Raw genomic sequence first — 55,763 nt, 5'->3', positions numbered from 1 at the left:
ACCGGCGGGTGCATCTGGCGGAGTAGCGACGGTCTGAATAACGGGAATTGCGCAGGGTTCCCGGTTGCGCTGGCTGGATCGCTTGCGCACGATCCCGGCCATGATTCGGGACAAGTCCGCCAAGAAGCCGGCCAAAGACGCGCCCAAGGCCAGCGCTGCTGCGAAGAAGGCGGCGCCTGCCAAGGCGAAGGCAGCTGCCGTCAAGGCCGCGCCGGTCCTGCCGGGCAAGAAGGGCATCATCGCGATCGCGCCGCCGAGCTTCCGCCGCGAGCGCGCGCTGATCAAGCGCGGCGTCTGGCCGGTCGCCGGCTGCGACGAGGCCGGCCGCGGGCCGCTGGCCGGCCCCGTGGTGGCTGCCGCCGTGATTCTCGACCCCGATCGCATCCCGCGCGGCATCGACGATTCCAAGCGCCTGACCGCTGAGGAGCGCGAAAAGCTGTTCGACAAGATCTGCGCCACCGCGCAGGTCTCGGTCGCCGTCGCCTCGCCGTCGCGAATCGACCGCGACAACATTTTGCGCGCCTCGCTGTGGGCCTTGAAGCGTGCCGTGGTGGCGCTGCCGGAGCAGCCGCGCCACGTCTTCGTCGACGGCCGCGACCGGCTCGACACGGCTTGCGACTGCGAGGCCGTGATCGGCGGTGACGGCATCGTGCTGTCGATCGCCGCCGCCTCGATCATCGCCAAGGTAACGCGTGACCGCCTGATGTGCGCGCTGGCGCAGGACTGCCCCGGCTACGGCTTCGAGCAGCACAAGGGCTATGCGGTCCCCGAGCATCTCGATGCCCTCGATCGCCTCGGCCCCAGCGTCCACCACCGCAGCTTCTTCGCCCCCGTCGCGGCGGCGCGTGCCAAGCACATGCCCTGGACCGTCGAGCCGGTGCAGGATTTGTTCTCGGTGAGCGAGGTCGAGGTGCAGATGGAAGCGGGCGTCGAGGTCGACGCGTCGGCAAATCTGTAGCGCGTCTCTCCGCAGCGTCTTTCGCCTCTCCCCGCGTGCGGGTGAGGGGGAGTCTCCGCGAGTTCAGCTCTCACCGTCATTGTGGAGGGAGGCCCCTCACCCCAACCCTCTCCCCGTAAGAACCGGGAGAGGGAGCAGACGGTCGTTGCCACAGCGCGCAGCGCCCATTATCAAAACAGGTGTGAGCGAATAGGGCCGGCTGGACGGGTTGGCTGCATCTTTCGGACGTTGCATGCGGTTTACCTCCCTGGTCATCGAGCTCATTCGCGCCCGGCCGCGGCTGATCGTGTGGATCGCCGTGCTGCTCCAGGCTTCGATGTGGCTGTTCGTGGCGCTGGCGTTCTATCGCAGCCCGCCCGGCAGTCTCGCGACGCTGCTGGCATTCGGCCGCGAATATCAGGTCGGTACGGATCTGGGTCCGCCGCTGCCGATCTGGCTCGCCGACATCGCCTATCGCGCCGCCGGCGGCCACGTGTTCGGCGTCTATGTGCTGGCCCAGCTCTGCGAGATCGCGACCTTCGTCGCGCTCTATCATCTCTCCCGCGTCGTGGTCGGCTCGCAGCAGGCGGTGCTCGCCGTGCTGCTGACCATGACGGTGCTGGCCTTCTCCTCGCCCGCGCTCGATTTCGGCCCGCTGGTGCTGGCGCGGCCGCTCTGGGCGCTGCTGCTGCTGCATTCCTGGCAGATCATCGGCCAGCGCCGCGGCAATGCCTGGTTCGCCTGGTCGATCGAGGCCGGCCTGTTGCTGCTCACCACGCCCGCCGCGATCTTCCTCCTGCTGCTGATCGTCGTCTTCGCGGTCTCGACCGCCGGCGGCCGCCGCACGCTGCGCTCGCTCGATCCCTTGTTCGCGCTGATCGTCGTCGCGGTGCTGGCGCTGCCCTATGCGGTCTGGCTGATGCGCGCCGAGACGTTTGCGGTGCCGGCCTTGCCGCAAGTCACGGAGCTCAACGCCCGCGCCATCCATGCGGCCTGGCTGCTCGGCGGGCTCGTGCTGGGCGCTGCCGCGATCCCGGCGCTGACCTTCCTCAACACCGGTCTTTTCGTCGCCAAGGGCGAGGAGGCGCCGATCATTTTCCGCCCGCCGGTCGAGCCGCTCGGGCGCAACTTCGTTTACTTCTTTGCGCTGGCGCCGGCACTCGGCGCGGTGCTGATCTCGGGCCTGCTCGGGCTCGACTCCGTCGTCGGCGGCGCCGGCGTCGTGCTGGTGATGTCCGGGCTTGCCGTGGTGGTCGCGGCCGGCGACCTCATCGCGATGCGCCGCGCGCGGATGCTGCGGACGGTGTGGGCTGCCGCCGTCGCCGCGCCGGCCGCCGGCGTCGTGCTCGCCGTGCTGTTCCTGCCCTGGACCGGCACCAACGAGATCGCGACCTCGATGCCGGCGCGAGCGATCTCTGATTTCTTCGACGAGAGTTTCGCCCGCCGCACCAACCATCGCCTGCGCGCGGTTGCCGGCGAGACCCAGCTTGCCAGCCTGATCACGCTGCATTCCGGCCGGCCGCACCTGTTCATCGACGCCCAGCCCGGGCGGACGCCGTGGATGAGCCTGGCCAAGTTCAGCGAGACCGGCGGCGTCGTGGTCTGGCGCGCCTCCGATACCGCCGGCACCCCGCCGCCGGACATCCTCGCGCGCTTTCCCGGCATCGTGCCGGAAGTGCCGCGCGCGTTCGAATGGCTGGTCAATGGTCGACAGGGATTGCTGCGGGTCGGCTGGGCGATCGTGCGGCCGAAGGGGAGCTGACGCGCGTGCTCCGGACGCTGACATCGTAGGGTGGCCAAAGGCGCAAAGCGCCGTGCCCACGTCAAGCCGATCCGTCGCAACGATAAGGATGGTGGGCACGCTTCGCTTTGCCCACCCTACACGAGCTACGGGAGCCCGCTATCCCGCCAGCACCTTCGCAATCGCGCGCAGATCCTGCCAGGCTAGGCGCTTGTACGCCGGCGAGCGCAAGAGATAGGCCGGGTGGAACGTCGGCAGCGCGCGGATGGTGCGCTGGCCGATCTCGTACTCGAACCATCGTCCGCGCGTGCGCATGATGCCTTCGCGGGTCGACAGCAGCGTCTGCGTCGAGGGATTGCCGAGCGTCACCAGCACATCGGGATTCACCAGCTCGATCTGGCGCTGGATGAAGGGCAGGCAGATCTGCGTCTCCTGCGGTGTCGGCGTGCGGTTGCCGGGCGGCCGCCAGGGAATGACGTTGGCGATGTAGGCGGTGGTGCGGTTGAGGCCGATAGCGCCGATCATCAGATCGAGCAGCTTGCCGCTGCGCCCGACGAACGGCAGCCCCTCGATGTCCTCGTCGCGGCCCGGAGCCTCGCCGACGAACATGATGCGCGCCTGCGGATTGCCGTCGGCGAACACCAGCCGCGTCGCCGTGTGCTTCAACGCGCAGCCCTCGAAGTTTTGCATCAGCTCACGCAGCGCCTCGAGCGTCGGCGCGGTGCGCGCGGCCTCGCGTGCGGACGCGATGGCGATGTCCGGCGCTGGTGCGGCCTCGCCGCGCATCACTGCAGGCGCGGCGACCGACCGCGGCGCCTCGACCGGCGGTGCCGCGCGCGGGGCCGGAGGCGGTGCGTCCAATTCCGCCAGGCGGTCGATCGGCTCCTCCGCGAGCGCGCAGTCGACCCCTGCCTCCAGATAGAAGGCGAGAAGCTCTCGGACGGTGGGTGCGGGCTCGGGGATCATTTGGAAAGTCAGACTATTAGTTCATCTTAAGGCGCCTTGCATCCCAGCGGAACGCATTTCCGTGGTTGTCCTACCCGGAAAAATCGGAAACAAGGGAGCGCAAATGACAAGGAACCGTCTCAAGGGCTGAGATCAGATGAGCACCGAAGAACTTCCCCCGCGCGAATCCATGGAATTCGACGTCGTCATCGTCGGCGCCGGCCCCTCGGGCCTGGCCGCGGCGATCCGGCTGAAGCAGCTCAACGCCGATCTCAACATCGTCGTCGTGGAGAAGGGCTCCGAGGTCGGCGCGCATATCCTCTCCGGCGCCGTGATCGATCCAATCTCGCTCGACAAGCTGATCCCCGATTGGCGCGAGGATCCCGACTGTCCGCTGAAGACGCAGGTCAAGGACGACCACTTCTACTGGATGTTCGGCGACAACCGCATCAAGCTCCCGGGCTTCGCGATGCCCTCGCTGATGGACAACCATCACTGCTACATCGGCTCGCTCGGCAATGTCTGCCGTTGGCTCGCGCCGAAGGCGGAAGCGCTCGGTGTCGAGATCTATCCGGGCTTTGCCGCGACCGAGGTGCTCTATGACGACAAGGGCGCGGTGCGTGGCATCGCGACCGGCGACATGGGCATCGCCAGGGACGGCACCCACAAGGATTCCTACACGCGCGGCATGGAGCTGCTCGGCAAGTACACGCTGTTTGCCGAAGGCGCGCGCGGCTCGCTGTCGAAGCAGCTGATCGCGAAGTTCGCACTGGACGCCAAGAGCGAACCGCCGAAGTTCGGCATCGGCCTGAAGGAAGTCTGGCAGATCGATCCGGCCAAGCACAAGAAGGGCCTGATCCAGCACTCGTTCGGCTGGCCGCTCAACAATTCCACCGGCGGCGGCTCGTTCCTCTACCACTACGACGACAACCGCGTCGCGGTCGGCTTCGTCGTGCATCTCAACTACGACGATCCGTATCTGTCGCCGTTCGATGAATTCCAGCGCTTCAAGACCCATCCCTCGATCCGCGACGTGTTCGAAGGCGGCAAGCGCCTCGCCTATGGTGCGCGCGCCATCACCGAAGGCGGCTACCAGTCGGTGCCGCGCCTGACCTTCCCGGGCGGTGCGCTGGTCGGCTGCGCCGCGGGCTTCGTCAACGTTCCCCGCATCAAGGGCGTCCACAACGCGATGGGCACCGGCATGCTCGCAGCCGAGCATGTCGCCGCCGCGCTCGCCGAGGGCCGCGCCAATGACGAGGTCGTCGCCTACGAGAACGCCTGGCGCGAGTCCGCTGTCGGCAAGGACCTGTTCCGGATCCGCAACGTCAAGCCGCTGTGGTCGAAGTTCGGCACCCTTCTCGGTGTTCCGCTCGGCGCCCTCGACATGTGGACCAACCAGCTATTCGGCATCTCGCTGTTCGGCACGCTGTCGCACGCCAAGCCCGATCGCGCCACGCTCGATCCGGCCAAGAGCCACGCACCAAAGAACTATCCGAAGCCGGACGGCAAGATCTCCTTCGACAAGCTGTCGTCGGTGTTCCTGTCCAACACCAATCACGAGGAGGACCAGCCGGTCCATCTGAAGGTCACGGACATGAACCTCCAGAAGACCTCGGAGCACGACGTGTTCGCCGGTCCCTCGAACCGCTATTGCCCGGCCGGCGTCTATGAATGGATCGAGGAGGGTTCAGGCCCGCGCTTCCAGATCAACGCCCAGAACTGCGTCCACTGCAAAACCTGCGACGTGAAGGACCCCAACGGCAACATCACCTGGGTTCCCCCCGAGGGCGGCGGCGGCCCGAACTACGAGGCGATGTAGGCCGGGCCGGCAAGCCAGGCCAATGTGACTGGGGCAACGTGGCCTGAGTTACGGGCCCCCCCCCCCCGGCATTGTGACGCACGTTCGCGTGAGAACCGGGCTGCCACGACGGCCCGCGGCCACGATAAGGCCATACTGGCAGCGTCTTGGGGCGTCGTCGGCCGATTTGGGGCGTGCGGAGGGGATCGCGTGCCCGAATCCTTGCGGTGAAGCGCCAAAAGCGGCATTGTCGGCCCTACGGTTCCGGGTCCCAATGCCACCGGCCGCGTTCGCATGCGAGACGGCCTTCTGCTGCAAACCCAGGCACTACCAACCCAAGGCGAGCCCTGATGTTTTCATATCGTTTCAACCGCTGGACTGTTGCCGCCATCGCCCTCATGGGCACAGCGATCGCGACGGTCCCCGGCGCGGTCCTGGCGCAGACGCCGGACCATCCGTCCGACACGGCGGCGCAGTTTCCGACCCGAAACGATCTGAAGTCGCTCACCACCGCAGGCAGCTATCTCGCCGCCCGCCACGCCAGCGTCGAGCGCGATGCGGCTTCGGCGGCTGCGTTCTACCGCTCGGCCCTGCGCACCGATCCGAAGAACAACGAGCTGCTCGACCGCGCCTTCATCTCCTCGGTCGCCGACGGCGACATCGACGAAGCGGTCAAGCTCGCCGAGCGCATCCTCACCATCGACAAGACCAACCGTGTCGCGCGTCTCGTCGTCGGCGTGCATGATCTCAAGCTGAAGAAGTACGCGACCGCGCAGAGCAACATCAACCAGTCGATCCGCGGTCCGATCACGGATCTCGTCGCCACGCTGCTGTCGGGCTGGGCCGCCTATGGCGCCGGCGATGCCAAGGGCGGTGTCGCCACCATCGACAAGCTGGCCGGTCCCGAATGGTATCCGCTGTTCAAGGACCTCCATGCCGGCATGATCCTCGAGCTCTCCGGCAAGGAGAAGGACGCCGGCACCCGCTTCGAGCGCGCCTACAAGCTCGACGATTCCATGCTGCGCGTGACCGAGGCATATGCCCGCTGGCTGTCGCGCAACAAGGATTCGGCTGCGGCGACCAACGTCTACCAGGCGTTCGACAAGAAGCTCGCCCGCCATCCGCTGATCGTGGAAGGCCTGCGCGACACCAAGGCCGGCAAGAAGATGCCGCCGCTGGTCGATTCCGCGCAGGCTGGCGCGGCCGAAGCGCTCTACGGCATCGGCGCCACGCTGACCCGCCGCGGCGGCGAGGATCTTGCGCTGGTCTATCTCCAGCTCTCGCTCTACCTGCAGCCCAGCCATCCGCTGGCGCTGCTCTCGCTCGCCGATCTCTATGAGTCGGTGAAGCGGCCGCAGATGGCGATCAAGGTCTATGAGCGCGTGCCGGCGTCCTCGCCGCTCAAGCGCAACGCGCAGATCCAGCTCGCGATCGACCTCGATTCCGCCGACCGTACCGATGAGGCGATCAAGATCCTCAAGGGCGTCACCACTGAGGATTCCAAGGATCTCGAAGCCATCATGGCGCTCGGCAATATCGAGCGCGGCCGCAAGAAGTTCGGCGATTGCGGCGCGACCTATTCGCAAGGCATCGACGTGCTGCCGGCCGGCAACGACAAGGCCAACAGCGTCTGGTACTATTATCGCGGCATCTGCGAGGAGCGCTCCAAGCAGTGGGGCAAGGCCGAAGCCGACATGAAGAAGGCGCTCGAGCTGCAGCCCGACCAGCCGCATGTCCTCAACTATCTCGGCTATTCCTGGATCGACCAGGGCGTGAACCTCGACGAGGGCATGAAGATGATCAAGCGCGCCGTCGAGCAGCGTCCGGACGACGGTTACATCGTCGACTCCCTCGGCTGGGCCTATTACCGCATCGGCAATTACGAGGAAGCGGTGAAGAACCTCGAGCGCGCGATCGACCTCAAGCCCGAAGATCCCACCATCAACGACCACCTTGGCGATGCCTATTCGCGCGTCGGCCGCACGCTGGAGGCCAAATTCCAGTGGTCGCACGCCCGCGATCTCAAGCCCGAGCCGGATGACCTTCCGAAGATCGAGGCCAAGATCGCGAATGGGATGGTGGACGACAATTCCAACTCTTCGGCCGCGCAGGCGGAGAAGAAGAAGGACGACGGCAAGGGCGGCTGATCCAATTAACTGGGGGCGTATCGCCGATGCCGGCGTTGGTTGAAGAAGGGCGCGCGAAGGTCAATCTGAGCCTTCGCGTGGTCGGCCGTCGTGCCGACGGCTATCATGATCTCGAAAGCGTGGTCGCGTTCGCTGACTGCGCCGACCGGCTCACGCTGGAGCCGGGCGGCGAGCTGAAGCTCACCACCACCGGGCCGCTGGCCGCGGCGTGCGGCGAGACATCGGACAATCTCGTGTTCAAGGCGGCCAAGCTCCTGGCCGAGGCCGTGCCGGACCTGAAGCTCGGCGCCTTCGCGCTCGACAAGGTGCTGCCGGTTGCCGCCGGCATCGGCGGCGGCTCGGCGGATGCCGCGGCGGCGCTGCGACTGTTGGCGCGCCTCAACAATCTCTCGCTCGACGATCCGCGCATCCATAAGGTCGCGCTCGCGACCGGCGCCGACGTGCCGGTGTGCCTGTTCTCGCGCGCCTGCGACATGACCGGCGTCGGCGAGCAGCTGCTGCCGCTCGCCTTGCCGAGCATGCCCTGCGTGATGGTCAATCCGCGCGTGCCGGTCGCCACCAAGGACGTGTTCCAGGCGCTGGGCTTGCGCAACGGTGAGCTTCTGGTCGGCGCAACGTCGGTCCTCGAAGCGCCGGCCTGGCCGGAGGAGGGCGCCTCGATCGCCGATTGGGTCGACGTTCTCGAAACCGTCGCCAACGATCTCGAAGCGCCGGCAATGCGCATCGAGCCCGTGATCGGCGATGTGCTGGAAGCGTTGCGCTCTTCCGCCGGCGTCAAGCTCGCCCGCATGTCCGGCTCCGGTGCGACATGCTTTGCGGTCTATGGCGCGGCGACCGAGGCCCATGCCGCCGCCGAAAAAATCCGGCGCGACCATCCCGGCTGGTGGGTGCATGCGGGGACGTTGAGTTAAGCGTTTCTCCGAAGTCGGTGCCGTAGGGTGGGCAAAGCGAAGCGTGCCCACCAACTTGTTCGTGTAATCTGGTTGTGGTGGGCACGGCGCGGTCGCGCCTTTGCCCACCCTACGGCAGCGGAGCTAACCCGCGCCGTCCTCAGCCAAACCCAAAAAACGGCGGATCTCGCCGAGCACTTCCTGCGGCTTGTCGTGCTGCAGCCAGTGCCCGGCGCCGGCTATCGTTTCAATGCGCGCGTTGGGGAAATAGCGCTCGAGGCCTGCCGCTCTCGCGCCCGCCAGAAAGCTTTCGCCGGCATTGAGCAGCAGCGTCGGGCAGGCGATGCGCGACCACAGCGCGACGTGATCGTCCGGCCAGAGCCGGTGCGGCGCGCTGGCGCGCTGGTAGGGATCGAACTTCCAGCTATAGGTGCCGTCCTCGTTCTGCCGCGCGCCGTGGCTGGCAAGATGCAGCGCGAGCTCGCGCGACAGCCGCTTGTTGTGCAGCACCATCTGCGCGGCCGCGTCTTCGAGGGTGGCATAGCGGCGCGGCGTGCGGTCGTGCAGTCTGTCGAGCTGGCTGACCCATTTGCCGATGCGCTCATGCACGGGTGGCTTCGGTGAGTCCGGCAGCATGGTGACGCCGTCGAGCACGACGAGCCTGGTGGCCAGCTCGGGGAACGATCCTGAAAAGATCAGGCTCACCATGCCGCCCATGGAATGGCCGATGAGAGTGACTTGAGAGGCTGCGATCGCTCGAACGAGCTGAGCGAGGTCGTAGACATACTCCGTCAGCGCGTAGCTGCCGCCACGGGTCCAGTTGGAATCGCCATGGCCACGCAGATCGGGCGCGATCACGTGAAAATGCGGCTGAAGCGATCGCGCGATGACATCCCAGCTGCGGCAATGATCGCGGCCGCCATGGACCAGGATGAGAGGCGGCGCGCCCGCGTTGCCCCAATCGGCATAATGCAGCCGCAGGCCGTGCGATTCATAGAAACGGTCTTGCGGCGCGCTAGCCATTTGCCGGCCGCCGCGCCAGCGCGAGCGAGAGGCCGAGGCCCGCGATGAAGACGCCGGAGCCCTGGGTGAGACGCCGCATCAGATGCGGCCGTCCGATCAGCTGCGTGCGCGTCGCCGAGGCCATCAGCACCACGACGACATCGGCGAGCGTGTTCAGCGTCACCGAGATCGCACCCAGCATGATGAATTGCAGCGTGGGGCTCGATCCCGCGGGATCGAGGAATTGCGGAATGAAGGCGAGGAAGAACGCCGCGGTCTTCGGGTTCAGCGCCTCGACCAGCACGCCGTCACGGAAGGCGCGCTTGTCGCCGACAGCTTCGCGCTCCAGCGACAGCGCGCGGCCGGCACTACGGAACGTCTTGATGCCGAGCCAGACCAGATAGAGTGCGCCGACGAATTTCACCGCGGTGAACAGTTCCGCACTCGTTAGGATGATCGCGGAGATGCCGAGACTGCCGGCCACGACATGGACCATCCCGCCCAGCGCCGTGCCCGCGGTCGAGGCAAAGCCGCTCGCACGTCCTTCCGATAGGGTTCGTGCCGCGACGTAGAAAATGCCGGGGCCGGGAATTGCCGCAATGAGAAATGCTGCGGCCAGGAACAGCCAGAAATTTGTTTCGGTCATCCTGTTTTCGTAGCGCAGGCCGCCACGATTGCAAGGCCCGTCGTTCAGCCCATGCGGCGGAAGATCGCGCTGGCGTTCACCCCGCCGAAGCCGAATCCGTTGGAGATGGCGTTCTGCATCGGCATGGGCCGCGCGCTGCCCGAGACGATGTCGATGCCGTCGGCGCTCGCGTCGGGGTTTTCGAGATTGAGCGTGGGCGGCGCAATCTGGTCGCGCAAGGCGAGGATGGTGAAGATCGCTTCCAGGCCGCCGGCAGCGCCGAGCAGATGGCCGGTAGCGGATTTGGTCGCGCTCACGACGATGTTTCGATTGCGGCCGAACAGCGCGCCGATGGCGCCGAGCTCGCTTTCGTCGCCGGCCGGTGTCGAGGTCGCATGCGCGTTGAGGTGCTGCAAATCGCCGGGCTCGAGCCGCGCCTGCCGCAGCGCGAGCTCCATGGCGCGGCGGGCGCCGTCGCCGTCGGGCGGACCCGACGTCATGTGGTAGGCATCCGCGGTCGTGCCGTAGCCGGTGATCTCGGCGATCGGCGTCGCGCCACGCGCCAGCGCATGCTCGAGATCCTCGATCACCAAAATGCCGGCGCCTTCGCCCATGACAAAACCGTCGCGGTCGCGATCGAACGGGCGCGAGGCGCGTGCGGGCTCGTCGTTGAATGCGCTCGACAGCGCGCGGGCCGCGGCAAAGCCGCCGAGGCTGACGATGTCGATGCAGGCCTCCGCGCCGCCGCAGATCGCGACATCGGCTTCGCCCGCGCGGATCATGCGCGCGGCATCGCCGATCGCCTGCACGCCGGCGGCGCACGCCGTAACAGGCGTGCCGAGCGCGCCCTTGTAGCCGTATTTGATCGAGACGTGGCCGGCGGCGAGATTGGCGAGGAACGAGGGAATCGTGAACGGCGAGAGGCGGCGCGCACCGCGCTGCTCGGTGATGCGCACGGCTTCCGCCATCGCCGGGAAGCCGCCGACGCCGGAGGCGATGATCGTCGCAGTGCGCTCCAGCGCAGATGCGTCCTGCGGCGTCCATTTGGCTTGCGCGACCGCTTCTGCGGTGGCGAGCAGCGCGAACAGGATGAAGCGGTCCATCTTGCGCTGGTCTTTTGGCGCGGCGGCCTCTCCCGGGTCGAATCCGCCCTCGGGATCGTCGGCCTTGTCGGGCACGAGGCCGGCGATCCGTGCGGGCAATGATTGCGCCCATTCGGGCAGCGGGCGCAGCCCGCTCTGGCCGGCAAGCAGCCGGCGCCACGACAATTCGACACCGCAGCCGAGCGGCGACACCGCGCCCATGCCTGTCACGACGATACGACGCATGTCAGTCTCCAGCCGGCGCGACGGCCGGGTTCATGGCTTTGAGCGAAGCGAGCCGCGCGCGCATGCCGCGGCTGGCGCGGGGGCCGGGAATGGCGACCGTATTGGCGAGCGTGATCGGACGCATGTCGCTCGCATCGACCACGACCGGCTCGAGTGGACGGATGCCGTCGCGGCTCGCCAGCAGGATGGATTCGCCTTTTGGGGCGAGATGCTTGTTGCCCCAGGCGAGCAGCGCGGCGACCACCGGGAAGAAATCCCGCGCCTTGTCGGTCAGCACATATTCATAGCGCGGCGGCCGCTCCTGATAGCGGCGGCGGACGAACATGCCGCTCGCGGTGAGATGCGCAAGCCGGCGCGACAGGATGTTCGGCGCGATCCCGAGGCTTTGCTGGAATTCGTCGAACTTGGTCGCGCCCTGAAACGCATCCCGCAGGATCAGGATGCTCCACCACTCGCCAACCGTCTCCACGGCGCGGCCGACCGGGCATTCCAGGATGGAAGGGGATTTGGGCTGCATGGGACGGAAGGTAGGGGAGTGACTTGCAAAATGCAAGCGACTGGGAAGGCAATCGTCCTGCGGGTGGAGGGAGCGGTGAGAATTTGGAGGTAGTTCGCCGGTGAGGTGGGATGGGAGAGCGATGAGTGTGGCCGCGGGCCTATTGGTGAGATGTGAGTGGTTGCTGGATAACCGCTCTCGTGCCCCGGACGCAGCGCAGCGCTTCTTCAGCGGTGTGCTGCAGAGCCGGGGCCTATGTTGCTGATCGCTCGGTACGTGGGTCCCGGCTCAGCGCAGCGGCGTTTCACGCCGCAGCGCGTCCGGGACACGAGAGTGGGTGTGCTGTTGCCTCGAACTCCGTCATTGCAATGACGGCGTTGATGCATCACGCACAAATCTATCGCCGTCACCCTGAGGTGCGAGCGCAGCGAGCCTCGAAGGGCAACGGCCCGGATGTAGCTCGGCCGTGCATCCTTCGAGGCTCCTGGCGCGATGCTATGCATCGCGCCACTCGCGGCTCAGGATGACGGAGCAAATTGCGAGAGGAAAGAAAGGCAGTCGCTCAGTGCGACCGCGCCAGGCAGAACGCCACCACCTGCTCCAGCGCGCTCTTCATCGGCGAGGGCGGGAACAGCGCCAGCGCATCCACCGCCATGGCGCCGTAGTGTTGGGCGCGGCTCAGCGTGTCCTCGAGCGCGCGGTGCTTGTTCATCAGGCCGATGGCGTGGTCGAGATCGCTATCGCCGATTTCGCCGCGTTCGAGCGCGCGGATCCAGAAGGCGCGCTCGTTGTCATTGCCGCGGCGGAACGCGAGCACGACGGGCAGGGTGATCTTGCCCTCGCGGAAATCGTCGCCGGTATTCTTGCCGAGCTTTGCGCTCTTGCCGCCATAGTCGAGCACGTCGTCGACGAGCTGGAAGGCGATGCCGAGATTCATACCGACCGAGCGGCAGGCGGTCTGCTCGGCCTTGGGGCGGTTGGCGATCACAGGGCCGACCTCGCAGGCCGCAGCAAACAGCTCGGCGGTCTTGCCGCGGATCACGGCGAGATATTCGTCCTCGGTGGTCGCGGTGTTCTTGGCGGCGGCAAGCTGCATCACCTCGCCCTCGGCGATGGTGGCGGCGGCCGCGGACAGGATGTCGAGCGCGCGCAGCGAGCCGACCTCGACCATCATGCGGAACGCCTGTCCGAGCAGGAAGTCGCCGACCAGCACGCTGGCCTCGTTGCCCCAGAGCATGCGCGCCGACAGCTTGCCGCGGCGCATCTCGCTCTCGTCGACGACGTCGTCGTGCAGCAGCGTGGCGGTGTGCATGAACTCGACGGACGCGGCGAGCTTGATGTGGCCGTCGCCGGTGTAGCCGGCGAGGTTGGCCATGGCGAGCGTCAGCATCGGCCGCAGCCGCTTGCCGCCGGAGGAGATCAGGTGGTTGGCGACCTCCGGGATCATGGTTACGTCTGAGCCGGTCCGCGACAGGATCGTGGCGTTGACGCGTTCCATGTCACCAGCGACAAGGGCCACCAGCTCTTCGATCGACGCGCCGGGAGTTTCGAAAGGTACGATGACGGCCACGCCGGTCTCCAATATTTGCCCCGGAGGGGCTATTCTGATGGAAAGACAATAGAAACTGGCAGCGGATGCGGCAAGGCCCGCGGAACCATTGACATTTGCCCCTTTTAGCCCCTTTCAGGCAGGAGACCTGCGTTTTGCGTGAACTGGTTCGGACCAACGACATGGTGCTGGTGTCGGCGATCGGCGCGCTGCTCGACGGCGCCAATATCCATCATCTGGTGCTGGACCAGAACATGAGCATCATCGAGGGCTCGCTCGGCATTCTGCCGCGGCGGATCCTGGTCCATGAGGACGACGCCCAGGAGGCCCGCCAGCTCCTGACCGAGGCGGGCCTCAGCCACGAACTGCGCGGCGATGATTGACGTCGTCACAGATATCACCGAGGACGCCTTTCTCGGCGGGCAGTTGCAGCTGAAGCAAAAGCGGAGCGGCCATCGCGCCGGGCACGACGCCATATTGCTGGCGGCGGCGACCGAGGCCCACGCAGGCGACCGCGTGGTCGATCTCGGCGCCGGCATCGGCACGGCCGGGCTGGCGCTGGCGCGTCGCGTCGCTGGGATCAGGCTCTGCCTGGTCGAGATCAATCCGGAACTGGCGGAGTTGGCGCGCGCCAATGCGGCGGCGAACGCGATCGCCGCCGAGGCGATCGTGCTCGACGTCACCGCGGATGCGCAGGCGTTTGCGGCAAATGACCTGCCGCCCGACAGTGTCGATGCCGTGCTGATGAACCCGCCTTTCAACGATCCTGCGCGCCACCGTGGCTCGCCCGATCAGGCGCGCCAGACCGCGCATGTCGCGACCGACGAGACGCTGCATGCCTGGGTGCATGCAGCACGGCGCATCCTCCGATCGAATGGCGCGCTCACCTTGATCTGGCGTGCAGATGGAATCGGCGATGTCCTGGCAGCGCTGTCACGCGGCTTCGGGAGCCTCGCGATCCTGCCGGTTCATGGCGAGGCGGGACGGCCCGCGATCCGCGTGCTGGTCCGCGCGGTCAAGGGCGGTCGGGCCCCGACACGCCTGCTATCGGGCCTCGTGCTCAACGATGAGTCACGCGTGCCTAAAAAAGAGGTGAGCGATATTCTGGAAGGGAGGGCCGCATTGCCGCTGGCGGAGCCGTGACGGCTTACTGGGGAAGCGATTCCGATTGCTGTTCCTGCGGGGACGTCAGGCGGATCGCCATGAACAGCGCACCGATCAGCAGCATCAGCAGATAGATTTTCATGGTGTTCTCCGCTGCCCCATTGCAGCCTCCCAACGGAAAATCTGCAAAACACGTTCCAGGCACTTCCAATGACACTCGCGTGATAAGAAATGGTTAATCAGAGGTAACGGCATGGCCGAACAATTGAACGATCGAGACAGTTCCGGCCTAGCCGACAAGCTCATGCAATATCTGCCGGCGCGCTTCCGTCCCGGCACGGCGGTGGTGCCGGTGGTGCGGCTCTCGGGCGTGATCGGGGCGGTGACACCGCTGCGGCCGGGCATGACGCTCGCCGGGGTCGCGCGAATCCTGGAGCGGGCGTTTTCCTATCGGAATGCCAAGGCGGTAGCGCTGGTGATCAATTCGCCCGGCGGCTCGCCGGTGCAGTCGCGCCAGATCTATCTGCGCATCAAGCAGCTTGCGGCGGAGAAGAAGCTGCCCGTGCTGGTGTTCGTCGAGGACGTCGCGGCCTCCGGCGGCTACATGATCGCCTGCGCCGGCGACGAGATCATCTGCGATCCGTCCTCCATCCTCGGCTCGATCGGCGTGGTCGGCGGCAGCTTCGGTTTCCAGGACGCGATCAGGCGGCTCGGCATCGAGCGGCGGCTCTACACCGCCGGTGCGCACAAGGCGATGCTCGATCCGTTCCTCCCGGAAAACCCGGATGACGTGGCGAAGCTGAAGGCGATCCAGCGCGAGATCCACCAGATCTTCATTTCGCTGGTGAAGGACAGCCGCGGAGCACGGCTGAACGGCAATGACGACACGCTCTTCACCGGAGAGTACTGGGCCGGCGAGAGCGCGATCGCGCTCGGGCTCGCCGACGGCATCGGCGATCTCCGCTCAACTCTTCGTGCCCGCTATGGCGAGAAGGTTCTCACCCCTGTGATTGCCCAGCCGACAGGACTTTTGTCCGGCCTTTTTGGGCGGAAAGCGCCCGGCGCGGGGCAGCTTTTGGCCATGGAATCAATGGCCGGGCTGCCGGACGAGCTGATCTCGGCGGTCGAGACGCGGGCGATTTGGGCGAAATTCGGGTTCTAGGCCGAGCTGTCCCGCGCCATTTGGTCCGCCCCGAGCCAATTGCAGCGCGGCTCGGTCTGCGCGAGAATGCTTGTGGGGGCTGAGCAGTGAACAAGGATCGACAGATGCCGCCGTTCGTCGCTTTCGCGGGCGTCCTGGGCGGGCTTGCCGTGGTCCGCTGGGCCTACAAGACCGCCGTCCGGATCAACCAGGAGCTGGAGGAGATGCGCCTGTCGCGTGTCGCCGAAGCCGCCCACATGGGGGACATCCAGACGCTGAAACGTGACCCCGTGACCGGAGCTTATAGGCCGGGTTAACCGCTCCACACACCGCTGCCGTAGGGTGGGCAAAGCGAAGCGTGCCCACGAGCAGTATCGATTTCAGCGAAGATGGTGGGCACGGCGCAAGCGCGCCTTTGCCCACCCTACGGCACCTCCCGGGACGATGGGCTGTTTGGCCCGAATCCGCCCCCTTTGCCTTGATTCCCACTCCCGCCGTCGATACGGTCCCGCGCGATTCAAAACCCCCCGCGAGAGCCTGATCTGACGATGGACGCCTCATTGCCCGCCCATATGCGCCCGGAACGTTCGTTCCAGGGCTTCATCCTCGCGCTCCAGCGGTTCTGGGCCGAGCAGGGCTGCGTGATCCTGCAGCCCTACGACATGGAGATGGGCGCAGGCACCTTCCATCCGGCGACGACGCTCCGCGCGCTCGGGCCAAAGCCCTGGAATGCGGCCTATGTGCAGCCTTCGCGCCGGCCCAAGGACGGCCGCTACGGCGAGAATCCGAACCGGATGCAGCACTACTACCAGTTCCAGGTGATCATGAAGCCGTCGCCGCCGAACCTTCAGGAGCTGTACCTGAAGTCGCTTGCCGCGATCGGCATCGATTCCGCCGTGCACGACATCCGCTTCGTCGAGGACGACTGGGAGAGCCCGACGCTGGGCGCCTGGGGTCTCGGCTGGGAGTGCTGGTGCGACGGCATGGAAGTCAGCCAGTTCACTTACTTCCAGCAGGTTGCCGGCTTCGAATGCGCCCCCGTCGCGGGCGAGCTCACCTATGGGCTCGAGCGTCTTGCGATGTATGTGCAGGGCGTCGACCGCGTCTATGACCTCAACTTCAACGGCCGCGAGGGCGACGCCAAGGTCACCTATGGCGACGTGTTCCTGCAAGCCGAGCAGGAATATTCGCGGCACAATTTTGAATACGCCGACACCGCGATGCTGTTCGAGCAGTTCAAGATGGCGGAAGCGGCCTGCCGAAAGTATCTCGACGCCGGCTGGCGCGAAGGCGGCAACAAGAAGCAGCACCTGATGGCGCTGCCGGCCTATGACCAGTGCATCAAAGCCAGTCACGTCTTCAATCTCTTGGACGCGCGCGGCGTGATCTCGGTGACGGAGCGGCAGAGCTACATCTTGCGTGTGCGCGAATTGGCAAAAGCCTGCGGCGAGGCCTGGATCCACACTGAAGCGGGCGGAGCGGCCTGATGCCCGAACTTTTGCTTGAACTGTTCTCGGAAGAAATCCCCGCGCGGATGCAGGCCAAGGCGGCCGACGATCTGCGCCGCATGGTCACCGACAAGCTCGTCGCCGAAGGCCTGGTCTATGAGGGCGCGAAAGCCTTCGCGACGCCGCGCCGCCTCGCGCTCACCGTGCACGGCATCCCCGCGCGCCAGCCCGATCTGAAGACCGAGCGCCGCGGACCGAAGGTCGGCGCGCCCGATGCGGCCGTGCAGGGCTTTCTGAAAGCGACAGGTCTGAAGTCGCTGGATGAGGCCAAGATCCAGCGCGACCCCAAGGGCGACTTCTACATCGGCTTGATCGAGAAGCCCGGTCGCGACGCGATCGACGTGCTCGCGGAAATCCTGCCCGTCATCATCCGCACCTTCCCCTGGCCGAAATCGATGCGCTGGGGTGCGCGCTCCGCCAAGCCGGGCTCGCTGAGTTGGGTGCGTCCGCTGCACGCGATCACCGCGACGTTCGGGCTCGAGACGGAAGAGCCTGATGTCGTGAAGTTCGAGGTCGACGGCATCGAGGCCGGCCAGACGACTTATGGCCATCGCTTCATGGCGCCGGACGCGATCTCCGTGCGCCGCTTCGAGGACTATGAAGCCAAGCTGAAGGCGGCAAAGGTCATCCTCGATCCGCAGGCGCGCAAGGACATCATCTTCGAAGACGCCAAGGAGCTGACCTTCGCGCAAGGCTTTGAGCTGGTCGAGGATCAGGTGCTGCTCGACGAGGTCTCGGGCCTCGTCGAATGGCCCGTCGTCATGATGGGATCGTTCGAGCAGGAATATCTCGCGATCCCCGACGAGGTGATCCGTGCCACCATCCGCAACAACCAGAAGTGCTTCGTCGTCAAGGACCCGAAGACGGGCAAGCTGACCAACAAGTTCGTCCTCACCGCCAATATCGAGGCGACCGACGGCGGCAAGGTCATCGTATCAGGCAACGAGCGCGTGATCCGTCCGCGCCTGTCGGATGCGAAGTTCTTCTACGAGACGGATCTGAAGACGAAGCTCGAGGATCGTCTGCCGAAGTTCGAGCAGATCGTGTTCCACGAGAAGCTTGGAACGCAGGGCGCGCGCATCAAGCGCATCGCGCGTCTTGCCGCCGAGATCGCGCCGCTGGTCGGCGCCGATGTCGCCAAGGCGACGCGTGGTGCGCATCTCGCCAAGGCGGACTTGCTGACCGAGGTCGTCGGCGAATTCCCCGAGGTGCAGGGCCTGATGGGCAAGTACTATGCGCTGGCGCAAGGCGAGGACGCCTCCGTCGCTGCTGCCTGCGAGGAACACTACAAGCCGCAAGGCCCCGCCGATCGCGTGCCGACCGATCCGGTTAGCGTTGCGGTGGCGCTCGCCGACAAGATCGATACGCTCGTCGGCTTCTGGGCCATCGACGAGAAGCCGACGGGATCGAAGGATCCGTATGCACTGCGTCGCGCAGCGCTGGGCGTGATCCGGCTGATCGCCGAGAATGCGCTGCGTTTGTCGCTGATGCAGGTGGCGGCGTCCGCGCTCGCCGGCTTGTCGGTGCAGCCCGCGGATGCGCAGAAGCTCCCGAGCGACCTGCTCGCCTTCTTCGCCGACCGCCTCAAAGTCCAGCTCCGCGAGCAGGGCGCGCGTCACGATCTCGTCGATGCCGTGTTCGCGCTCGGCGGCCAGGATGATCTCCTGATGATCGTCCGCCGCGTCGAGGCGCTCGGAAAATTCCTCGACAGCGACGACGGCAAGAACCTGCTCGCCGGCACCAAGCGCGCCAGCAACATCCTCTCGATCGAGGAGAAGAAGGACAAGCGCAGCTTCGACGGCGCGCCCGATGCTGCGCTCTACAGCCTCGCCGAGGAGAAGGCGCTGGCGAAGGCGATCGGCGAGGTGAAGGCGGAAGCAAGCGCCGCCGTCGCCAAGGAGGACTTCGCCGCCGCGATGAGCGCGATGGCAAAGCTGCGTCCGCCGGTCGACGCATTCTTCGACAAGGTGCGCGTCAACGACGACGATGCGAAGGTGCGCGAGAACCGGCTGAAGCTGCTCAACGAGATCCGCAGCGCCACGCGTGCGGTGGCGGATTTCTCGAAGATCCAGGATTGAGGCGCGGTCGCGCGGCAAACACCACTGTCATTCCGGGGCGCGCCATTTGGCGCGAGCCCGGAATCCATTTCTCTACGTCACGCGCGGCTCGATGGATTCCGGGCTCGCGCTCCGCGCGTCCGGAATGACGGGCGCAAAAAAGCCCCGCCCGGCGGGGGGAGGACCGGGCAGGGCCTGATGTCCGATTTACACTGCTTCGCGCCAGCCCGATTGAAGTGACGCGCCGGACATCGAGTCGAGTTCATGTCGAGCTGAACTAGTCCATCACCTCGACGATGCGACGCGAGCGCGGCTCAACCAGCACGGTCTCGCCGTTCACGACGGTGTAGCGATAGGTGGTGGCGCCGAAACGTTGCGGCACGTCATAATAGGTGATGCCGGTCTCCGGTAAGGTGGCTCCGACCACCACGCGATCCGGAATACGGAAGGCCGGCACACGTTGTTCAACGACATAGTCGCGGAAGGCCGGCCGCTGTTCGACGGCGATGGTCGGGCCAGAGTCGACGACGACAGGCGCGCGTCCGACTGTGACCCCGCTTTGCGCCTGCGCCGCCAAGGGCGAGCCGATCGCGGCCGCAAGCGCTGCAAGAGCAAGAATCCTGTTCCGCATGGAAAACTCCTTCGTCGTGATTCTTCGGGACGCGCCAGTGGCGCGACCGGTTGCCAATGCATGCCTCTTGGCAATGTTCCGGGAAAAGCCCTGCCGCATCGGCGGCAATTTCGGGCAGTTTTCGTGAGTGGCGGGAACCGGCCCGCCGCTTGCGCGTCTCTACTCGCGGAACCAGGGCCGCTATGATCCGCCCGCGATTCGCCTCACCTCATGGAAAGATAGTTCATGCACATCACCGTCGCCCACATTTCGCCGATCCTGTCGTTGATTGCGGGCGTGCTCATCCTGATCATGCCGCGGCTGCTCAACCTGATCGTCGCGATCTTTCTCATCATCAATGGCGCGATCGGGCTTGGGCTCCTGAAGTGGCTTCACCTCTAGGGGTTCACTTTCCGGAACAGTCCGACTTGCGCGGGCCCGCCCAAAATGGTGTAAGGCCCGCGATTTCCCGTCCCTCTCGCAGGTTGTGTGCAAGCTATGGCCAAAGCCGCCTCGAAGCCTAATAAATCTTCAGCGAAATCAAAGTCTTCCGCCGCCGCGAAAGCCGCGCCGCCGGCCCGTAAGGCGCTGGCCAAGAGCGCCCCGAAGCCGGTTGCCAAAGCGACTGCAAAAGCGGCCACCAAGCCAGCAGCCAAGCCGGCTGCAAAGCCCGCCGCGAAAGCTGCAAAGGCTGTGACCAAGCCGGTTGCGCCGAAGAAGGCTGCCCCGGCCAAGGCCGCGCCAGCGGCGCCCAAGGCCGGCAAATGGGTGTTCACATTTGGTGACGGCAAGGCCGAGGGCCGCTCGGAAATGCGCGACCTGCTCGGCGGCAAGGGTGCCAACCTTGCCGAGATGGCCAATCTCGGCCTGCCGGTGCCTCCCGGCTTCACCATCCCGACCTCGGTCTGCACCTATTTCTACGAGCACGGCAAGTCGTATCCGAAGGAGCTGAAGCCGCAGGTCGAGAAGGCGCTGGACTATGTCGGCAAGTTGACCGGCAAGGTGTTCGGCGACACCAAGAACCCGCTGCTCGTCTCCGTGCGCTCCGGCGCGCGCGCTTCGATGCCGGGCATGATGGACACCGTGCTCAATCTCGGCCTCAACGACGAGACTGTCGAAGCGCTGGCCGAGCTCTCGGGCGACCGCCGCTTCGCCTATGACAGCTATCGCCGTTTCATCACCATGTATTCCGACGTGGTGCTCGGCTTCGAGCATCATCACTTCGAGGAAATCCTCGACACCTTCAAGGACAGCCAGGGCTATTCGCTCGACACCGACCTGTCGGCCGAGGACTGGGTCGAGCTGGTCGGCAAGTACAAGGACGCCGTCGCCCGCGAGACCGGCAAGGAGTTTCCGCAGGATCCGCACGATCAGCTCTGGGGCGCGATCGGTGCGGTGTTCTCATCCTGGATGAACGCGCGCGCGGTGACCTACCGCAAACTGCACGACATTCCGGAATCCTGGGGCACCGCGGTCAACGTGCAGGCCATGGTGTTCGGCAACATGGGCGAGACCTCGGCGACCGGCGTTGCCTTCACCCGCAACCCCTCGACCGGCGAGAGCAAGCTCTACGGCGAGTTCCTGATCAACGCGCAAGGCGAGGACGTGGTGGCGGGCATCCGCACGCCGCAGGACATCACCGAGGAAGCGCGGAAGGAATCGGGCTCCGACAAGGCGTCGATGGAAGCAGCAATGCCGGAGGCCTTCAAGGAGCTGACGCGGATCTACACGCTGCTCGAGAAGCACTACCGTGACATGCAGGACATGGAGTTCACGGTCGAGCAGGGCAAGCTGTGGATGCTCCAGACCCGCGGCGGCAAGCGCACCGCGAAGGCGGCGCTGCGCATCGCTGTCGAGCTCGCCAATGAGGGCCTGATCTCGAAGAAGGAAGCGGTGACGCGGATCGATCCCGCCTCGCTCGACCAGCTCCTGCACCCGACCATCGATCCCAACGCCAAGCGCGACGTGATCGCGACCGGCCTGCCGGCTTCGCCCGGTGCGGCCTCCGGCGAGATCGTGTTCTCCTCGGACGAAGCGGCCAAGCTCCAGGGCGATGGACGCAAGGTGATTCTGGTCCGCGTCGAGACCAGCCCGGAAGACATCCACGGCATGCACGCCGCCGAAGGCATCCTGACCACGCGCGGCGGCATGACTTCGCACGCGGCGGTGGTCGCGCGCGGCATGGGCAAGCCCTGCGTCTCCGGCTGCGGCACCATCCGCGTCGATTACGGCCGCGGCACCATGAGCATCGGATCGCGCACCTTCAAGACCGGCGACGTCATCACCATCGACGGCTCGCTCGGCCAGGTGCTGGCTGGCCGCATGCCGATGATCGAGCCGGAGCTGTCCGGCGAGTTCGGCACGCTGATGAACTGGGCCGACCAGGTCCGCAAGATCGGCGTGCGCGTCAATGCCGACACGCCGGAGGATGCGCGCACCGCGATCAAGTTCGGTGCCGAAGGCATCGGCCTCTGCCGCACCGAGCACATGTTCTTCGAGGAAACCCGCATCCGCACCGTGCGCGAGATGATCCTCGCCGAGGACGAGCAGGCGCGCCGCGCGGCGCTGGCAAAGCTGCTGCCGATGCAGCGCGCCGACTTCGTCGAGCTGTTCGAGATCATGAAGGGCCTGCCCGTCACGATCCGTCTGCTCGACCCGCCGCTGCACGAGTTCCTGCCGCACACCCATGCCGAGGTCGAGGAAGTGGCGCGCGCCATGAACACCGACCCGCGGCGCCTCGCGGACCGCGCGCGTGAGCTGTCGGAGTTCAATCCGATGCTCGGCTTCCGCGGCTGCCGCATCGCGATCGCGTATCCTGAAATCGCCGAGATGCAGGCGCGCGCGATCTTCGAGGCGGCGGTCGAGGCGCAGAAGCGCACCGGCAAGGCCATCGGCCTCGAGGTGATGGTGCCGCTGATCGCGACCAAGGCCGAGCTCGATCTGGTCAAGGCGCGGATCGATGCCACCGCGCAGTCGGTGATGCGCGACGCCAACACCAAGCTCGCCTATCAGGTCGGCACCATGATCGAGCTGCCGCGCGCCTGTCTGCTCGCGGCCGAGATCGCGCAGTCGGCCGAGTTCTTCTCGTTCGGCACCAACGACCTCACGCAGACCACCTACGGCATCAGCCGCGACGATGCGGCGAGCTTCCTCGGTCCCTACGTGGCGAAGGGCATCCTCTCGGTCGATCCCTTCATCGCGCTCGACCAGGAAGGCGTCGGCGAGCTCGTCAAGATCGGCGTCGCACGCGGCCGCAAGACCCGCGCCTCGCTCAAGGTCGGCATCTGCGGCGAGCACGGCGGCGATCCCGCCTCCGTCGCCTTCTGCCACAATATCGGCCTCGACTACGTCTCGTGCTCGCCCTACCGCGTGCCGATTGCGCGGCTTGCCGCGGCGCAGGCCGCGCTCGGCAAGGCGATTGCGAGCCAGGCGTAAGCACGAATTGAAATGTCGAATGCGAAGAGGCGGGGCCAAACCCCGCCTCTTTTCATTTTTGTACACTGCTCTCTCCACGCCGTCATTGTGAGCGCAGCGAAGCAATCCAAAATCTCTCCGTGGAGGGGTTTCTGGATTGCTTCGTCGCAAGGGCTCCTCGCAATGACGGCGTGGCGAGAGCGTGCGCTCGCAAAAAACGATGGAGGGAACTCAACACGCGTCCCGTAATGAGACGCGTGCAAGAGTTCCTTCACCATACGCGTTGACCAGATGTTTACCGCTTCAGATGAGGCGGCATTTACCACGCACGCAATCGCCCCGTGAAAACACCTGTGTTCGCTTGAGTGTGCCGCGCGCGCAACGCCGATTAACGCCCCGGCAACCTAAATTAGATACTTACGAAAAAGATCGAATTGCACGGATGTACTGAGTTCGATCGGAACGGGCGTAAGCGTTGCGTGAGCGTATCGATGTCAGTGTTGCGTAACCATCCGAAGGGCGCGCGGTTCGCGTCCTTCGGCATCGGTCTCTGCATCTTCGCATTGATGCCGAGAGAGACCGGCTATCAGGACATTGCCTCTCTGCTGGCGCGCCAGCCCGGCGTCGCCGAGCGTTGGCAGAAGCAGGTATTTTCCGCGGCGTCCTCGATCCAGCTCGCCACCTACAGCTTTTCCCGCCCCATTGGCACGTCGACGCCGCAGAGCGCGATGGTTCGGCTCGCGAGCCTCGATGGCCGTGACGTCACCGGCGCGATCAGCCGCAATCCGGCGCTGCAGGCGCCGCCGCGCTACCAGGCCGCCGATTTTCCCAAGGTCGATCGCTCGCTGAAGGGCGATCGTCTCGCAGCCGTCGCGCCCACGCAGGCGCCCGAGACGACAGCACCGGACGCCGCACCCGCGCAGGAAGATCCCGCGACCTCGAACAGCTCCGTGTTCGGCGCGAAGACCGCCACCTTGCCGCAAGCGATGTCGCAAGCAATGTCGCCGGAGTCCGCAGCCGCGCTCGATCCCGAACTCGCCGAAGCGCTGCGCGCGCCGCCGCTGCCGCAATATGCCAATCCGCCAAAGGCCAGCGACCTTGCCCGATCGTTCGCGGTGCAGCCGCTGGAGGCACTGAAGAAGGCGACGCTACCGGCGGCACCGCCGCGCGATCCCTTCAGCGTCAAGACCGCGAACCTGTTCTTCGGCAGCTCCTCGCTCGGCGGCAATCTCGAGAGCATCGAGAGCTGGCAGCCCGGCGCCGAGCCGCTGATCGTGATGCCCGATCCCGACATGAAGGTGACGGCGTCGCTGACGCCGCCGACCGAAGAGATCGCCAGGGATATCGAAAGCGGCGAGAGCGTCGCGCCGAAGGGAGAGGTCAACGTCGACAACCAGCGCGCCAGATCACCGGCGGAGCGGCTCGCGCTCGACGACAAGTCACGCGCGAAGTCGGAAAAATGTCTCGCCGAAGCGATCTACTTCGAATCCCGCGGCGAAGCTGTGCGTGGCCAGATGGCAGTCGCGCAAGTCGTGATGAACCGCGTATTCTCCGGCAAATATCCGGACACCGTGTGCGGCGTGGTCTATCAGAACAAATATCGCCACTTCGCGTGCCAGTTCACCTTCGCCTGCGACAACAATCCCGACGTGATCCGCGAGCCCGAGATGTGGGACCGCGCCAAGAAGATCTCGAAGGCGATGCTCGACGGCCAGATCTGGCTGCCCGAGGTTGGCAAGTCCACGCATTACCACGCCTACTGGGTGCGCCCGTCCTGGGTCGCCGAGATGAAGAAGATGTACAAGACCGGCGTGCACACCTTCTACCGCCCGCGCGCCTGGGGCGACGGCAGCGAGGAACCGAGCTGGGGCACGCCGGCGCAGACCGCCGCGCTCTCGGCCGAGCTCGCGCAGGAAGCCAAGAGCTCCGCCGAGATGAGTGCGAGCGAGCGAAGGTAGTCTTTCCACACCGTCATGGCCGGGCTTGTCCCGGCCATCCACGTCTTGCCCATGGCGAACGAAGAACGTGGATGCCCGGGACAAGCCCGGGAATGACGATCTACGCCTCGATATCCAGCGCGCAGTCGAAATTCGGTGCCGAATGCGTCAGCGCGCCGGCTGAGGCGTAGTCGACGCCGGTCGCCGCGATCGCGGCGATCGACTCCGGTGTGACGCCGCCGGACGCTTCCAGCTTGAGGCGCCCCTCCGTCATCCGCACCGCCTCGCGCAAGGTCGCAAGATCCATGTTGTCGAGCAGCACGGCGTCGGCGAGACTTGTGTCGAGCACCTCGTGCAGTTGCGCCAGCGTATCGACCTCGATCTCGATCTTGACGAGATGGCCGGCGTAAGACCGGGCGCGCTCCAACACCGGACGGATGCCGCCCGCGACCGCGATGTGGTTGTCCTTGATCAGGATCGCATCGTCGAGCCCGAAGCGGTGATTGAAGCCGCCGCCGCAGCGCACCGCGTATTTTTCCAACGCCCGCAATCCCGGCGTGGTCTTGCGCGTGCAGCAGATCCGCATCTTCGTGCCCTCGGTGCGCGCGACGTAGTCGGCCGTGAGCGTCGCGACGCCCGACAGCCGGCCGACAAAATTCAGCGCGGTCCGCTCTGCGGTGAGAATGGCGCGCGCCGGGCCGGAGATCATCAGCACGTGCTGCCCCCGAGCGACGCGCGCGGCATCGCGCACATGGGCGCGCACCTCGATGTCGGACGAGAGCTTTTGTAGCGTCGCCAGCGCCAGCGGCAATCCGGCAATCACGCCGGACTGGCGCGCGACCAGAATGGCCTGCGCTTTCGTTGCTTCGGGAATTGTCGCGAGCGAGGTGATGTCGCCGGCGCGGCCGAGGTCTTCCGCCAGTGCGCGCTGCACGGCCTCGTCGATGGCGAGGGGCGAAAGGAAGGCGTCGGGATAGAGCAGGGAGGTCGGGGTCATATCGAGTGTCCTTCAGGCAATCATGGGTTGGACGGTGCGCGGCAGCGGACGCTCGCTCAGGCTGTCCGCGATTTCGCGTGCAGCGGCGAGCGTGGTCATTGTCCGCTGCGCCAGCGCGGGAACATCCGCCGGATGGTCGGAGCGGAAATGCGCGCCGCGGCTCTCGCGGCGGGTCCACGCCGAGGCTGCGACGAGCAGGGCCGTCGTTGCCATGTTGCGGACGGTGATGCTCGTCGCCTCGCGTTCCAGCGCGGCGAAGCTGCGTACGGCTTCGGTAAGACCGTCACCATCGCGGATCACGCCGACATTCGCACTCATCATCGCCCGCAACCGCGCCACGCTGGCTGCATCCGGCGCGCCGACGCGCTGTGTCACCAGCGCATCCGGAAGCCGGGCCGGCGAGGGGATCGCGCGGCCGGCGATGTCGTCGGCGATGCGCGCGGCATAGACCACGGCTTCCAGCAGCGAGTTCGAGGCGAGGCGGTTGGCGCCATGCGCGCCGGTGGACGACACCTCGCCGCCGGCCCAGAGCCCGTCGATCGAGCTGCGGCCGCGTGCATCGACCGCGATGCCGCCCATGTGGTAATGCACCGCCGGCGCGATCGGGATGGCCTGCGTCGCGGGATCGATGCCGGCGGCGATGCAGCTTGCATGCACGGTCGGAAATTTGTCGGCGAAGCGTGCGCCCAACGCCTGACGTGCATCGAGGAAGGCGCCGCGCCCGGCGGCGATCTCCGCGAACACGCCGCGGGCGACGATGTCGCGCGGCGCGAGCTCGGCGAGCGGATGGTGGGCCAGCATGAAGCGCTTGCCATCGCCATTGATCAACGTCGCGCCTTCGCCGCGTAGAGCTTCGGTCGCGAGCGGCGCAGGATCGCGTCCGACCATGATGGCGGTCGGGTGGAACTGCACGAATTCGGGGTCGGCGATGACCGCGCCGGCGCGTGCAGCGATCGCGACGCCCGAGCCGTTCGCTTCAACCGGATTGGTGGTGACGGCATAGAGATGGCCAATGCCGCCGGTGGCGAGCACCACCGCGCGTGAGGCGAGCAGGACCGGTCGCGCCGCCGAATCGCCGGCCTTGCGCAATTGAAGTCCGGTGACCGCGCCGTCTTCCGTCAACAGCGCCTCGGCGACAAAACCTTCGATCAGCCGGATCGAGGGTGTGCGGCGCACGGCCTCGCTCAAGGCCGCGATGATCGCCGCGCCCGCGCCGTCGCCGCGCACATGCACGATGCGCCGCGCGGAATGCGCAGCTTCCCGCCCGACGGCGAGTCGGCCTTCAAGGTCGCGATCGAACGGCACGCCATAGGCGAGCAGATCGTGGATCCGCGGTGCCGCCTCACGCGCGATGCCGAGTGCGACGGCTTCGTCGACGATGCCGCCGCCAACGGCAATGGTGTCAGCGGCATGCGCTTCCGGCGTATCACCCTCGGCCACCGCCGCGGCGATGCCGCCTTGCGCCCATGCGGAGGATGCGCCTTGGCCAAGCGGCGCGGCCGAGATCAATGTCACCGGCCGCGGCGCGAGCTTGAGTGCGCAGAACAATCCGGCAAGGCCGCCGCCGACGATGATGATGTCGTCGGTGGTGCGGGTGAGGTTGTGGATGTTGTTTGTCATGGTTCTATCCTTTCACTCCACCGTCGTCCCCGCGAAAGCGGGGACCCAGGGAGTAGTTGCGGAGAGAGCTCGTCACCACGAGTCTTCGCCAAACCACTCCTTGTGGTTATGGGTCCCGGATCTGCGCTCCGCTTCGCTGCGCTTGTCCGGGACGACAGCTGTGTTGTTGCTGCTTCTCGCCTTCAATTCTTCAGATTGATCATCCGCTCGACCGAACGCCGTGCTCGCGCTGCGAGCGCGGGATCGATCGTGACCTCCTCGCGCAGCGTCAGCAGGCTCTCCAGGATGTTGGCGAGGGTGATGCGCTTCATGTGCGGGCAGAGATTGCAGGGGCGCAGCATCTCCACATCGGGCAGCTCGGCGCGGACATTGTCGGCCATCGAGCATTCCGTGATCATCACCAGCCGTCGCGGCCGCTTGTTGCGCACCCAGTTGATCATGTGCGCGGTCGAGCCGGTGAAGTCGGCTTCCGCCAGCACGTCCGGCGGACATTCGGGATGCGCGATGATTTGCACCGACGGATCGGCGTCGCGAAACGCGCGCAGCTCTTCGCCCGTAAAGCGCTCATGCACCTCGCAGGCGCCCTTCCAGGCGATGATCTTCACGTCGGTCTTGGAGGCCACGTAGGTGGCGAGATAGCGGTCGGGCAGGAAGATCACGGTCGGTGCGTTCAGGCTCTCCACCACCTGCACCGCGTTGGACGAGGTGCAGCAGATGTCGACCTCGGCCTTCACCTCCGCCGAGGTGTTGACGTAGGCGACGACGGGTACGCCGGGGAATTTTTCGCGCAGCAGCCGCACGTCGGCGCCAGTGATGCTGGCCGCGAGCGAGCAGCCGGCGCGCGAGTCCGGGATCAGCACCGTCTTGTCCGGATTGAGCAGCTTCGACGTCTCCGCCATGAAGTGCACGCCGCATTGGACGATGATGCCGGCTTTCACCTTGGTCGCTTCGACCGCGAGCTGGAGCGAGTCGCCGCCGATGTCGGCGACGCAGTGGAAGATCTCCGGCGCCTGGTAGTTGTGCGCGAGGATTACCGCGCCGCGGGCTGCCTTTAGCTCATGGATGGCCTTGATGGTGGGCGCCATCAGCGGCCACTCGATCGGCGGGATCACGTGCTTCACGCGCTCATAGAGCGGAGCCGTGGCGCGCTCGACCTCATCGGTCCATTCCAGCGAGGGCATCGGCAGCGCAGCTTCCGTGCGCGCCGGCGCAGCGCGAGGAGCGATGGTGGTGCGGCCCTGAGGCGGGCCTGCAAGATCGTCGGGGCCGTAAATTCCAGTGATCGGCATCAAAGCCTCCCGTCTATGCCAATTATGCTCTATATGAGTATATATGGAGCCTGAGAAATCCGGCCGAGAGGGCCGGGGGTGCTTCGCCAGAGCTTACATATACTCAATTTGAGTAAATCGAAGATAACACGCCCTGCAGTCGGCCGCTAGGGCCAGCCGCACACATTCCCGTCAAGTCGGCCTTATCGCGTCAGGCGAGCCCGCGACGAAACGCAATGCTCTCGCGGCAGCCCTTCGTAGAATGCAGTCTTTTTTGACTTGGGACTTTCATGCATTTGCATTAAACGCTCTGTTGCGGCTGCCTATTCCGGATCCGCCAACGACACATGAGGAAGTGCATGTCGACACAAGTGGGCGAGCTCGGTCCGGCCTCCCGTTCCTCCTGGCGCACGCCGGCGATCATCATTCTCTGCGGCTGCGCCATCGGCATGCTCGGCTTCGGCCCGCGCTCGGCGCTCGGCTTCTTCGTGCAGCCGATGAGCCACGAATTCGCCTGGGGCCGCGACGTGTTCGGCCTCGCCATCGCCGTGCAGAATCTGTTGTGGGGATTGGGCCAGCCCTTCGCCGGTGCGGTCGCCGATCGGTTCGGCCTGTTCCGGGTGATGTGCGTCGGCGCGCTGCTCTATGCCGGCGGCCTCTTGCTGATGCGTTATTCCTCGACGCCGCTGTCGCTCAACATCGGCGCCGGCGTCATGATCGGCTTTGGTCTTGCCGGCTGCTCGTTCAATCTGGTGCTCTCGGCGTTCACAAAACTGCTGCCGGCGGAGAAGCGTGGCCTTGCGCTCGGCGCCGGCACCGCGGCGGGCTCGTTCGGCCAGTTCCTGTTCGCACCGATCGGCGTCGCGCTGATCGACAATTTCGGCTGGCAGCAGGCGCTCACCGTGTTCGGCTTCCTGATGCTGTTGATCGTCCCGCTGTCGCTGGCGCTCTCGACGCCGCCGGTCACGAATACGGCAAACGCGGCGCCTGCGGATGAGCAGACCTTTACCAAGGCGCTCGCTGAAGCGTTCGGCCATCGCTCCTATGTGCTGCTGGTGCTCGGCTTCTTCACCTGCGGCTTCCAGCTCGCCTTCATCACCGTGCATCTGCCGGCGTTCCTGGTTGATCGCGGCATCTCGACTCAAACCGGCGGCTGGGTGATCGCGGCGATCGGCTTGTTCAACATCATGGGATCGCTCAGCGTCGGCTATCTCCAGAACTCGCTGCCCAAGCGCTACATCCTCTCGACCATCTATTTCACCCGCGCGCTTGCGACGCTCGCCTTCATCTCGTTCCCGATCACGCCGTTCTCGGCGATCGCGTTCGGCGCCATCTCCGGCCTGACCTGGCTGTCGACGGTGCCGCCGACCTCTGCGCTGGTGGCGCTGATGTTCGGCACGCGCTGGCTCGCGACGCTCTATGGCTTTGCCTTCGTCAGCCATCAGGTCGGCGGCTTCCTCGGCGTCTGGCTTGGCGGCATCGTGTTCGAGAAGTTCGGTTCCTACACGCCGATCTGGTGGCTCTCGATCCTGTTCGGCGTGCTCTCGGCGCTGATCAATCTTCCGATCGTGGAGAAACCGGTTCAGCGGGCGGTTGCGCAGCCTGCCTGATCGGCTAAACATCCCCGTCAAACAAGTCAGGGAGTTCAGCCGTGGCCACATTCAAGGCGATCCGGATCGACAAGGCGGACAAGGGCACCACCGCGCAGCTCACGCAGTTCGACGACGCCGAGCTGATGGATGGCGATGTCACCGTCCGCGTGGAATGGTCGACGCTGAACTACAAGGACGGTCTCGCGCTCACCGGCAAGGCGCCGGTGGTGCGCCGTTTCCCGATGATCGCCGGCATCGACTTCGCAGGCACGGTCGAAGCCTCCTCGCATCCGCAATGGAAGGCGGGCGACAAGGTGGTCTGCACCGGCTGGGGCATGGGCGAGACGCATCTCGGCGCCTATGCCGAGAAAGCGCGGGTGAAGGGCGACTGGCTGGTCGCGTTGCCGCAAGGGCTCTCGGCGCGCGATGCCATGGCGATCGGCACCGCGGGCTTCACCGCGATGCTCTCGGTGCTGGCGCTGGAGAAGCACGGCATCTCGCCCAAGAGCGGCCCCGTGGTGGTGACGGGCGCCGCCGGCGGCGTCGGCTCGGTCGCAATCGCCGTGCTGTCGAAGCTCGGCTATCACGTCATCGCGTCGACCGGCCGCGCCTCCGAGGCTGACTATCTGAAAGAGATCGGCGCCACTGAGGTCATCGACCGCAACGAATTGTCGGCGGCGGCCAAGCCGCTTGCCAAGGAGCGCTGGGCGGGCGGCGTTGACAGCGTGGGCTCGACCACGCTCGCGAATCTCCTGTCGATGACAAAATACGGTGGGGCGATCGCGGCCTGTGGATTGGCGGCCGGTATGGACCTGCCGTCTTCCGTCGCACCCTTCATTTTGCGCGGAGTGTGCCTTCTCGGCATCGATTCCGTGATGTGCCCGATTGAGCCGCGGAAGGCTGCCTGGCTGCGTCTGGCATCCGACCTGGATCGGACGAAACTATCTGAAATCACTCAGGAAATTTCGCTCGACCAAGTTCCGGAATGGGGCGCGAAAATCCTCGCCGGTCAGGTCCGCGGTCGCGTCGTGGTAAAAATTGTCTAACGGCGTTCAGACTTTACCAACCAAGCTGCTTCAATGTTGCCTTGGTTAGTATGGTAAGCAGCGGGTAAAGAGATAAGGCATCGCCCGCTGCGGGGGTTGGTTCGGAGTAGAGCATGCTTGCGCGTATTGTGTTGGGGGCTGTCACGGCGGCAGCGACGTTTGCGCCCGCCATTGCTGGAAGCATGAATGCCGACGAGGCGCGCCGCTTCGTCGCTGGCAAGGTGTTCGCTTTCACCTGTTTCGACGGCACCCGCGGCGCGGGCCGCATCCTGGATGACCTTGGCGCTGCCGGCGCGGTGCAGTTCTCGGGCTCGGGCCCGGTGCGCCATCTTCGACTGCCCGGCAACACACTCCAGATCCGCGGCCAGAACGTCTGCGCCTCGATCAAGGGCATTCCGTTCGAGCCTTGTTTCAACCTGGAAAAAACCGACGAGCGCAGCTTCCGCGGCTCGGTGTCGGGAATGGGCTTCGCCTATTGCGACTTCCATCACCAGGGCGGCAACCAGATGCTGATGGCGCGTGCCACGGCGCGTCCGCGCTCGCTGCGTTCGTCCGAGCGCACCGGCTCGGTCGGCGCCTCCAACACAGAGGTCGCCGCGCGCGTCGAGACGCCGCGTGTCGAGAGCGGCCGGCTTGAGCCGGTGAAGGCCGAGCCCGCCAGGAACGACGCCCCGCTGGAGCTGCGCCGCTCGACCCAGTGAGCCGGCCGCGGCGTCCCCGCGTACTTTCTCGTCGAAGAGCCCATCGAGCACGAAGCCGCTGCGCCGTAATCATACGGACGGCGGTTTTCATGCGTTGGTAGCTAGTCGCGCCCCAATTTGCGCAGGGCCGGGGGGCGCAAGGGCTTTACAATGTCGTTGTATTTCTTCCGCATCAGCACCGGCCGCTATTCCGGCGCCGCCGACCAGCCGTACGAGTTCGAGGACAGGGCAGCCGCCTGGAGCGAGATGACCGAGGTCTGCGCCAATCTGCTCGGCGGCATCGCGCGTGGCCTGAAGCCGAATGCCGAGTGGCGCATGGAGCTGCTCGACGAGAACAAGAAGCCGGTCTTCCGCGTCAGCCTCGTCGGCGAGAAGATGGGCTGACGGCCGCGAACGAGGGCCGGGCGTTAACGAATCGCGATCCCTGCAAATCCGCGAGGCGTGACCCGGATACACGCGAAAAGTGCGCAAGTCCGGCAGCTTGAGCAGCGTTTTCGGTATTTCTACCTAGGCCGCGATGCGCCCCGCTTAACGTTAATGAGGAACCTCTCGGCTAGCCTTTCCGGACTTTTCACGCGCGTCCGCGCGGTCATGCGTAGCCGGGATATTTCGATGTCGTTCATTCAAAATCTGCGAATTGGCACCAAGCTCGCCGTCACCTCGGCGCTGACCATCGGGCTCGTTGCGCTGATGATCTACCTGCAGATGAGCGGCGGCGCCGAGGTCCAGAAGCTCGGCATGAGCGCAGCGGGGCAGCAGGCGATCGCGCAGAATGCCGCCGAAGCGAAGGCCTCGGTCCGCGGCATGCAGATCGGCATTCGTGACATCCTGACCTCATCCTCGCCGGCCGAGATGCAGAAAGCGGTCGGTTACTTCAACGACCGCCAGGCGGCGGCCCAGAAATTCGCCGGTGAAATGGCGAAGCTCTCGCGCTCCCCCGAGAACCGCCAGCGGATCGAGCGCTTGACCGTGCTGATCGGCGATTTCGGCAAAGGCGCGCAGCAGATCGAATCCGTCCGCAGGCAGGAGCTCGCGCTCGAGGGAAAGAAGGACGGCGAGGCGGCGGCGCAATACGCAAAGCTCGTGGCCGAGATCGACGGCATCCGCAAAGGGACGCTGGCGCCGATCAACGAAGAGATTTCGGACCTCTCCAACAAGATCACCGAATTCTCCAAGCAGAGAAGTGTCGAGACCCGCGCCGAGGCTGAAGCGGAGGCTGCATCGGTCGCGCGGACGTCGCTCGTCGTCGGTGTGCTGGTCGCACTGGTTCTCGTCGGCGCATGCATCTTCTCCGTCTTCAGCATCGCGCGGCCGATGCGTGCGCTGACGCTCGCGATGGAGAAGCTCGCGGCGGGCGATTTTTCGGTGGTGCTGCCGGGCCTCGGCCGCAAGGACGAGGTCGGCGAGGTCGCCGGTGCCGTCGAGAAATTCAAGATCGTGTCCGAGCAGAAGGCGCGCGCGGAAGCGGAAGCCAAGATGCGGCAGGATCAGATCGCAGCCGAGCAGCGCAAAGCGGAGATGCGCAGGCTTGCCGACAATTTCGAAGGCGCCGTCGGCGAAATCGTCGGCACGGTGTCGTCGGCCTCGACCGAGCTCGAAGCGTCCGCCACGACGCTGACCTCGACCGCTGAGCGTACGCAACGGCTGACCACGGTAGTTGCGGCCGCTTCGGAGGAAGCCTCCACCAACGTGCAGTCGGTGGCTTCGGCCACCGAGGAGCTGTCGTCCTCAATCACGGAGATCAGCCGGCAGGTGCAGGAATCCGCTCGTGTCGCGAGCGAAGCCGTCGGCCAGGCGCGCACCACGACCGAACGCGTCAGCGAGCTGTCCAAGGCGGCGACGCGGATCGGCGACGTCGTCGAGCTGATCAACACCATCGCGGGCCAGACCAACCTCCTGGCGCTCAACGCCACGATCGAGGCGGCGCGCGCCGGCGAGGCCGGCAAGGGGTTTGCGGTCGTCGCCTCCGAGGTGAAGGCGCTCGCCGAGCAGACCGCGAAGGCGACCGGCGAGATCGGCCAGCAGATCTCCGGCATCCAGGCCGCGACGCAGGAATCGGTCGGCGCCATCAAGGACATCAGCGACACCATCGAAAAGCTGTCCGAGATCTCCTCGACCATCGCGGCGGCGGTCGAAGAGCAGGGCGCGGCGACGCAGGAAATCTCCCGCAACGTGCAGCAGGCCGCGCAAGGCACGCATCAGGTCTCATCCAACATCACCGACGTGCAGCGCGGTGCGAGCGAGACCGGTTCTGCCTCCTCGCAAGTGCTGTCCGCCGCGCAGATGCTGTCGGGCGACAGCAACCGTCTCAAGCTCGAGGTCGGGAGATTTCTCGATACCGTGCGCGCGGCCTGATCTGTGCCCCGCCGGGCGTGGACCAGCTCCAACGGCCGCGCGTGAAGCGCATTCACGTGCGCAGCGGGATACCGCCGCAACCGTAAATGATTGCGCAGGCGTTGTGAGTATCGAGAATCGGCGAAGCAGTAGTTCCACTAGGTTCTTGTTAACGCCTGTTTGCAATTATGGGCGCAATCTTACCGGATAAGAACCAGCCAGCATTTTTGGAATGAAGCCGGCCCTGTCGTCCGATGCGACGATTGCGGCGCGGGTGACTTGTGCGTTGCCTGGTATCAGCGGGATTGTCGTGATGTCGAAGTTGTCGATCGTGTTCAAGCTTCTGACCGTGCTGTCGGTCCTCGTGCTCTCGCTCGCCGGCGTCGGCGTGACGGCGATTGGCACGATGCAAAACATCAACGCCCATACCGTCGAGATCGCGGAAAGCTGGCTGCCGAGCGTGCGTGCGCTCGGCTCGCTCCGGGCCGACATCAACGAGCTGCGCGTCGCGCTGCGGCTGCACCTGATGCAGGAGAGCGCCGAGGGCAAGGAGGCGGCGGAGAAGCGTCTCGCCTCGCTGCGCGACCGCATCGAGCAGACCCGCAAGGTCTACGAGCCCCTGATCACCTCATCGGAAGAGCGCTCGCTCTATCAGCAATGGGCCACGGCCTGGGGCGAGTATCTGAACGGCGTGCAGGAGGTGATGGCGCTGTCGCGCAAGAGCGTCGGCAAGTTCCCGACTGAAGCCAATGAGATGCTGCAGACCAAGGTCGCCAAGATGGCGCAGGCGGCCGATCCGCTGCTCCAGAAGGGGATCGAAATGAACAATCGCGGCGCCGAGCTGGAGACGAAGCAGGCGGCCGACAGCTACGCCACGATCTTCCGCGTGCTGGTCGGCATCATCGTGCTTTCGGTCGTGATCGCGATCAGCGCAGCCTATTATCTCGTGCGCGACGTGTCGCGTGGCATCGCCTCGATCATCAAGCCGATGCAGTCGCTCGGCGAAGGCGATCTTTCGGCCGAGGTGCCGCATCGCGGCGAGAAGACCGAGATCGGCTCGATGGCGGATGCGCTCCAGATCTTCAAGGAAGCCCTGATCGCCAAGAAGGCCGCCGACGAAGCTGCCGCGGCCGATGCCGAAGCCAAGATCGAACGCGGCCGCCGCGTCGACGCCATCACCAGCAGGTTCGAGGCCATGATCGGCGAGGTCGTCGGCACCGTGTCCTCGGCCTCGACCGAGCTCGAGGCGTCGGCATCGACGCTGACCAGCACCGCGCAGCGCGGGCAGGAGCTGGCAACCGTGGTGGCCGCCGCGTCCGAGGAAGCATCCACCAACGTCCAGGCGGTGGCCTCCGCCTCGGAAGAGCTGTCGTCCTCCATCACCGAGATCAGCCGTCGCGTGCAGGATTCGGCGCGAATGGCGGCGGAAGCGGTCGAGCAGGCGGCGCGGACCAACGAGCGCGTCAATGCGCTGTCGCAGGCGGCCTCCCGCATCGGCGACGTCGTCGAGCTCATCAACACCATCGCGGGCCAGACCAATCTGCTGGCGCTGAATGCGACCATCGAGGCGGCGCGCGCCGGCGCCGGCCGCGGCTTCGCCGTCGTCGCCTCCGAGGTCAAGGCCCTGGCCGAGCAGACCGCGAAGGCCACCGGCGAGATCGGGGCGCAGGTCTCGGGCATCCAGGCCGCGACGCAGGAATCCGTCACCGCGATCCAGGAGATCGGCGGCACCATCGAGCGGCTCTCCGAAGTGTCCGCGGCGATCGCTGCGGCCGTCGAGGAGCAGGGCGCGGCCACGCAGGAGATCTCGCGCAACGTCCAGCAGGCCTCGGTCGGCACGCAGGAGGTCTCCTCGAACATCACCGACGTGCAGAGCGGCGCGATCGAGACCGGCGAGGCCTCGGTCGAGGTGCTGTCGGCGGCGAAATCGCTCGCGACCGACAGCACGCGCCTCAAGGTCGAGGTCGCGCAGTTCCTGGAATCGGTCCGCGCGGCCTGAGACTTAACTGCCTGTCTGTGGAGCCGGCGGCGCGACCTGCCGCCGGAACAGGATGCGCTGGTAGAGCCAGCCGATCGCCACCAGCACGATGCCGAGGCACATGAACGACAGCGCGCGGTAGATGCCTGTCAGCGTCGACATGTCGATGACGAAGGCTTTGAGGATCGTCAGCGCGATCACGACCGCCGAGGCCAGGCGGGCGCGCTCCGAATTGACGAGAACGCCGACACCGAGAAGCACGACGCCGAAGGCGAGCCAGCCGATCGAATAGGTGTATTGCTCCGCGCCCGTCGTGGGTCCCGTGGAGAGGATCGGGCCGTGATAGAAGCGGCGGATCTCCAGCGTGACATAGGCGAGTGCGAACACCAGTGCGCCGCCGGCAATCGTGTTGGCGTAGACCTTGCCACGCGCGCCGACCACGGCATAAGAGAGCAGCAGCATCAGGATCGCCGGCAGTGCGTAGCCGAGCAGCAGCAGGTTGAACACCGCGCCGCCGACGTCGATGCGCCAGATCAGTGGGTTCTCCAGGATGAAGAGGCCGAACACGCTGATGAGGCCGGCGATCACGGTGAGCACGACCGCGCCGACGTTGTGCACGATGCTGCGGCTGCGCAGCCGCAGCCGCTCCAGCCCGATCGCCATCGCGAGTGCGACGCAGACCTGCAGCGCGAATTCGAGCAGTGACGGCGGCGAGATCATGTCGCCGCCGGTCGCAAGGTGACGGACTTCCATGAAGGCCAGCAGCGCCGTAAACAGGATCGCAGCCGCTTCGACCACGCGCAGCGGGGCGTCATCGCCGCGGCGGCGCAGGAAGATGCTTGCGCCCCAGAATGAGGCCGCTGGCAAGCCGTAGCCCCACAGCAGCCAGTTGAAGATCGGCGTCGTGCCGACGGCATCGCCGACGATGCGCGGATCATAGGCGATGCGTGCGGTGACGATCGCGGCGAAGATCGCAGCTAACCGGCGCAGCACGGGAATTGGCCGCTGCAACGAGATCCAGGCGGTGCCAAGCGACATCAGCGCGAGCGCAATGGTGAGCCAGCCCTTCTCCAGCGCAAAGGTCAGCGCCAGCGCCAGCGCGCCGAGCGTGCCGGTCGCGAACAGAGCGATCGAGGTTGCGACGCCCGGTCGTTCTTCGCGACGCATCAGCGCTTCGGTCGCAGCGCCGAAGGCCGCGGCGAGCAGGACCGCGAGGATCGCGAACGGGATGGAGCGGTCCAGATGGGCGATGCGCGCATAGAGCGCAACCAGGATTGCGATCGGCGTCGCGACGCCTGCCGCAGACCACACCACCGGGATGATCGGCGAATTCGACCGGCCCTGCACGAAAAAGCCCGCGACGCCGAAGCCCGCGGCGAAGATCGCGGCCATCACCAGATGCAGGGTAACTGAGCTGTCGGTCGCGACCGGTCCGACGCCGGGCATCGGGCCGCCCGGCAACACCAGCATATCCGGATTGGCACGCACCGCCCATTCCGCGAACACGATGAAGACGGTCGCAGCGGCCGCGCCGAGCGCGCCGGTCGCCGCCGGCGCCCGCCAGGCGACGAACATCGTTCCGCCGACAAGCAGCGTGAAGGCGATCAGCGCAAGATCCGCATGCGCGCTTGAGAGCACGATCAGCATCGCGCCGAACAGATAGGCGCCGAGCGAGCTCGACGACACCGACTCGATCTCGCTGTCCTCGATGGTTGGTCCGAACATGAAGCCGCAGACCACGAGCAGCGCGGCGAGCACGAAGCCGGCGATGACATGGAAGGCGTGCGGCGCGACCTGCAAGTCGCTGGTGTCGAGCCCCGGGAAGACCCACAGCACGGCGAACGCGATAGTGGTCACCGCAAGCCAGCGCCACAGCCGAATCCGGGCGAGACCAAAGCTCGCGGCGGTGACGATGGCGAGATAGATGTAGAGCGCCCAATAGTCCGGCTTGCCGCTGGAGACGAGGACCGGCGTCGCAAACGCGCCGACGACGCCAAGCCCGGCGAGTGCCGGTCCATGCAGCAGCGCCGCGGCGAGCGTGCCCATCGCCACGATGCCGAGCAGCACGAAGGCGGTCGCAGGCACGAGGAAGCCGTAGAGCGCATAGGCGGCGTAGATGGTCGCGAACGCCACCGCCGTTCCGGCCGCGGTGAGGATGGCGGGTATGTTGGCAATCGGCAGCGCCGCGATGTTGGAGATGCTCTCCTTGCGCCGCGTCCATTCGCCAGCGCCGAGCAGCGCAGCCGCGAACAGGCCGCCGAGGAACACGCGCACGCCGGGGCCGACGAGGCCGGCCTCGATCGAATAGCGCAGCATGAAGAAGCCGCCGAGCGCGAGCGCAAGGCCGCCGATCCACACCACCCAGCGCGTGCCGAGACGCTCCTCGAAGCCGGGTTCTCTGGAAACTGCAGCCGGCTCGGGCAGCGGCGGCGGTGCATCGGCCTCCGTGCTCGCTTCGAGGGGCGGCGGCGAAGCGTCTTCGGTGACGAGCGGAGGCGGTGCGGCCTCGGCTTCCGGCGCAAGCAGCGGCGGCTCGGCGGCAGCAGCCGTCGCGGGCGCCTCGGCCTGCACCTGGGCGGGCAGCAGCGGCGGCGGTTGCACCGGCCGCTGCGCATGAAATTTCTCTTCAAGCGAGCTCAGCCGGCGGCGCAGCTCGGCCGCCTCGCTGGCAGCCTTGATCGCGATCAGGAAGGCGATGATCGCGATGATCAACGCGAAGACGTCAAACGGGCCGTCGAACATGAAGCCTCCAGGCAACCGGCGCGCAGGGGCCGATCACGCGAATCTCAGCATGACCTTCTCGGAACACCGCTACGCACTTTTCCGGATCATGCTCTAGCGCCGGGAGCGTACGCGCAAGCCCGGCGCGGGCCGCTCCTGGAGCACCTCGCGTCGGAAGCGGTAGAGCGCCGCCGGCCGTCCGCCGGTCTGTGTCGACATCACGCCGGTCGGTTCGACCAGGGCTTCGGTTTCGACCAGGCGGCGGAAATTCTGCTTGTGCAGATGCCGGCCGGAGATCGCCTCCACCGTATGCTGCAACTCCGTAAGTGTGAACTCGGCGGGCAAAAGTTCAAACACCACAGGGCGATACTTCAATTTTGCGCGCAGCCGCGCGATTGCCGTGGCAAGAATCCGGCGGTGGTCGAACCGCATGGAGGTGCCGAGCGCGGGTAGCGCCTTGCGCGCTAATGCCGCAGGACGGCCGTCGCGCCGCGCCTCCTCGATCAGCCCGGCCTCGTAGAGCAGCTCGTAGCGGTCGAGCACGCGCTCCTCGTCCCAGGGCGCGCCGTCGAGGCCGAAATAGAACCGCACGCGATCCTTGCGCGGCAGTGCGCGCGTGGTCTCCGGCGTCTCTTCCTCGGCCCATTTGGTGAGCGCCGGAATGATGTCGCGGGCGATGATCGCGGGCGGCTGCTCGCGCCAGTCTTCCCAGGGGAAGAAGCGATACCAGGGCTCGAAGCTCGCGCCGGTCGCCGCAAGCTCGCCGTCCACCGCGCGCGTCAGCGCGAGATAGCCGATCGACACCATATGCGCGCCGGTGTCGCCGGCCTCGGCATGACGGCCGCGATCGCCGAACGTGTAGAGCTGCTCGACATAGCCGAGCCGCAAGGCCGCCTGTTCCTCGACCCAGGCGCGCAGGCCGATCTCGAAGGTGCGATGGCTGAGCGCGTCGAACGGGCCGAACGGCAGTCCGGCCAGCCCGTCGCGGCCGCGCGCGGTGAGGACCAGCGGCTCATGCTCCGCGATCGCGACGATCGCCGCGGTCAGGCCGATCTCGATCGGCGTCAGCAGCTTGTCGCTCATGCGATGATGATCGCGGGTGGTGCCACGTCATGCGCGGGCTTGTCCCGGGCATCCACGTTCTGCGTGCCGCGGGAAAGTTCGTGGATGGCCGGGACATAGGCGAGCGAAGCGACGCCGTCCTTCGGACGGCTATGCCCGGCCATGACGGCGGCACCTGCATAGTGGCCTGCAGCGGTCATTCGAGCTCGATCACGAAGGGGCGGCCTTCGACCATCATGGCGCCGGGCCCCATCTCGTCGAGTGCGCGCAGCATGCGACCGTTACGCCCGAGGGCGCGGTCGGCAAGGCTGACGATGCGCCGGTTCGGCGAGGCGATTGGCGAAGCCGCGCGGATCTTCTTGGCGATCTCGATCTCGTCGCGCTCGGGATTGAGCGCGCACACCGCCGCGAACGCGCTCGCGGTGGAGCGGCTGATGCCGGCATAGCAATGCACCACCAGCGGCGCAGCGCGATCCCAGCCGCGCACGAAAGCCAGCACCTGGTCGATATGCGCCTCCGACGGCGCGACGAAACCGTCCATCTCCTCGGTGATGTCGTCCATCGACACCTTGAGATGGTTGGCCGGCAGCACCGACACGGGCCGCGCCACCTGCTCGACATTGGCCATCACCGTCAGCACGTGGCTGGCCTTGGTGAGGCGGACGGTTTCGGGAAGCGCGGCGAGGGAACAGACGTGGATCATGACGGACCTTTTTTGCCGCTGATTATAGCGAGCGCTCGTAGGGTGGGCAAAGGCGCATCGCGTCGTGCCCACCATTTCGCACCGCGCGCATTTCGCCCAGTTTGGTGGGCACGCTTCGCTTTGCCCACCCTACGAAGGGATGATGCTACGCAAACACCGCGCCGAACCGCTCCAGAAACTGCTTCTCGGCCCGCGCCGCGGTCCAGGGCGTGAGATAATCGCGCCGGACGCTGTCGGAGAGGCCCGGGTCCTTGCCGAACAGGCGCTTGGCCTCGCTCTCGCTGAAGCCGGCAAGCTCGGTCGCCTCGAGGTACGCCGCGCCGCGATCGGCGGCCTTGATCGCCTGCGTGATCTCCTCGGGCAGCACCGGCGGCAGGCCGAAGCGGACGTGGATGGCGCCGAGCAGGCGCTTTTCCACCGCCTTGTAATGGCCGTCGAGCACGGCCTTGAATGGCGAGATCATGTCGCCGATGACATATTCGGGCGCATCGTGCAGCAGCGCGGCGAGCCGCATGCGCTGGTCGACGCGCGGCATCTCGTGCCGCATCACTGTCTCCACCAGCAGCGTGTGCTGCGCGACCGAGAAGATGTGGGCGCCTGTGGTCTGCCCGTTCCAGCGCGCCACGCGTGCCAGCCCGTGCGCGATGTCGGCGATCTCGACGTCGAGCGGCGAGGGATCGAGCAGGTCGAGCCGCCGGCCCGACAGCATGCGCTGCCAGGCGCGGGATTGCGCATCGTGCGCCGTCTTCTTCGCGGTCATTTGGCCCTAAGGCGCGGCTTGCGCTGCGTCTTGCCGCAGGTCGCGTGGCAGTGGCAGTCGACCAGATGGTCGTTGACCATGCCGGTCGCCTGCATGAAGGCGTAGACGATGGTCGGGCCGACGAATTTGAAGCCGCGCGAGGACAGCTCCTTCGAGATCTGCACCGACAGCGGCGTCGAGGCCGGCACGCTCGCGGTGGTCTTGAAATGGTTGACCTTGGGCCGCCCGTCCATGAAGTCCCACAGCAGCTTCGAGAAGCCCGGGCCCTTCTCCATGATGTCGAGATACGACTTCGCGCTCAGGATCGTGCCTTCGATCTTGGCGCGGTTGCGCACGATGCCGACGTCGTTCATCAGCGCGTGAACCTTCTTGTCGCTGTAGCGCGCGATCTTCTCCGGCTGGAAATCATCGAAGGCTTTGCGGAAATTGTCGCGCTTGCGCAGGATCGTGATCCAGGAGAGGCCGGCCTGAAAGCCGTCGAGGATCAGCTTTTCGTACAGCGCGCGGTCGTCATATTCCGGCACGCCCCATTCGGTGTCGTGATAGGCGACATAGAACGGGTCTTCGCCGGGCCAAGGGCAGCGGGTTTTTCCGTCGGGATGCAGGCGGGGGGCTCGGCTCATGCGGTGGGTTGCTTGGTTGGAATACGCACGATTTCGGGTTCGGCGAGCGTCAGGGGCAGGCCGCCGGCGGTGAGCGGCTGGCCGGCATCGAGCGCATCGGCGACGCGGTCGATGCGGACCAGCGCAATGCCCTTGCCTTGCGCCGACGAGCCCATGGTGCCGACTTGCTTGTCTCCGGCCATGACGCTGACGCCGACCTCCGGAGAGAGATCGTCGAGCAGCACCTTCACGCTGCGGGTGCGCGCGGTGCCGCGATGCTGCATGCGCGAGACGACCTCCTGGCCGACATAGCAGCCCTTGTCGAAATCGACGCCGGCCAGCCGATCCATGTTGGTCTCGTGCGGGAACGCGTCGCTGTACATGAAATCGAGCCCGCCGCGCGGCACGCCGAGTGCGATGCGGTGCGCCTCGTAGTCGGCAGCGTCGACCAGCTCGGCGCCGATCAGGTCGGACAATTTCCGCTTGAGATCCTCGGGGATCAGGATGCGGGTACCGAGCTCGGCATTGCGCGGATCGGCGAAGGCGAGGTCCGGTTGCGCCGCAAGCTGGCCGCCCCAGGCCGCGAGCACGCCGAGATCGAGGGTTTCAACCGTGACCTTGGCGCGCAGCTTGTAGAATTTCAGCTTGGTGGCGAATCCCTCGGCCAGCGGCTTCGGGCAATCGATCAGGAACCCGCCGCCATGGCCCGCGGGCACCTCCGTGATCAGGAAGTCCACGATGATCTTGCCCTGCGGCGTCAGCAGCGCGCCGAATCGCCCCAGACCCGGCTTGAGCCTGTCGACATCGGTGGTGATGAGGCCGTTGAGGAAGTTGCGCGCATCCTCGCCCGCGACCTTGACCACGCCCCGGTCGGGAAGAAACGCTGATTTCATGTGAAAATCTCTTGCGACATGTTGCTCCGGAACGTAAGCCCGCAAGGCATAAACGACAAGACCTCGAGCCCTGCGCTTGGGGATGAGAGAGGCCCCATGACCCAGCGTTTCGATGTGATCTTGAAGGGCGGCACCGTCGTCAACCAGGACGGCGAGGGTGTTCGCGATATCGGCATCACGGGCGGTCGCATCGCCGAGCTGGGTCCTCTGTCGCAAGGCTCCGCCGCCGAGGTGATCGACTGCAAGGGCCTGCACATCCTGCCCGGCGTGATGGACACGCAGGTGCACTTCCGCGAGCCCGGGCTGGAGCACAAGGAAGACCTCGAGACCGGCTCGCGCAGCGCCGTGATGGGCGGCGTCACGGCCGTGTTCGAGATGCCGAACACGTCGCCGTTGACCGTGACGGAAGCCACCTTCACCGACAAGGTAAAGCGCGCCCATCACCGCATGCATTGCGATTTCGCGTTCTTCATCGGCGGCACCCGCGAGAACGTGCAGGACCTGCCGGTGCTCGAGCGTGCGCCGGGTTGCGCCGGCGTCAAGGTGTTCATCGGCTCCTCGACCGGTGCGCTGCTGGTGGAGGACGATGAAAGCCTGCGCCGCATCTTCCAGGTGATCCGCCGCCGCGCCGCGTTCCACGCCGAGGACGAATACCGCCTCAACGACCGCAAGTCGCTGCGGATCGAGGGCGATCCACGCTCGCATCCGGTCTGGCGCGACGAGACCGCGGCGCTGATGGCGACGCAGCGCCTGGTCAAACTCGCGCACGAGACCGGCAAGCGTATTCACGTGCTGCACATCTCGACCAAGGAAGAGATCGAATTCTTGCGCGACCACAAGGACGTCGCCTCCTGCGAGGCGACGCCGCACCATCTGACGCTGGTCGCGCCCGAATGCTACGAGCGGCTCGGTACACTGGCGCAGATGAACCCGCCGGTGCGCGGCGCCGATCACCGCGCCGGCATCTGGCGCGGCATCGAGCAGGGCATCATCGACGTGCTCGGCTCCGACCACGCCCCGCATACGCTGGAAGAGAAGCAGAAGACCTATCCCGCTTCGCCCTCCGGCATGACCGGCGTGCAGACACTGGTGCCGCTGATGCTCGATCACGTCAATGCCGGCCGCCTGTCGCTGGCTCGCTTCGTCGATCTCACCAGCGCCGGCCCCGCGCGCCTCTACAACATGGCCTGCAAGGGTCGCATCGCCGCCGGCTACGACGCCGACTTTACGGTGGTCGATTTGAAGCGCAGCGAGACCATCACCAACAAATGGGTGGCGTCGAAAGCCAGCTGGACGCCTTACGACGGCGTGCGTGTGACGGGCTGGCCCGTCGGCACCTTCATCCGCGGCCGCCGCGTGATGTGGCAGGGCGAGCTGGTGACGGCCTCGCAAGGCGAGCCGGTGCGGTTTCTGGAGACGTTGAAGCAGTAGCCGATGTGCCGTCGCCTGTTCAATCCGTCATCCTGAGGTGCGCGCCATGCGGTGCTCTTGCACGGCATGGCAAGCCTCGAAGGATGAACGGCCCCGCTGGTGGCCGTCGCCCTTCGAGGCCTCCGCTGCGCTCCGGCACCTCAGGGTGACGGGTTAAGTTTTGAGGATTTGGTTGCAAGCGCAATAGATAGGTTCGCAGTTCATCACGGGAGATTCGATCCATGAGTGAGAACGCCCTCATCACCACCGAGCAACTCGCCGCCATTCTCGGCGATCCCAATCTGCGCCTCTACGATTGCACGACCTACAACGAGCCCGTCCCGCCCGGCAGCGACGTGCCGTATCGCGCGGTGCCCGGCGATAAGACCTTTGCGGCCGGCCACATCCCGGGCGCCGATTTCCTCGATCTGCAAGGCGAGTTCTCCGACATCTCCGCAGGTCCGCTCTTCATGATGGCCGATGTGCCCCAGCTCGAGGCCGCGTTCGGCCGCCACGGCCTTGATGCATCCAAGACCATCGTGCTCTACAGCATCGGCACCATGATGTGGTCGACGCGGTTCTGGTGGATGCTGCGCTCGCTCGGCGTCGACGCGCGCGTGCTCGACGGCGGCCTCGACAAATGGAAGCAAGAGGGGCGGCCGATCGAAACAGGCGCACCGAAGGGCTATCCGGCGACGACCTTCAAGGCGTCGCCACGCGCCGGCTTCTTCGTCGACAAGGATGTCGTGAAGGCGCGGATCGGCGATCCCTCGACGGTGATCGTCAACGCACTCGGACCGCAGTTTCACCAGGGCCTCGAGCCGAGCCGCTACGGCCGGCCCGGCCGCGTGCCCGGCAGCGTCAATGTCCCGGCGGCGACGCTCGCGAATGCCGACAAGACGCTGACGAGCCTTGCCGATGCCGAAGCGAAATTCGCGGCCCAGGGCGTCACGCGCGACAAGAATGTGATCGTGTATTGCGGCGGCGGCATCTCGGCGACGATCGACCTGCTGATGCTGACGCAGCTCGGCTACGACAAGCTGACGCTGTACGATGCTTCGATGGGTGAATGGGCGAGGGACCCCACGCTGCCGATCGAGACGGATTAGCTCTTACCCTCCCCCTCCAGGGGAGGGTAAGAAAACTGGGAACCTTTTCCCTTGGCCTGCATCCAATGTCCGAAACGAAGCAAAACGAGCAGGTGACCGCCATGCAACGGACCGCAGCCGGCCTGTCCGCCGGCGCAAAAACCCCGGAAATCAGGACATTGGAGGCCGAGCTGATCGAGCGTGCGCGGGGCCGGGACGAGGCCGCGCTGCGCGAGATCATGCAGGCCAACAACCGCAGGCTCTACCGTCTCGCGCGCGGCATCCTGCGCAGCGACAGCGAAGCCGAGGACGTGGTGCAGGAAACCTATGTCCGCGCCTTCACCCATCTCGACGGCTTCAGGGGCGAGTCCGGACTGTCGACGTGGCTATCGCGCATCGCCATCAACGAGGCGCTTGGCCGGGCGCGCAGCGCCAGGCCGCATGTCGAGCTCGGCGCGGTGCCGGAAGCGGCGCTCGAGGCGCAGATCATCAAATTTCCCGTTTCTCCCGCAGGCGATCCGGAAAGGACCATGGCCCAACGTGAAATCCAGCGCGTCGTCGAACGCGCCATCGACGAGTTGCCGGATGTCTTCCGCATGGTGTTCGTCGCGCGGGTCATGGAGGGCATGAACATCGAGGAGACCGCCGATCTGCTTGGTGTGAAGCCCGAGACCGTGAAGACGCGGCTGCACCGCGCCAGGACCATGCTGCGCGAGAACGTCGAGAAGGAGATCGGCCCGGTGATGATGGACGCATTCCCGTTTGCCGGCTGGCGCTGCGAACGGCTGACGGAGGCCGTGCTGAAGCGGCTCGGCATCGGCGGCTGAAATTTTTCGGGAACGTTTGCGCAGAATGTCCATCCAATTCCTGTGAAGCAACGCGCCGGCAAACTGTCCGGCAGCACAGGAGTGTCAAACCATGTTCATCCGTTGGAGCGCGGCGGTCGCCGCGGCCATTCTGTTGTCCAGCCCGGTGCTGCTGCAAGGCGCACGCGCTGCCGACAAGCTTACCGATCCGCAGATCGCGCACATCGCCTACACCGCCGGCGTGATCGACATCAACGCGGCCAAGCAGGCGCAGAAGAAGGCCAAGAACAAGGACGTCAAGGCGTTTGCCGACGACATGCTGCGCGACCATGAGGCGGTCAACAAGCAGGCGCTGGCGCTGGTCAAGAAGCTCAACGTCACGCCTGAAGACAACGACACCAGCAAGGCGCTGTCGAAGCAGGCGAGCGACAAGATGGCCGAGCTCGACAAGCTGAGCGGCGCAGCCTTCGACAAGGCCTATGTCGCCAATGAGGTCGCCTACCACAAGACGGTCAACGGCGCGCTGGAGACCCAGCTGATTCCGTCGGCGAGCAATGCCGAGCTGAAAAGCCTGTTGCAGACCGGCCTGAAGATCTTTGAGGGCCATCAGCAGCACGCCGAGCACGTCGCGGCCGAGCTGAAATAGGAGCGTGCGAGATGAAGCCGGGACGCCTCGCATCGATCGCGCTTGCGGCCATCTTCATGGCGATGGTGGTCCCGGCGCGCGCCGCGACGATCGAGATCACGATGGAGAATCTCGTGGTCTCGCCGGCTGAGGTGTCGGCGAAGGTCGGCGACACCATCAACTGGATCAACAAGGACGTCTTCGCCCACACCGCCACCGCCAGGAGCGGCGATTTCGACGTGATGCTGCCGCCGAAGAAGTCGGCGTCGTTCGTCCTGAAGAAAGCGGGAACGGTCGAGTATTACTGCCGCTATCATCCCAACATGAAAGCGACGCTCAAAATCGAGCCGTAGCGTTTACTGCCTGGAGACGCCGACCGAGAATTCGCCGTTGCGCACGCGGCCGGGAAGGCCCTCGACGAATTTCGCCACCGCGTCCTCGCCGTAAGTGCCGACCAGCTCGGCGAAGGCGGCGAACAGGCTTGCCTGCGCGAGGCAATCGCCGTCGACGCCGTCGTGGCGCGCCTCGGCCCAGGCCTCGTTGAGATAGCTCAAGGCAGCCTGCTTCTGCTCGTGATCGGGCAGCGGCGCGCGGGCGGGGGCGTAGGAAATCGACTGGCTCATGAAACTCGGTCAGGGCTGGGCGCGATCCACGGCGATGCGCTGTGCGAGAGGTGTAGCACGGGCGTTAACGACCGCTAGGGCACATCTTTAAGAACGGTTAACGGCTGTGAACAAAATCGATGACGGGTTCCCGTCACTGTCATTCCGGGGCGCGACGAAGTCGCGAGCCCCGGAATGACGAAGAGAGAGTTTTAGTTCGCGTAGCGCGCCGTGAGATCGCGCGAGATCTTCGAGCCTTCCTCGATATAGCGGCGGATCGCGACCGTCGCGGCCGGCGTGCAGCTCCGGTAGGTCTGCTGGAAGCCGTTATAGCCGCGGTTGAAGCCGGCGATCATGCGGGTGCGGCGCTCGCCCGAGGGGGTCTCGGCATCGATCAGCGCCTGCATCTCGCTGCGCCATTTGTTGCCCTCGTTGGACCCGCAGATGCCGCGCAGATAATGCAGGCCGCCCAGGATCTCCGCCAGCCGCTGCAAATCGGCGTCAAACGGCGCCGCCACGTCCTGGGCCCTCGCGGGCACCGAGGCGCAGGCGAGAATCAGGGCAAAAATGGCCAGAAATCGCGTGGACATCGGCGCGTGTATGCCCCCTCGGGGATGATGACGCAAGGCGGGTGGTCAGGGGCCGATCAGGCGCGCTGCGGACTGGATGACCTCCTCCAGCCCCCCGGTCAGCTTGAGGTCGCCCAGGCTCGCCAGGGCGTCCGGGGCGATCCAGCGGAAATCATCGAGCTCGTCGTTCAGCGTGGGTTCCCTGGCCACCCAGAGGGCGGCAAACGACATGATCAAATAATGCCCGGCGCCGGGCGCGGCGGGCAGCACCTCGCGCCAGCCGGCAAGGCCGATGATCTCGATCTCCAGCCCGGTCTCCTCGTCGACCTCGCGCTTGAGCGCCTGGTGCAGCGATTCGCCGAACTCGACGCGGCCGCCGGGCAGCGAATAGAAGCCTTTGGCGGGCGAGCGGGCGCGGCGGGTCAGCAGCACCTTGCTGTCGCGAAAGATCGCGGCACTGACCGCGATCTGGGGATGGGTGGGCTGGGCGACTGCCGACATTTTCCTAAAGGACCTGGCTCAGTTGGCCATGATGGTGTCGACGTCGGCTTCCGCGCCGCCATTGATGATGCCGCCGCAGGCCGCGATCAGCGGCTTGACCCAGAGTGTGGCCTGCTCGGCGAGGCGGATGCGGGTCGTGTCCTTCTCGACCTCCCGCATGGCCGAGCCGACCGCGGTCAGGATCGAGGTCATGGTATCGGTGATGTGGTCGAACTGGGCGCGCACATTCGGATCGGCCTTCTCATAGGCCTCGATGGCAAGATCCCGTGCCTTGAAGTTCGATGCGGTGAAATGCTCGGCATAGGACAGCGGCGACCAGGTCAAGAAGTCTTCCGCGCATTCGGGCATGTCGGGGACCATTTCCAGCAGCATCACGGCTTCATTGAAATGGTTGAGATAGTCGGTGGCAAGCCCGGTCCGCGGGTTGATGTTGGCCACGCGCAGTCGTTCGGCCCAGGCGGCGGCCTCGGGGCCCGTCTGTACATGCGTCCGCGCGGGTTGGGAGGCCATTGAGCTCATCGGCGGCAGTGTTAACGTTCGGGGTTAAAAGGACCTGAACGGACCCTATATAGACGCCCAAGGATGTGTGGACGCTTCGTCATAACTTCGGCCCCCGCGGCTTTGCGGCAACTGTTCGGCTATGTCGAGCAGCCGAATTTCCCGCCACGGTACAATGTCGCCCCGACACAACCGATTCCGGTCGTTCTGGTCGAGAACGGCGCGCGGCATTTCCGCCTGATGCGCTGGGGCCTGCTGCCGAGCTGGGTGAAGGATCCCAAGGGATTCACGTTGCTGATCAACGCCCGCTCCGAGACGGTGCTGGAAAAGCCCGCGTTCAAGAAGGCGATTCGCCGCCGGCGCGGCCTGATCCCGGCCGACGGCTATTACGAGTGGAAAACCATCGAGGGCCGCAAGCAGCCCTTCTTCATCCACCGCGCCGACGGCGAGCCGCTCGGCTTTGCGGCGGTGTTCGAGACCTGGGTCGGGCCGAACGGCGAGGAGCTCGACACGGTCGCGATCGTCACCGCCGCGGCCGGCGAGGATCTCGCCGCGCTGCATGACCGCGTGCCCGTTACCATCAGCCCGCGCGATTTCGAGCGCTGGCTCGAGATCCGCGGCGACGAGGTCGATCATGTGTTGCCGCTGATGACGGCGCCGCGCATCGGCGAATTCGCCTGGCATCCGGTCTCCACCCGCGTCAACCGCGTCGCCAATGACGACGAGCAATTGCTGTTGCCGATCAGTGCGGAGGAGATGGAGGCGGAGGCGCCAAAGCCGAAGAAGGCAGCGCGGAAGGCCGCTGCGGCGTCGTCAGATGACGGGCAGGGCTCGTTGTTCTAGCTGCACTGCCGTAGGGTGGGCAAAGCGAAGCGTGCCCGCCATTGCATGTCGTAAAAAACAAATAGATCGTGGGCACGGCGCGTTGCGCCTTTGCCCACCTTACGGCAGCGGAGTTCTACACAATCTCCCTTGCCCTGAGCGCCGCGATCTCCGCCGCATCAAATCCTAGCTCGCCGAGCACCGCATCCGTATCCGCCCCCAACTCCGGCGCCATGCGGTCGAGCCTGCCGCCGCCATGCGCGAGCTTGAATCCGCTGCCGGCGAAGCGCAGACGGCCGTAGGGCGTGTCGAGCTCCTGAATGGCGCCGCGCGCCTTGATTTGTGGATGGTCGATGACCTCCTCGACCTTCCAGATGCTGGCGCAGGGCGCGCCGGCATCCTCCAGGATCGTCTCCCATTCGCGCGCAGGCTTTGCGGCAAGCGCTTCCTCGATGATGGCACGCAAGGCGGGCTCGTTCTCGTTGCGCGAAAACCAGTCGGCGAAGCGCGGATCAGAGAGCGCGGCCTCGCGGCCGAGCGTCGTCATCAGCGCGCGATACTGCTTCTCGTTGTTGACCGCGAGCAGGATGTGGCCGTCGCCGCATTTGAACAAATTCGCCGTGGTCCTGCGGCTCACCGCCTGATTGCCCGACAGCTGCTGGCGATGGCCGGCAACCGACCAGTCCGCGATCTGGCCCGAGAGGAACGCCATCGTCGCCTCCAGCATGGAGACGTCGATCAGCTGGCCCTTGCCGGTGCGGTCGCGCTGGTAGAGCGCGCTCGACACGCCGAACGCGGCCGTCGCCCCGGAGAGCACGTCGCAGACCGCAAAGCCCGCGCGCGTCGGCCCCGTCTCGGGATGGCCGGTGATTGCCATGATGCCCGACAGCGCCTGCATCTTGCCGTCATAGCCGGGCCGCAAACGGTCCGGCCCGGTCTGGCCGAAGCCTGAGACCGCGCAATAGATCAGCTTCGGATTGATCGCGGAGAGCGCCTCGTAGCCGATGCCGAGCTTGTCCATCACGCCCGGACGGAAATTCTCCATGACGACGTCGACGGTCGCGGCGAGCTTCTTCACGATCGCGATCGCATCGGGCTTTTGCAGATCGAGCGTCAGGCTGCGCTTGTTGCCGTTGATGGCCTGGAACGCCGGGGCCAGGCCGCGCTCGGCCCATTCGCGGGACAGCGGCGTGCGGCGCATGTCCTCGCCCTCGCGCCGCTCGACCTTGATGACGTCGGCGCCCAGCAGCGCGAGCTGGTAGCTCGCATAGGGGCCGGCCAGCACTTGCGTGAAGTCCAGGATCTTCACGCCCTCGAACGGTCGCGTCACGTCGCTCTCCCTTTTGCTTATCGTTGTTGGAGGACGTCAGGCGGCACGGTTGCCGCGCGCGATCTCCTTCTGCTTGTCGAATTCGGCGCGGCGGCGGGCGAGCTCTTCCGGCGACAGCTGCGCGACGTTGTTGTAGTCGAGCTTCCAGGAGGCGTCCTCGCTCCAGCGCAGCGGCGACTGCATCGTGGTCTGCGGCCCGCTCGCGCTCTCCAGCAACCTCAAGGCCAGCTCCAGCGTCTGCGCCTGCGAAGTGACGTCATGCGGCTTGCCGGCGGAATTGCCGAGCGGGAAGTCGGAGAACAAAAACCGCGGCACGGCGGCGTGCTCGATGATGTCCTTGGCGCAGCCCATGATCACGGTCGGGATGCCGTTGGCTTCGAGATGTCGCGCCACCAGCGCCGTTGTCTGGTGACAGACCGGGCAGTTCGGCACCAGCACCGCGACATCGACCTTGTCGACCAGGCAGCGCGCCAGAATCTCCGGCGCGTCGGTGTCGATCGTGACACGATGGCTGCGATTGGTCGGCGCGCCGAAGAAGCGCGGCGCGACCTCGCCGATGCGTCCCGCGGCGCTCGCCTTCAACAGCTGCGGCAGCGGAAACCAGGTGCCGCTGTCGGTCGCCGATGTGTGCTTGCGATCGTAACCGATGTGGGAGATGCGAAGGTCGTGCGCTTTCGAGGTGTCGCCGTCATAGACCTGGTAAAATTTCGCGCTGCCATTATACGCCGCGCCCGGCCCCTGGTCGCCCTTGTCAGGATCGTACGGCGCAGCGGTGGTGATGATGGTCACCCGCGATTGCGCCAGCGGCTTCTTCAGCGGCTGGAACGGCGCCTCGGTGTAATGCGCCCAGCGATACGGCGTGGTGTAGCCGATCGCGGTGTAATAATCCCGCGTGCGCTGCATATAGGGGACGGGGGAATCATAGTCGGGCGCAAAGCCGAATTCGTCGTCGCGCGGAGCGGACATGGGGCGCGTCTCCTGGTTCTTGGTTGGCGCCAGACTAGAGATAGTTTTCGGGTTGCTCAACGGGGGGAGCGGCGGCGCAGGTCTGAATTGCTTACCGCGATGGCTCACCGCGCGGCAGGTGCGCTCCCTCGCCCCGCTTGCGGGGAGAGGGTTGGGGTGAGGGGGAGCCTCCGCGAGGACGGTGAGGGCTGGACTCGCGGAGGCTCCCCCTCACCCGGATTGCATCTTCGATGCAATCCGACCTCTCCCCGCAAGCGGGGCGAGGTGAAGAGAGCTCTCACCTGAACACATGCAGCGCCGCGTATTGCAGCAGCATGATCGCCTTGCCGTCGATGATGCGGCCATCCGCGATCATCGCCAGCGCCTCGTCGATGGAAAGCTCCAGCACCTCGATGTCCTCGCCCTCGTGCGCGAGGCCGCCGCCGTCGCTGACGCGCATCTCGTGCTCGTACTCGGCGATGAAGAAATGCAGTTTCTCCGTCACCGCGCCCGGGCTCATGAACGCCTCGAACACTTTCTCGACGTGATGCAGGCGATAGCCGGTTTCCTCCTCGGCCTCGGCGCGGATGCGCACTTCCGGCGAGGCATCGTCGAGGACGCCGGCGGCGGCTTCGATCAGGAGGTCGTCGTAACCGCGGATGAAGGCCGGCAGGCGGAATTGTTTCACCAGGATCACGGTGCGCCGCGCGCGATTATACGGCAGCACCGCGGCGGCGTTGTCGCGCTCATAGGTCTCGCGGTGCTGCGTCTGCCATTCGCCATTGGCGCGCCGATACTCGAACGTCGTGGTCTTCAGCTTGGTCCAGCCGTCGGAGAGCACGCGGACGTCCTTGATGCGGACGCGGTCGGAAATGGTCATGGCTATCTCTCTTTTCTTCACCTCGCCCCGCTTGCGGGGAGAGGTCGCGTCCCATCGGAGATGGGATGCGGGTGAGGGGGTACAGGCCCGTCGGCGATCTCACGTGTGGAGAGAAGCCCCTCACCCCAACCCTCCCAGCGCGAGCGCAGCTCGTCGCGCCCCCGTAAGAACGGGGCGAGGGGGCGTAGTTGCGTTCGCGGCCACATCTCGCTCGAGCCTTACGGACTAGCGCGGCCGTCGAGCCACTTCTGGAACATCACGGAGGTGGACAGCTCGAAGCCGAGCGAGCCATAGAACGCAGTCGCCTGCGCATTCTCGCGCCGGACCAGCAGCTGAAGCTTCGAAATCCCGGCCTGCCGCAGCCAGTCCTCGGCCGCCGCCATGATCACCCGGCCATGGCCGCGCTTCTGGCAGTCGGGGTCGACCGCGACGTAATAGACCCAGCCGCGATGGCCGTCATGGCCAACCATGACGGTCGCCACGATCGCACCATTGTCGCGGCCGATCAGCACGGTGGAATTGTCGCGCCGCCGCGCCAGCGCGAGGTCGGCATGCGGATCATTCCACGGCCGCGTCAGGCCGCAGCGCTGCCACAGCGCCACAACGTTCTCGACATCGGCATCCCCAATCGCATCGATCGCAAGAGCACTCACAGCACCTTCCCCGGATTCATGATGCCGTGCGGATCGAGCATCGCCTTGATCGACCGCATCAGCTCGATCGCGGTCTTGTCCTTCACCTCGGGCAGCTCGTCGCGCTTGAGCACGCCGATGCCGTGCTCGGCCGAGATCGAGCCGCCCATGCGCAGCACGATCTCGAAGACGACCGCATTCATCTCGTGCCAGCGCGCCAGGAAGTCCGCGGTGTTGGCGCCGATCGGCTGGCTGACATTGTAATGCAGGTTGCCGTCGCCGAGATGGCCGAACGGCACCGGCCGTGCGCCGGGGATCAGCTTGACGACGGCGGCGTCGGCCTCGGCGATGAAGGCAGGCACGGCGGCAACCGGCACGGAGATGTCGTGCTTGATCGAGCCGCCCTCCGGCTTCTGCGCCGCGGACATTTCCTCGCGCAGCTTCCAGAAGTTGTTGCGCTGGGCGAGGCTGGCCGCGATCACCGCGTCGTCGACGATCTCCTCCTCCATGGCGCGGCCGAGGATCGTCTCCAGCGGCGTGCGGGCGTCGTCGCTCGGCGAGGACAATTCCATCAGCACATACCACGGATGCTTTTCCGCAAGCGGATCGCGCACGTCGATGCCATGGCGCACCGAGAAGTCGACCGCCATCTCCGAGAGCAGCTCAAAACTCGTCAGCGCGTTCGCGGCCTCGCTCTGCGCGATCGTCAGCAGTTTTAGCGCCGCCGCCGGCGACTTCAGCCCGACATAGGCCGTCTCGACCGCCCGCGGCTTGGGAAACAGCTTGAGCGTCGCCGCGGTGATGATGCCAAGCGTGCCTTCGGCGCCGATGAAGAGGTTGTGCAGATTGTAGCCGGTGTTGTCCTTCTTCAGCTTGGACAGCACGTTGAGCACGCGCCCGTCGGCGAGCACCACTTCCAGCCCCAGCGCCATCTCGCGCGCGACGCCATAGGCGAGCGCGGCGGTGCCGCCGGCATTGGTGGAGAGATTGCCGCCGATGGTGCAGCTGCCTTCGGCGCCGAGCGAGAGCGGAAACAGCCGGTCCACGTCGGACGCCTTCTGCTGCGCGATCTGCAGCACCACGCCGGCTTCGCAGGTCATGGTGTTGGAGGCGGTGTCGATCTCGCGGATCTTGTCGAGCCGCCGCAGCGACACCACGACCTCGCCATTATGCGGCGTCTGGCCGCCGACGAGCCCGGTATTGCCGCCCTGCGGCACCAGCGCGATTTTGTGCGCGGAGGCGAGCTTGCAGATTTCGGAGACCTCGGCGGTCGAGCCCGGACGCAGCACCAGCGGCGTGCGGCCGTGGAAGAGGTTGCGCTCCTCGGTGACGTAAGCCTCGATGTCGGCCGCATCGGTGATCGCGTGCTTGTCGCCGACGATCTTGCGGAATTGCTCGATCAGCTCGGGCGCAAGCGGAGGGGTGGCGGATTGATTGATGTTCATGTCGTCTTCTTTCATTCCGCGTTCTAGCGCGCAACTGCCGCGCGCCGCAGCCGGTCATTGATCGCTTCGCCCAAGCCTTCCTCGGGGATCGCCATTACGGCAAT

The 55,763-nt window shown here is 65.9% G+C and carries 54 protein-coding genes (2 of these 54 running past the window's edge); 27 read left to right on the top strand and 27 right to left on the bottom strand.

Annotation, left to right across the window (positions count from 1 at the left end):
• The 3 genes from BRAGE_RS0126615 to BRAGE_RS0126605 all read left to right on the top strand — a co-directional run.
• On the top strand, positions 1-26 hold the final stretch of the coding sequence (locus tag BRAGE_RS0126615; protein ID WP_027558164.1) for a VOC family protein. The gene continues 430 nt to the left of window position 1, outside the view; 26 of the gene's 456 nt are visible here — the last part of the coding sequence; its start codon lies beyond the left edge, outside the window; it ends in the stop codon at positions 24-26.
• Between the two features lie 74 nt (positions 27-100).
• Positions 101-958: a ribonuclease HII gene (locus BRAGE_RS0126610; RefSeq protein WP_027558165.1), complete on the top strand. Its 858-nt coding sequence runs from the start codon at positions 101-103 to the stop codon at positions 956-958.
• A 232-nt stretch (positions 959-1,190) separates the two neighbouring features.
• Entirely contained in the window at positions 1,191-2,699 is a 1,509-nt protein-coding gene (locus BRAGE_RS0126605) for a glycosyltransferase family 39 protein (protein WP_027558166.1), read from the top strand.
• Between the two features lie 138 nt (positions 2,700-2,837).
• Here BRAGE_RS0126605 and BRAGE_RS0126600 read toward each other — a convergent pair whose 3' ends face one another.
• Positions 2,838-3,644, bottom strand: coding sequence for a uracil-DNA glycosylase (locus tag BRAGE_RS0126600; protein ID WP_027558167.1), 807 nt, complete (start codon positions 3,642-3,644; stop codon positions 2,838-2,840).
• A 136-nt stretch (positions 3,645-3,780) separates the two neighbouring features.
• Here BRAGE_RS0126600 and BRAGE_RS0126595 point away from each other — a divergent pair, with 136 nt between their 5' ends.
• The 3 genes from BRAGE_RS0126595 (at position 3,781) to BRAGE_RS0126585 (ending at position 8,479) form a co-directional block, all read left to right on the top strand.
• Complete coding sequence (locus tag BRAGE_RS0126595) at positions 3,781-5,442, top strand: electron transfer flavoprotein-ubiquinone oxidoreductase (RefSeq protein ID WP_027558168.1); 1,662 nt, start codon at positions 3,781-3,783, stop codon at positions 5,440-5,442.
• A 329-nt stretch (positions 5,443-5,771) separates the two neighbouring features.
• Positions 5,772-7,568 (top strand): tetratricopeptide repeat protein, encoded by a 1,797-nt coding sequence (locus tag BRAGE_RS0126590; protein WP_027558169.1) that lies wholly within the window; start codon positions 5,772-5,774, stop codon positions 7,566-7,568.
• Positions 7,569-7,594: 26 nt separating this feature from the next.
• Positions 7,595-8,479: a 4-(cytidine 5'-diphospho)-2-C-methyl-D-erythritol kinase gene (locus tag BRAGE_RS0126585; RefSeq protein WP_027558170.1), complete on the top strand. Its 885-nt coding sequence runs from the start codon at positions 7,595-7,597 to the stop codon at positions 8,477-8,479.
• A gap of 123 nt (positions 8,480-8,602) precedes the next feature.
• Here the strand turns inward: BRAGE_RS0126585 and BRAGE_RS0126580 are convergent, their stop codons facing one another.
• The 5 genes from BRAGE_RS0126580 to BRAGE_RS0126560 all read right to left on the bottom strand — a co-directional run bounded on the left by BRAGE_RS0126580 (position 8,603) and on the right by BRAGE_RS0126560 (position 13,479).
• The gene (locus BRAGE_RS0126580) at positions 8,603-9,481 is read right to left on the bottom strand and encodes an alpha/beta fold hydrolase (protein WP_027558171.1); all 879 of its coding nucleotides are present in this window, start codon (positions 9,479-9,481) and stop codon (positions 8,603-8,605) included.
• A complete protein-coding gene (locus tag BRAGE_RS0126575) occupies positions 9,474-10,106 on the bottom strand; it encodes a LysE family translocator (protein WP_027558172.1) in 633 nt (210 codons plus the stop codon). Before BRAGE_RS0126575 ends, BRAGE_RS0126580 begins: the two co-directional genes overlap by 8 nt.
• A 44-nt stretch (positions 10,107-10,150) precedes the next feature.
• The gene (gene fabF, locus BRAGE_RS0126570; RefSeq protein ID WP_027558173.1) at positions 10,151-11,413 is read right to left on the bottom strand and encodes a beta-ketoacyl-ACP synthase II; all 1,263 of its coding nucleotides are present in this window, start codon (positions 11,411-11,413) and stop codon (positions 10,151-10,153) included.
• A gap of 1 nt (position 11,414) precedes the next feature.
• Positions 11,415-11,930, bottom strand: a complete 516-nt coding sequence (locus BRAGE_RS0126565) for a winged helix-turn-helix transcriptional regulator (protein ID WP_027558174.1) — start codon at positions 11,928-11,930, stop codon at positions 11,415-11,417.
• A gap of 541 nt (positions 11,931-12,471) precedes the next feature.
• Complete coding sequence (locus BRAGE_RS0126560) at positions 12,472-13,479, bottom strand: polyprenyl synthetase family protein (protein WP_027558175.1); 1,008 nt, start codon at positions 13,477-13,479, stop codon at positions 12,472-12,474.
• A gap of 134 nt (positions 13,480-13,613) precedes the next feature.
• Between BRAGE_RS0126560 and BRAGE_RS0126555 the strand changes: the two genes are divergently transcribed.
• From BRAGE_RS0126555 to glyS, 6 genes are all read left to right on the top strand, one after another.
• The gene (locus BRAGE_RS0126555; RefSeq protein WP_011085319.1) at positions 13,614-13,841 is read left to right on the top strand and encodes a DUF2007 domain-containing protein; all 228 of its coding nucleotides are present in this window, start codon (positions 13,614-13,616) and stop codon (positions 13,839-13,841) included.
• Complete coding sequence (locus tag BRAGE_RS0126550) at positions 13,834-14,601, top strand: tRNA1(Val) (adenine(37)-N6)-methyltransferase (RefSeq protein WP_027558176.1); 768 nt, start codon at positions 13,834-13,836, stop codon at positions 14,599-14,601. Before BRAGE_RS0126555 ends, BRAGE_RS0126550 begins: the two co-directional genes overlap by 8 nt.
• Positions 14,602-14,815: 214 nt before the next feature.
• Positions 14,816-15,724, top strand: coding sequence for a S49 family peptidase (locus BRAGE_RS0126540; RefSeq protein ID WP_027558177.1), 909 nt, complete (start codon positions 14,816-14,818; stop codon positions 15,722-15,724).
• Between the two features lie 104 nt (positions 15,725-15,828).
• Positions 15,829-16,020, top strand: a complete 192-nt coding sequence (locus BRAGE_RS0126535; RefSeq protein ID WP_027558178.1) for a hypothetical protein — start codon at positions 15,829-15,831, stop codon at positions 16,018-16,020.
• A 231-nt stretch (positions 16,021-16,251) separates the two neighbouring features.
• A complete protein-coding gene (locus BRAGE_RS0126530; protein WP_027558179.1) occupies positions 16,252-17,190 on the top strand; it encodes a glycine--tRNA ligase subunit alpha in 939 nt (312 codons plus the stop codon).
• Positions 17,190-19,289 (top strand): glycine--tRNA ligase subunit beta, encoded by a 2,100-nt coding sequence (gene glyS / locus BRAGE_RS0126525; protein ID WP_027558180.1) that lies wholly within the window; start codon positions 17,190-17,192, stop codon positions 19,287-19,289. Before BRAGE_RS0126530 ends, glyS begins: the two co-directional genes overlap by 1 nt.
• Before the next feature lie 256 nt (positions 19,290-19,545).
• Here glyS and BRAGE_RS0126520 read toward each other — a convergent pair whose 3' ends face one another.
• The gene (locus tag BRAGE_RS0126520) at positions 19,546-19,899 is read right to left on the bottom strand and encodes a DUF1236 domain-containing protein (RefSeq protein WP_027558181.1); all 354 of its coding nucleotides are present in this window, start codon (positions 19,897-19,899) and stop codon (positions 19,546-19,548) included.
• 225 nt (positions 19,900-20,124) lie between these two features.
• Between BRAGE_RS0126520 and BRAGE_RS53050 the strand changes: the two genes are divergently transcribed.
• The 3 genes from BRAGE_RS53050 to BRAGE_RS0126500 all read left to right on the top strand — a co-directional run bounded on the left by BRAGE_RS53050 (position 20,125) and on the right by BRAGE_RS0126500 (position 25,250).
• Complete coding sequence (locus tag BRAGE_RS53050) at positions 20,125-20,280, top strand: DUF3096 domain-containing protein (RefSeq protein ID WP_074077234.1); 156 nt, start codon at positions 20,125-20,127, stop codon at positions 20,278-20,280.
• A gap of 96 nt (positions 20,281-20,376) precedes the next feature.
• Positions 20,377-23,313 (top strand): pyruvate, phosphate dikinase, encoded by a 2,937-nt coding sequence (ppdK, locus tag BRAGE_RS0126505; protein ID WP_027558182.1) that lies wholly within the window; start codon positions 20,377-20,379, stop codon positions 23,311-23,313.
• Positions 23,314-23,783: 470 nt separating this feature from the next.
• Positions 23,784-25,250, top strand: coding sequence for a cell wall hydrolase (locus BRAGE_RS0126500; protein WP_027558183.1), 1,467 nt, complete (start codon positions 23,784-23,786; stop codon positions 25,248-25,250).
• Between the two features lie 100 nt (positions 25,251-25,350).
• Here BRAGE_RS0126500 and nadC read toward each other — a convergent pair whose 3' ends face one another.
• The 3 genes from nadC to nadA form a co-directional block, all read right to left on the bottom strand.
• The gene (gene nadC, locus BRAGE_RS0126495) at positions 25,351-26,226 is read right to left on the bottom strand and encodes a carboxylating nicotinate-nucleotide diphosphorylase (RefSeq protein WP_027558184.1); all 876 of its coding nucleotides are present in this window, start codon (positions 26,224-26,226) and stop codon (positions 25,351-25,353) included.
• A 12-nt stretch (positions 26,227-26,238) separates the two neighbouring features.
• Complete coding sequence (locus BRAGE_RS0126490; protein WP_027558185.1) at positions 26,239-27,846, bottom strand: L-aspartate oxidase; 1,608 nt, start codon at positions 27,844-27,846, stop codon at positions 26,239-26,241.
• Between the two features lie 182 nt (positions 27,847-28,028).
• On the bottom strand, positions 28,029-29,135 hold the full coding sequence (nadA, locus tag BRAGE_RS0126485) for a quinolinate synthase NadA (RefSeq protein WP_027558186.1): 1,107 nt from the start codon (positions 29,133-29,135) through the stop codon (positions 28,029-28,031).
• Between the two features lie 338 nt (positions 29,136-29,473).
• Between nadA and BRAGE_RS0126480 the strand changes: the two genes are divergently transcribed.
• The 6 genes from BRAGE_RS0126480 to BRAGE_RS0126455 all read left to right on the top strand — a co-directional run bounded on the left by BRAGE_RS0126480 (position 29,474) and on the right by BRAGE_RS0126455 (position 36,786).
• Entirely contained in the window at positions 29,474-30,724 is a 1,251-nt protein-coding gene (locus tag BRAGE_RS0126480; RefSeq protein ID WP_027558187.1) for an MFS transporter, read from the top strand.
• 41 nt (positions 30,725-30,765) lie between these two features.
• Positions 30,766-31,752 carry an acrylyl-CoA reductase (NADPH) gene (gene acuI, locus BRAGE_RS0126475; RefSeq protein ID WP_027558188.1) on the top strand — a complete coding sequence of 329 codons (987 nt, stop codon included), beginning with the start codon at positions 30,766-30,768 and terminating at the stop codon, positions 31,750-31,752.
• A gap of 113 nt (positions 31,753-31,865) precedes the next feature.
• A complete protein-coding gene (locus BRAGE_RS0126470) occupies positions 31,866-32,453 on the top strand; it encodes a hypothetical protein (protein WP_027558189.1) in 588 nt (195 codons plus the stop codon).
• A gap of 150 nt (positions 32,454-32,603) precedes the next feature.
• The gene (locus tag BRAGE_RS0126465; protein ID WP_027558190.1) at positions 32,604-32,837 is read left to right on the top strand and encodes a DUF6894 family protein; all 234 of its coding nucleotides are present in this window, start codon (positions 32,604-32,606) and stop codon (positions 32,835-32,837) included.
• Positions 32,838-33,065: 228 nt separating this feature from the next.
• Positions 33,066-34,808 (top strand): methyl-accepting chemotaxis protein, encoded by a 1,743-nt coding sequence (locus tag BRAGE_RS0126460; RefSeq protein ID WP_027558191.1) that lies wholly within the window; start codon positions 33,066-33,068, stop codon positions 34,806-34,808.
• Positions 34,809-35,100: 292 nt separating this feature from the next.
• Positions 35,101-36,786, top strand: a complete 1,686-nt coding sequence (locus tag BRAGE_RS0126455) for a methyl-accepting chemotaxis protein (protein ID WP_027558192.1) — start codon at positions 35,101-35,103, stop codon at positions 36,784-36,786.
• A 3-nt stretch (positions 36,787-36,789) separates the two neighbouring features.
• On the opposite strand, the gene BRAGE_RS0126450 is transcribed toward BRAGE_RS0126455, so the two are convergent.
• From BRAGE_RS0126450 to BRAGE_RS0126415, 7 genes are all read right to left on the bottom strand, one after another.
• Positions 36,790-39,507: a DUF2339 domain-containing protein gene (locus BRAGE_RS0126450; RefSeq protein ID WP_027558193.1), complete on the bottom strand. Its 2,718-nt coding sequence runs from the start codon at positions 39,505-39,507 to the stop codon at positions 36,790-36,792.
• Between the two features lie 93 nt (positions 39,508-39,600).
• On the bottom strand, positions 39,601-40,569 hold the full coding sequence (locus BRAGE_RS0126440; protein ID WP_027558194.1) for an NUDIX hydrolase: 969 nt from the start codon (positions 40,567-40,569) through the stop codon (positions 39,601-39,603).
• On the bottom strand, positions 40,566-40,748 hold the full coding sequence (locus BRAGE_RS56005) for a hypothetical protein (protein ID WP_027558195.1): 183 nt from the start codon (positions 40,746-40,748) through the stop codon (positions 40,566-40,568). Before BRAGE_RS56005 ends, BRAGE_RS0126440 begins: the two co-directional genes overlap by 4 nt.
• Complete coding sequence (locus tag BRAGE_RS0126430; protein WP_027558196.1) at positions 40,745-41,251, bottom strand: tyrosine phosphatase family protein; 507 nt, start codon at positions 41,249-41,251, stop codon at positions 40,745-40,747. Before BRAGE_RS0126430 ends, BRAGE_RS56005 begins: the two co-directional genes overlap by 4 nt.
• A 145-nt stretch (positions 41,252-41,396) precedes the next feature.
• Complete coding sequence (locus BRAGE_RS0126425) at positions 41,397-42,011, bottom strand: YfbR-like 5'-deoxynucleotidase (protein WP_027558197.1); 615 nt, start codon at positions 42,009-42,011, stop codon at positions 41,397-41,399.
• Complete coding sequence (locus BRAGE_RS0126420; RefSeq protein WP_027558198.1) at positions 42,008-42,634, bottom strand: DNA-3-methyladenine glycosylase I; 627 nt, start codon at positions 42,632-42,634, stop codon at positions 42,008-42,010. The genes BRAGE_RS0126425 and BRAGE_RS0126420 overlap by 4 nt, the downstream gene beginning before the upstream one ends.
• Positions 42,631-43,506: a YgfZ/GcvT domain-containing protein gene (locus BRAGE_RS0126415; protein ID WP_027558199.1), complete on the bottom strand. Its 876-nt coding sequence runs from the start codon at positions 43,504-43,506 to the stop codon at positions 42,631-42,633. The genes BRAGE_RS0126420 and BRAGE_RS0126415 overlap by 4 nt, the downstream gene beginning before the upstream one ends.
• Before the next feature lie 96 nt (positions 43,507-43,602).
• Here BRAGE_RS0126415 and BRAGE_RS0126410 point away from each other — a divergent pair, with 96 nt between their 5' ends.
• From BRAGE_RS0126410 to BRAGE_RS0126390, 5 genes are all read left to right on the top strand, one after another.
• The gene (locus BRAGE_RS0126410) at positions 43,603-44,937 is read left to right on the top strand and encodes a dihydroorotase (RefSeq protein ID WP_027558200.1); all 1,335 of its coding nucleotides are present in this window, start codon (positions 43,603-43,605) and stop codon (positions 44,935-44,937) included.
• A 221-nt stretch (positions 44,938-45,158) separates the two neighbouring features.
• Positions 45,159-46,025, top strand: a complete 867-nt coding sequence (locus tag BRAGE_RS0126405) for a sulfurtransferase (RefSeq protein WP_027558201.1) — start codon at positions 45,159-45,161, stop codon at positions 46,023-46,025.
• Between the two features lie 101 nt (positions 46,026-46,126).
• Positions 46,127-46,831, top strand: coding sequence for an RNA polymerase sigma factor (locus BRAGE_RS0126400; RefSeq protein ID WP_027558202.1), 705 nt, complete (start codon positions 46,127-46,129; stop codon positions 46,829-46,831).
• A 91-nt stretch (positions 46,832-46,922) separates the two neighbouring features.
• Complete coding sequence (locus BRAGE_RS0126395; RefSeq protein ID WP_027558203.1) at positions 46,923-47,456, top strand: DUF4142 domain-containing protein; 534 nt, start codon at positions 46,923-46,925, stop codon at positions 47,454-47,456.
• 11 nt (positions 47,457-47,467) lie between these two features.
• Complete coding sequence (locus BRAGE_RS0126390; RefSeq protein WP_027558204.1) at positions 47,468-47,788, top strand: cupredoxin domain-containing protein; 321 nt, start codon at positions 47,468-47,470, stop codon at positions 47,786-47,788.
• A 3-nt stretch (positions 47,789-47,791) separates the two neighbouring features.
• Here the strand turns inward: BRAGE_RS0126390 and BRAGE_RS0126385 are convergent, their stop codons facing one another.
• The 4 genes from BRAGE_RS0126385 to BRAGE_RS0126370 form a co-directional block, all read right to left on the bottom strand.
• Entirely contained in the window at positions 47,792-48,058 is a 267-nt protein-coding gene (locus BRAGE_RS0126385) for a hypothetical protein (protein ID WP_027558205.1), read from the bottom strand.
• A gap of 191 nt (positions 48,059-48,249) precedes the next feature.
• Positions 48,250-48,627: a TIGR02301 family protein gene (locus tag BRAGE_RS0126380; protein ID WP_027558206.1), complete on the bottom strand. Its 378-nt coding sequence runs from the start codon at positions 48,625-48,627 to the stop codon at positions 48,250-48,252.
• Between the two features lie 45 nt (positions 48,628-48,672).
• Complete coding sequence (locus BRAGE_RS0126375; protein WP_027558207.1) at positions 48,673-49,107, bottom strand: NUDIX hydrolase; 435 nt, start codon at positions 49,105-49,107, stop codon at positions 48,673-48,675.
• A gap of 18 nt (positions 49,108-49,125) precedes the next feature.
• Positions 49,126-49,626: a hypothetical protein gene (locus tag BRAGE_RS0126370; protein ID WP_027558208.1), complete on the bottom strand. Its 501-nt coding sequence runs from the start codon at positions 49,624-49,626 to the stop codon at positions 49,126-49,128.
• Between the two features lie 63 nt (positions 49,627-49,689).
• Here BRAGE_RS0126370 and BRAGE_RS0126365 point away from each other — a divergent pair, with 63 nt between their 5' ends.
• On the top strand, positions 49,690-50,448 hold the full coding sequence (locus BRAGE_RS0126365; protein WP_027558209.1) for an SOS response-associated peptidase: 759 nt from the start codon (positions 49,690-49,692) through the stop codon (positions 50,446-50,448).
• A 115-nt stretch (positions 50,449-50,563) separates the two neighbouring features.
• Here the strand turns inward: BRAGE_RS0126365 and BRAGE_RS0126360 are convergent, their stop codons facing one another.
• From BRAGE_RS0126360 to BRAGE_RS0126335, 6 genes are all read right to left on the bottom strand, one after another.
• Positions 50,564-51,757 (bottom strand): CaiB/BaiF CoA transferase family protein, encoded by a 1,194-nt coding sequence (locus BRAGE_RS0126360; protein ID WP_027558210.1) that lies wholly within the window; start codon positions 51,755-51,757, stop codon positions 50,564-50,566.
• A gap of 36 nt (positions 51,758-51,793) precedes the next feature.
• Entirely contained in the window at positions 51,794-52,723 is a 930-nt protein-coding gene (locus tag BRAGE_RS0126355) for a glycine reductase (RefSeq protein ID WP_027558211.1), read from the bottom strand.
• Positions 52,724-53,000: 277 nt separating this feature from the next.
• Positions 53,001-53,582 (bottom strand): NUDIX domain-containing protein, encoded by a 582-nt coding sequence (locus BRAGE_RS0126350; RefSeq protein ID WP_027558212.1) that lies wholly within the window; start codon positions 53,580-53,582, stop codon positions 53,001-53,003.
• 218 nt (positions 53,583-53,800) lie between these two features.
• Positions 53,801-54,235: a GNAT family acetyltransferase gene (locus tag BRAGE_RS0126345; RefSeq protein WP_027558213.1), complete on the bottom strand. Its 435-nt coding sequence runs from the start codon at positions 54,233-54,235 to the stop codon at positions 53,801-53,803.
• On the bottom strand, positions 54,232-55,659 hold the full coding sequence (locus BRAGE_RS0126340; protein WP_027558214.1) for an FAD-binding oxidoreductase: 1,428 nt from the start codon (positions 55,657-55,659) through the stop codon (positions 54,232-54,234). The genes BRAGE_RS0126345 and BRAGE_RS0126340 overlap by 4 nt, the downstream gene beginning before the upstream one ends.
• Positions 55,660-55,682: 23 nt before the next feature.
• Positions 55,683-55,763 carry the 3' portion of an L-threonylcarbamoyladenylate synthase gene (locus BRAGE_RS0126335; RefSeq protein WP_027558215.1) on the bottom strand. 909 nt of this gene lie beyond the right edge of the window, so the window shows 81 of its 990 coding nt (coding positions 910-990); the start codon falls outside the window, past its right edge — the gene reads right to left on this strand; its stop codon occupies positions 55,683-55,685.

It is taken from the genome of Bradyrhizobium genosp. SA-4 str. CB756 (assembly GCF_000473125.1).
Taxonomy (GTDB): Bacteria; Pseudomonadota; Alphaproteobacteria; order Rhizobiales; family Xanthobacteraceae; genus Bradyrhizobium; species Bradyrhizobium arachidis.
This window is presented reverse-complemented; position numbering and strand designations above follow the sequence as displayed.

Bases quoted from the DNA above. Each gene is read 5' to 3' on its own strand.
- BRAGE_RS0126610 (WP_027558165.1), top strand. From the start codon at position 101: ATGATTCGGGACAAGTCCGCCAAGAAGCCGGCCAAAGACGCGCCCAAG.
- BRAGE_RS0126605 (WP_027558166.1), top strand. From the start codon at position 1,191: ATGCGGTTTACCTCCCTGGTCATCGAGCTCATTCGCGCCCGGCCGCGG.
- BRAGE_RS0126600 (WP_027558167.1), bottom strand. From the start codon at position 3,644: ATGATCCCCGAGCCCGCACCCACCGTCCGAGAGCTTCTCGCCTTCTAT.
- BRAGE_RS0126595 (WP_027558168.1), top strand. From the start codon at position 3,781: ATGAGCACCGAAGAACTTCCCCCGCGCGAATCCATGGAATTCGACGTC.
- BRAGE_RS0126590 (WP_027558169.1), top strand. From the start codon at position 5,772: ATGTTTTCATATCGTTTCAACCGCTGGACTGTTGCCGCCATCGCCCTC.
- BRAGE_RS0126585 (WP_027558170.1), top strand. From the start codon at position 7,595: ATGCCGGCGTTGGTTGAAGAAGGGCGCGCGAAGGTCAATCTGAGCCTT.
- BRAGE_RS0126580 (WP_027558171.1), bottom strand. From the start codon at position 9,481: ATGGCTAGCGCGCCGCAAGACCGTTTCTATGAATCGCACGGCCTGCGG.
- BRAGE_RS0126575 (WP_027558172.1), bottom strand. From the start codon at position 10,106: ATGACCGAAACAAATTTCTGGCTGTTCCTGGCCGCAGCATTTCTCATT.
- fabF (WP_027558173.1), bottom strand. From the start codon at position 11,413: ATGCGTCGTATCGTCGTGACAGGCATGGGCGCGGTGTCGCCGCTCGGC.
- BRAGE_RS0126565 (WP_027558174.1), bottom strand. From the start codon at position 11,930: ATGCAGCCCAAATCCCCTTCCATCCTGGAATGCCCGGTCGGCCGCGCC.
- BRAGE_RS0126550 (WP_027558176.1), top strand. From the start codon at position 13,834: ATGATTGACGTCGTCACAGATATCACCGAGGACGCCTTTCTCGGCGGG.
- BRAGE_RS0126540 (WP_027558177.1), top strand. From the start codon at position 14,816: ATGGCCGAACAATTGAACGATCGAGACAGTTCCGGCCTAGCCGACAAG.
- BRAGE_RS0126535 (WP_027558178.1), top strand. From the start codon at position 15,829: ATGCCGCCGTTCGTCGCTTTCGCGGGCGTCCTGGGCGGGCTTGCCGTG.
- BRAGE_RS0126530 (WP_027558179.1), top strand. From the start codon at position 16,252: ATGGACGCCTCATTGCCCGCCCATATGCGCCCGGAACGTTCGTTCCAG.
- glyS (WP_027558180.1), top strand. From the start codon at position 17,190: ATGCCCGAACTTTTGCTTGAACTGTTCTCGGAAGAAATCCCCGCGCGG.
- BRAGE_RS0126520 (WP_027558181.1), bottom strand. From the start codon at position 19,899: ATGCGGAACAGGATTCTTGCTCTTGCAGCGCTTGCGGCCGCGATCGGC.
- BRAGE_RS53050 (WP_074077234.1), top strand. From the start codon at position 20,125: ATGCACATCACCGTCGCCCACATTTCGCCGATCCTGTCGTTGATTGCG.
- ppdK (WP_027558182.1), top strand. From the start codon at position 20,377: ATGGCCAAAGCCGCCTCGAAGCCTAATAAATCTTCAGCGAAATCAAAG.
- BRAGE_RS0126500 (WP_027558183.1), top strand. From the start codon at position 23,784: ATGTCAGTGTTGCGTAACCATCCGAAGGGCGCGCGGTTCGCGTCCTTC.
- nadC (WP_027558184.1), bottom strand. From the start codon at position 26,226: ATGACCCCGACCTCCCTGCTCTATCCCGACGCCTTCCTTTCGCCCCTC.
- BRAGE_RS0126490 (WP_027558185.1), bottom strand. From the start codon at position 27,846: ATGACAAACAACATCCACAACCTCACCCGCACCACCGACGACATCATC.
- nadA (WP_027558186.1), bottom strand. From the start codon at position 29,135: ATGCCGATCACTGGAATTTACGGCCCCGACGATCTTGCAGGCCCGCCT.
- BRAGE_RS0126480 (WP_027558187.1), top strand. From the start codon at position 29,474: ATGTCGACACAAGTGGGCGAGCTCGGTCCGGCCTCCCGTTCCTCCTGG.
- BRAGE_RS0126470 (WP_027558189.1), top strand. From the start codon at position 31,866: ATGCTTGCGCGTATTGTGTTGGGGGCTGTCACGGCGGCAGCGACGTTT.
- BRAGE_RS0126465 (WP_027558190.1), top strand. From the start codon at position 32,604: ATGTCGTTGTATTTCTTCCGCATCAGCACCGGCCGCTATTCCGGCGCC.
- BRAGE_RS0126460 (WP_027558191.1), top strand. From the start codon at position 33,066: ATGTCGTTCATTCAAAATCTGCGAATTGGCACCAAGCTCGCCGTCACC.
- BRAGE_RS0126455 (WP_027558192.1), top strand. From the start codon at position 35,101: ATGTCGAAGTTGTCGATCGTGTTCAAGCTTCTGACCGTGCTGTCGGTC.
- BRAGE_RS0126450 (WP_027558193.1), bottom strand. From the start codon at position 39,507: ATGTTCGACGGCCCGTTTGACGTCTTCGCGTTGATCATCGCGATCATC.
- BRAGE_RS0126440 (WP_027558194.1), bottom strand. From the start codon at position 40,569: ATGAGCGACAAGCTGCTGACGCCGATCGAGATCGGCCTGACCGCGGCG.
- BRAGE_RS56005 (WP_027558195.1), bottom strand. From the start codon at position 40,748: ATGACCGCTGCAGGCCACTATGCAGGTGCCGCCGTCATGGCCGGGCAT.
- BRAGE_RS0126430 (WP_027558196.1), bottom strand. From the start codon at position 41,251: ATGATCCACGTCTGTTCCCTCGCCGCGCTTCCCGAAACCGTCCGCCTC.
- BRAGE_RS0126425 (WP_027558197.1), bottom strand. From the start codon at position 42,011: ATGACCGCGAAGAAGACGGCGCACGATGCGCAATCCCGCGCCTGGCAG.
- BRAGE_RS0126420 (WP_027558198.1), bottom strand. From the start codon at position 42,634: ATGAGCCGAGCCCCCCGCCTGCATCCCGACGGAAAAACCCGCTGCCCT.
- BRAGE_RS0126415 (WP_027558199.1), bottom strand. From the start codon at position 43,506: ATGAAATCAGCGTTTCTTCCCGACCGGGGCGTGGTCAAGGTCGCGGGC.
- BRAGE_RS0126410 (WP_027558200.1), top strand. From the start codon at position 43,603: ATGACCCAGCGTTTCGATGTGATCTTGAAGGGCGGCACCGTCGTCAAC.
- BRAGE_RS0126405 (WP_027558201.1), top strand. From the start codon at position 45,159: ATGAGTGAGAACGCCCTCATCACCACCGAGCAACTCGCCGCCATTCTC.
- BRAGE_RS0126400 (WP_027558202.1), top strand. From the start codon at position 46,127: ATGCAACGGACCGCAGCCGGCCTGTCCGCCGGCGCAAAAACCCCGGAA.
- BRAGE_RS0126395 (WP_027558203.1), top strand. From the start codon at position 46,923: ATGTTCATCCGTTGGAGCGCGGCGGTCGCCGCGGCCATTCTGTTGTCC.
- BRAGE_RS0126390 (WP_027558204.1), top strand. From the start codon at position 47,468: ATGAAGCCGGGACGCCTCGCATCGATCGCGCTTGCGGCCATCTTCATG.
- BRAGE_RS0126385 (WP_027558205.1), bottom strand. From the start codon at position 48,058: ATGAGCCAGTCGATTTCCTACGCCCCCGCCCGCGCGCCGCTGCCCGAT.
- BRAGE_RS0126380 (WP_027558206.1), bottom strand. From the start codon at position 48,627: ATGTCCACGCGATTTCTGGCCATTTTTGCCCTGATTCTCGCCTGCGCC.
- BRAGE_RS0126375 (WP_027558207.1), bottom strand. From the start codon at position 49,107: ATGTCGGCAGTCGCCCAGCCCACCCATCCCCAGATCGCGGTCAGTGCC.
- BRAGE_RS0126370 (WP_027558208.1), bottom strand. From the start codon at position 49,626: ATGAGCTCAATGGCCTCCCAACCCGCGCGGACGCATGTACAGACGGGC.
- BRAGE_RS0126365 (WP_027558209.1), top strand. From the start codon at position 49,690: ATGTGTGGACGCTTCGTCATAACTTCGGCCCCCGCGGCTTTGCGGCAA.
- BRAGE_RS0126355 (WP_027558211.1), bottom strand. From the start codon at position 52,723: ATGTCCGCTCCGCGCGACGACGAATTCGGCTTTGCGCCCGACTATGAT.
- BRAGE_RS0126350 (WP_027558212.1), bottom strand. From the start codon at position 53,582: ATGACCATTTCCGACCGCGTCCGCATCAAGGACGTCCGCGTGCTCTCC.
- BRAGE_RS0126340 (WP_027558214.1), bottom strand. From the start codon at position 55,659: ATGAACATCAATCAATCCGCCACCCCTCCGCTTGCGCCCGAGCTGATC.